The sequence below is a fragment of the Streptomyces sp. NPDC051133 genome, assembly GCF_040682635.1.
Classification (GTDB): domain Bacteria; phylum Actinomycetota; class Actinomycetes; order Streptomycetales; family Streptomycetaceae; genus Streptomyces.
Genome location: NZ_JBFBBK010000006.1, coordinates 185,829 through 229,236 on the forward strand (window position 1 = coordinate 185,829; position 43,408 = coordinate 229,236).

Here is a 43,408-nt window from a genome sequence, read left to right on the forward strand (position 1 = left end):
GTGAGTTCACGGGCGCGGGCTGCCAGACGCGGGTAGTAGCTGAGCTGGTCCAGGCGGGCGACAGGCCGGACGAACTCGCCGTTCGTGCGGACGGGCGCCGGGGGGTCGTAAACCAGTCAGCCCGGTGAAACGTGGGGTTCACATGAGTGAACCCGACCGCCCTCCGGACCGGCTCAGTGGATGATGCCGGTGCGCAGCGCCACGGCCACCATGCCGGCCCGGTCGCCCGTGCCGAGCTTGCGGGCGATGCGGGCGAGGTGGCTCTTGACGGTGAGTGCGGACAGGCCCATCGAGACGCCGATCGCCTTGTTCGACTGGCCCTCCGCGACCAGTCGCAGCACCTCGACCTCGCGTCCGGACAGCTCTCGGTAGCCGCCCGGGTGGCTCGGGGCACCCGGGGGGCGGCGGTGCATCCGGGCGGCGGCGCCGAGGGGAGTGGCGCCGGGTCGGGTGGGGAGCCCGATGTTCGTCCGGGTGCCGGTGACGACGTAGCCCTTGACCCCTCCGGCCAGGGCGTTGCGGACCGCGCCGATGTCGTCGGCGGCGGAGAGGGCGAGCCCGTTGGGCCAGCCCGCGGCGCGGGTCTCGGACAGCAGGGTCAGGCCGGAGCCGTCGGGCAGGTGGACGTCGGCGACGCAGATGTCGCGGGGGTTGCCGATGCGGGGACGAGCCTCCGCGACGGACGAGGCCTCGATGACGTCGCGCACCCCGAGCGCCCACAGATGGCGGGTGACGGTGGAGCGGACGCGCGGGTCGGCCACGACCACCATGGCGGTCGGCTTGTTCGGGCGGTAGGCGACCAGGCTTGCGGGTTGCTCGAGGAGAACGGACACCAGGCCTCCTGGGTGGGGGGACGGGGCCGGCTTGTGGGGATGAAGCCGGGACGAACCGTGCTTTGAAGGTCACAGTCGTCTTCGGCAGCAAACTCGTCCGCCTTTAGAGAATGATCACGATCTAGTGAGTAACAATCTGTGCAATTCGGACACGCGATCGATCATCCGAAGATCGAGTCGGTTCGAGCAGATGCGATTCGAGTGCGGAAAGTGGCCGTATCGACAAAGAGATGGTCAACAGGGCGTGCGGGAGGGTCATGCCGCCGGAAGCCGGCGGTCACGTCACCGGGCCTGCGGATCCCTGCGCTGCGGCAGCGTCACCACCGAGGCGTCTCCCGGACCTGCCGGCGGCAGCCCCGCGACCTGGGCCAGCAGATCGCACCAGGAGACCAGGTGCGCGGCCGTGTCCGGCACTCCGCCGAGCCCCTCGCGGGGCGTCCAGGAGGCCCGGATCTCGATCTGCGAGGCGGGCGGCCGCTCGGCCAGCCCACCGAAGTAGTGCGAGCCCGCCCGCGTGATCGTCCCGCTCGGCTCGCCGTAGCCGAGCCCGCGCGCCTGCAGCGCCCCGGTCAGCCACGACCAGCACACCTCCGGCAGCAGCGGATCGGCCGCCATCTCCGGCTCCAGCTCCGCGCGCACCAGCGTCACCAGCCGGAACGTGCCGTGCCAGGCCTCGTGCCCGGCCGGGTCGTGCAGCAGCACCAGCCGTCCGTCGGCCAGCTCCTGATCGCCGTCGACCACCACGGCCTCCAGGGCGTACGCGTGCGGGGCGAGCCGCTGCGGGGCCGGCGTCGGCTCCACCTCCACCTGCGGCCGCAGCCGTGCGGTCCGCAAGCCGTCGACCGCGGACCGGAACGCCGGCGGCAGCGCACTGCCCGCCCGCCCCCGCGCGGTGTCCTTCGCGTCGTCCATTCCGTCAGCGCCGTCCGACAGTCGTCCCTGAGCCGCAGCCATGCGGGGAAGAGTAAGGGGAACGGGGCTCTCGCGCAGGGCAAGACACCCCCTGAGGGCTGCGGCACTTCTCCGTCGCGGGCCGTGCGAGACTTGCCGTCGTGAGTGCCAACGGAAGCCCCTCGGGCAAGCAGCCGACAGCGACGTACGACAGCGCTTTCCTCAGGGCGTGCCGCCGTGAGGCCGTACCGCACACCCCCGTGTGGTTCATGCGCCAGGCCGGCCGCTCCCTGCCCGAGTACCGCAAGGTCCGCGAGGGCGTTCCGATGCTCGAGTCCTGCATGCGGCCCGAGCTGGTCACCGAGATCACGCTGCAGCCGGTGCGCCGGCACAACGTCGACGCGGCGATCTACTTCAGCGACATCGTCGTCCCGCTCAAGGCCATCGGCCTCGACCTCGACATCAAGCCCGGCGTCGGCCCGGTCGTCGAGCAGCCGATCCGCACCCGCGCCGACCTGGCCCGGCTGCGCGACCTCACCCCCGAGGACGTCTCCTACGTCACGGAGGCCATCGGCCTGCTCACCCGCGAGCTGGGCGCCACCCCGCTGATCGGTTTCGCGGGCGCGCCTTTCACCCTCGCGAGCTACCTGGTCGAGGGCGGTCCGTCCCGCACGTACGAGAACGCCAAGGCGATGATGTACGGCGACCCCGAGCTGTGGGCCGACCTGCTGGACCGTCTCGCCGACATCACGGCCGCCTTCCTGAAGGTCCAGATCGAGGCGGGCGCGAGCGCCGTCCAGCTCTTCGACTCCTGGGTCGGCGCGCTGGCCCCCGCCGACTACCGGCGCTCGGTCATGCCCGCCTCGGCGAAGGTCTTCGAGGCCGTCGCCGGGTACGGCGTCCCGCGCATCCACTTCGGTGTGGGCACCGGTGAGCTGCTGAACCTCATGGGCGAGGCCGGCGCGGACGTCGTCGGCGTCGACTGGCGCGTCCCGCTGGACGAGGCCAAGCGCCGGGTCGGTCCCGGCAAGGCACTCCAGGGCAACCTGGACCCGACGGTCCTGTTCACCGACAAGGACACCCTCGAGGCCCGGGCCGGCGAGGTGCTGGACGCGGCCGCCGGCCTGGAGGGACACGTCTTCAACCTCGGCCACGGCGTCATGCCGAACACCGACCCGGACGCGCTGACCCGGCTCGCGGAGTACGTCCACACCCGCACCGCGCGCTGACCCCGTCTCCCGGCGCTCACCACACCTGGCGGGGCCGGGCCTGCCTGCCGAACAGCAGGCGGCGCGGCTCCGGCGGGGGCGGGGTGCCGGGCTTGAGCGGCCAGGCGAGCAGCAGGCCCACCAGGAAGCCGACGACGTGCGCCGCGTACGCGACCGTCCCGGCGCCGGAGACGGCGTGCCCGGAGGAGTACACGGCCTGCAGCACGAACCAGAAGCCCAGCACCAGCCAGGCCGGCAGCCGCAGCGGCAGGAAGACCAGGAACGGGACGAGGACCCAGACCTTCGCCCTCGGATACAGCGCCAGATAGGCGCCGAGGACCCCGGCGATCGCCCCCGACGCGCCGATCAGCGGGTCGCCCGAGGTGTCGTTGAGCAGCGCGAAGCCGTAACCGGCCGCGTAGCCGCAGACGACGTAGAAGAGGAAGTAGCGGATGTGGCCCATCCGGTCCTCGACGTTGTTGCCGAAGATCAGCAGGAAGAGCATGTTCCCCAGCAGGTGCAGCCAGCTGCCGTGCAGGAACATCGCCGTGAAGACCGACAGCGGCGGGGACTTGTCGTAACCGGGCGGCCGCACGACACAGCCCGGTCCGTGCGGACCCAGCCCCGTCTCGCCCGTGGGGACCACCCGTAGCAGCTGATGGTGGATCAGCTCTCTCGGGACCGCCGCGTAGTGGTCCATGAAGGCATGGAGACGGCACAGCTGTGCCAGATCGCTGCCGCCTGCCACGGAGCCCGCTATGCCGGGCGTGGACAGGAACACGAGCACGTTGGCGGCGATGAGGGCGTACGTCACCCAGGGCGTGCGGCGCACCGGGTTCACGTCATGGACGGGGATGACCACACTGAAGTACTGCCCTGCATGCGGCGGGCGAACCGGTGAACGCCGCCGGGCGGGTGCGCGTATCTGTTCTCAACCGACGTGAGGACAGGCGATGACGAACGCTCCGCAGGTGCCGGCGATGCATGCTCTGCCCGATGGGGAGGCCGAGCTGTCCCTGGTGGTACGGCTTCCCTGGGAGGACGTGGCGCGGCTCGGCCAGGAGGCGGGACGGCTGGCCGGGCAGATGCAGCGGCCCGTGACGCTGGACGAGGCCGTCAGCTACCGGCTGCGCTCCACCCGGCCGACCGCGACACACGCCAAGCCCGCCGGGGAGCAGCCGGCGGCCGTGTCCGCCCTGCCGCGGATCAGCGGGTCCGCCTAGGCGGCGCGTACCTTCGCCGCGGCCTTCCGCGCCGCCACCAGGACCGGGTCCCACACGGGGGAGAACGGAGGCGCGTAGCCCAGGTCCAGGGCCGTCATCTGTTCCACCGTCAGCTGTGCGGTCAGGGCCACCGCCGCGATGTCGACCCTCTTGCCCGCGCCCTCCCGCCCGACGATCTGGACGCCGAGCAGCCGGCCCGTGCGGCGCTCGGCGAGCATCTTGACCGTCATGGGGGAGGCGCCCGGGTAGTAGCCGGCCCGGCTCGTCGACTCGATGGTGACCGTCTCGTACCGCAGGCCCACCCGGTCGGCGTCCTTCTCGCGCAGGCCGGTGCGGGCGATCTCCAGGTCGCAGACCTTGCTGACCGCCGTGCCGACGACGCCCGGGAAGGTGGCGTAGCCGCCGCCGGCGTTGGTGCCGATGACCTGGCCGTGCTTGTTGGCGTGGGTGCCCAGCGGGATGTACTGCTCCTGGCCGGAGACCAGGTTCAGCACCTCCACGCAGTCGCCGCCCGCCCAGATGTTCTCGTGGCCGCGCACCCGCATCGCGAGGTCGGTGAGCAGGCCGCCGCTCGCGCCGAGGGGAAGGCCCGCGGCCTCGGCGAGAGCGGTCTGCGGACGGACGCCGATGCCGAGGACCACCAGGTCCGCGGGGTACTCGGCGTCCTCCGTGGCCACCGCGCGGGCGCGGCCGTCCTCGCCGGTGAGGATCTTGGTGACCTCGGCGTCGTTGACCATGGTGATGCCGAGCCCCTCCATCGCCCGGTGCACCAGCAGACCCATGTCGGGGTCGAGGGTGGACATGGGCGCCTTGCCGCGGTTGACGACCGTCACCTCGAAGCCGCGGTGGATGAGGGCCTCGGCCATCTCGACACCGATGTAGCCCGCGCCGACCACGACCGCACGGCGGCCACGCGTGCGCGTGAGCGTGTCCAGCAGGGCCTGGCCGTCGTCCAGGGTCTGCACGCCGTGCACCCCGGGCGCGTCCGCGCCGGGCAGATCCGGACGGAGCGGGCGCGCACCGGTGGCGATGACGAGCTTGTCGTACGACGTCCAGGACTCCGCGCCGGAATCGACGTCACGCGCGCGTACCCGCTGCCCGGCCACGTCGATCCCGGTGACCTCGGTGCGCAGCCGCAGGTCGATCCCGCGCGCGCGGTGCTCCTCGGGGGTGCGGGCGATGAGCTGGTCCCGCTCGGCGACGTCGCCGCCCACCCAGTACGGGATGCCGCACGCCGAGAAGGAGGTGAAGTGGCCGCGTTCGAAGGCCACGATCTCCAGCTCCCCGGCCCCCTTCAGCCGGCGTGCCTGTGACGCCGCGGACATGCCGGCGGCGTCACCGCCGATCACGACCAGCCGTTCCGTGCCGCCGCTGCCGTCCCGCCCACCGTTCATGGTCATGGGAACACGCTACGGGGCACGGGCCGTTCAGTCCTCGCCGGGGCGCTCGGCGGAGGGCCCCGCGCGGCGCGGCAGCCGGGGGCGTACGACCCGCGTCCACAGCAGCGCGAGGAGGGCCGCGAAGGCGGCGAACGGCAGGGCGGCGCCGAGCGCGAGGGCGAGCAGGCGCAGCAGCGTGACGAACACGTGCCAGCCGCCCGCCAGCGCGTCCAGGAAGCCCGGCCGGTCCGCGTGGGCCGCCTTGCGCGCGGGTGTCTCGGACAGCGACAGGGTGATGGTGGCCAGGTCCGTACGGTCCTTCAGGGACGCCTGCCGGGCGAGCAGCGCCTCCAGGTCCGCCTGACGGCTGCTCAGCTCGCCCTCCAGGGAGACGACGTCGCTCAGCTTGGCCGCCCGGTCCATCAGCGCACGGATCCGGTCCACGCTGGCCCGCTGCGACCTGATCCGGCTGTCCACGTCCACCACCTGGCCGGTGACGTCGACGGCCTCTGCCGTGCGCTCGATCAGCTTGCCCGTCCCCTGGAGCCGGGTGAGGACCGTGTCGTACGTCGCGGTGGGCACCCGCAGCACGACCCGGGTGTGCTCATGGCCGCCGGCGTCCCGCCCCGTGCTCTCCCGGCCGACGTAGCCGCCCGCCTCCTCGGCGGCCGACCGGGCCTGCGCCAGGGCCTTGGGCACGTCCGCGACCCGGACGGTGAGGGACGCGGTCCGGACGATCGCGTTCTGGGCGAGCCGGGGCGTCCTCGGCGCCGGCCCGGCGTCGTCGGCCGCGCGCGGTCCCGCGGCCTTGCCGCCGTCCGCCGCCGACCTGGCCGCGGACTTCGCCGAGGAGCCGCCGCCCGAGTCGTCCGCCGCGCCGCACCCGGCGAGCGCGAGGCAGGCGGCGAGCAGGACCCCGGCCAGGGCCCGGCCGGGACGGGCGGGACGGGCGGGGCGTGCGGATCGTGGTGTGCGCATGGGCGGTACCCCCCGAGGGCTGTGGCCTGTGACGGTCCTTCGACGGCGGGGCGGCCGGGAACGTTTGGCCGGCCCGGTCCCGATGAGGTCACGGTCCGGACCCGGCCCGGCCACCGGACGCGGCGGGAGTGTCAGCGGGGTCTGAGAGAGTGGGGGTCATGAGCGCAACGGGTACGCGTACGGGGCATGTCGTCGTCATCGGGGCCGGTGTCGCCGGGCTGGCCGCCGCCCACCGGCTGCTGGGCCGCGGCGCGCGGGTGACCGTCCTGGAGGCCACGGACCGGGTCGGCGGCAAGCTGCTGCCCGGCGAGATCGCGGGCGTGCGCGTCGACCTGGGCGCCGAGTCGCTGCTCGCCCGCCGCCCCGAGGCGGTGGCCCTCGCGCGCGAGGTGGGCCTCGCCGACCGGCTGCGGCCGCCGGCCACCGCGACCGCCTCGATCTGGACCCGGGGTGCCCTGCGGCCCATGCCCAAGGGACATGTGATGGGAGTGCCCGGCACCGCCGCCGCCCTGTCCGGCGTGCTGTCCGACGAGGGGCTGGCCCGCATCGAGCGCGAGGCCGGCCTGCCCCCCACCGAGATCGGCGACGACGTGGCCGTGGGGGAGTACGTGGCGGCCCGGCTCGGCCGCGAGGTCGTCGACCGCCTCGTCGAGCCCCTGCTCGGTGGCGTGTACGCGGGCGACGCGTACCGCATCTCGATGCGCTCGGCCGTCCCCCAGCTCTTCCAGGCCGCCCGCGCCCACACCTCCCTGACCGAGGCCGTCCGCGGCATCCAGGCCAGGGCGGCGGCGACCCCCCAGACCGGCCCGGTCTTCATGGGCATCGAGGGCGGCGTGGGCACGCTGCCGCTCGCGGTCGCCGAGTCCGTCCGCGCGCGCGGCGGCGAGATCCTGACCGGGACGCCCGTCACCGGGCTGCGCAGAGAGGCCGCCGGCGGCTGGCGCGTCAGGGCCGGGGAGCGCGCGCTGCACGCCGACGCGGTGATCGTGGCCGTACCCGCCCCGGCCGCCGCCGCGCTGCTGCGCGCCGAGTCCCCGGCGGCCGCCGCCGAGCTGGCCGCCGTCGAGTACGCGTCCATGGCACTCGTCACGCTCGCCTACCGCAGCGCCGACCTGGACCTCCCCGAGGGCAGCGGCTTCCTGGTGCCCCCCGTCGACGGCCGCACCATCAAGGCCGCCACCTTCGCCTCCCGCAAGTGGGGCTGGATCGCCGAGGAGGACCCGGAGGTGCTCGTGCTGCGCACCTCCGTGGGGCGCCACGGCGAGACGGAGATCCTCCAGCGGGACGACGCCGGCCTGGTCGAGGTGTCCCGGCACGACCTGCGGGAGGCCACCGGCCTGGACGCCGTCCCCCTCGCGACCCGGGTCACCCGCTGGACCGACGGCCTGCCGCAGTACCCGGTCGGGCATCACGCGCGCGTGGCCCGCATCCGCGAGCACGTCGCCAAGCTGCCCGGCCTCGCGGTGTGCGGAGCCCCGTACGACGGCGTGGGCGTTCCGGCGTGCGTCGCGAGCGCCCACGCGGCGGTGGACCAGCTGGACGGCGACCTGGCCGGGGTCAGGGAACTCACGGCCAACCCGGTGCAGAGCCTGCACGGCGGAGCGGGAGAATAGGGACCATGAGTGACGACGCCTCCACCACCGAGTCCGGCAGGATCCCGAACAAGGGCAAGCTGGCCAAGGACCTCAACGAGGTCATCCGCTACACCCTGTGGTCGGTCTTCAAGCTGAAGGACGTGCTGCCGGAGGACCGCGCCGGTTACGCCGACGAGGTCCAGGAGCTGTTCGACCAGCTCGCCGCCAAGGACGTGACGATCCGCGGCACCTACGACGTCTCCGGCCTGCGCGCCGACGCCGACCTCATGATCTGGTGGCACGCCGAGACCAGCGACCAGCTCCAGGAGGCGTACAACCTCTTCCGCCGCACCAGGCTGGGCCGCCGGCTCGAGCCCGTGTGGTCGAACATGGCGCTGCACCGCCCGGCCGAGTTCAACCGCTCGCACATTCCGGCGTTCCTCGCCGACGAGACGCCCCGCAACTACGTGAGCGTCTACCCCTTCGTGCGCTCCTACGAGTGGTACCTGCTGCCCGACGAGGACCGCCGCCGCATGCTCGCCGACCACGGCAAGATGGCCCGCGGTTACCCGGACGTGCGCGCCAACACGGTCGCCTCGTTCTCCCTCGGCGACTACGAGTGGGTCCTGGCCTTCGAGGCCGACGAGCTGTACCGCATCGTCGACCTCATGCGCCACCTGCGTGCCTCCGAGGCGCGGATGCACGTCCGCGAGGAGGTCCCGTTCTTCACGGGCCGCCGCAAGGACATCGCGGACCTCGTCGCCGGCCTGGCCTGACGGGCGGCGCGGGCCTCAGCGCCGGCCGGCCCCGCCCTTCCGCGAGTCCCGGGCCGACGGGCCCGCGGCACGGCCGGCCGGGGTGTCCGGCCGCGGCTCCGGGTGCGGCGCGCAGGACGCGCGCCGCCCCGGGAGACGGCCCTGCAGCAGATACGCCTCGAAGTGCGCGTCGATGCACGCGTTGGCGCCGCCCGCGACGCCGTGCGTGCCCGCGTCCCGCTCCGTCACCAGCACCGAGTCGGCCAGCCGCCGGTTCATCTCCAGCGCCCCCGTGTACGGCGCCGCCGCGTCGCGCTCGGCCGCCAGGATCAGCACCGGCGGCAGCTCGCCCGGCCCGGTCCGCACGTCCAGCGGCTGCTGACGGGGCGCCGGCCAGTAGGCGCACGGCAGGTTCGTCCACGCGTTGTCCCAGGTCTCGAACGGCGCCACCCGGGCCAGCCGCGTGTTGTCCCGGTCCCACCGCGCCCAGTCCGTCGGCCAGGGTGCGTCGTTGCACTCTACGGCCGTGTAGACCGCGCTGCTGTTCTCCGCCTCGGCCGCCGTCCCCCGGCTCGGCGCCGCCAGCCGGACCAGCGGCTTCGGGTCGCCCTTGAGATACGCCGAGAGGGCGGCGGCCCGGCTCGGCCAGAAGTCGTCGTAGTAACCGGCCGTCAGGAACGCGTTCTGCAGCTGGCCCGGACCGACCGCGCCGCCCGCCGCCTTCGCGGCCAGCCGCTCCCGCGCCGTGTCGTAGCTGCGCTGCACCCGCTCGGGGGTGCCGCCCAGCCCGTACACGTCGTCGTGCCGGGCGACCCAGTCGCGGAAGTCCGCCCAGCGCTCCTCGAACGCGGCCGACTGGTCCAGGTTGCTGCGGTACCAGATCTTCGCCGGGTCGGGGTTCACCGCCGAGTCCAGCACCATGCGCCGCAGATGTGAGGGGAACATCGTCGCGTACAGCGCGCCGAAGTAGGTGCCGTACGACGCCCCCATGAACGTCAGCCGGTCCTCGTGCAGCGCGGCCCGCAGGACGTCCAGGTCGCGGGCGTTGTTCAGCGAGGTGTAGAAGCGCAGCTTGGTCCCGGACCGCTGGGCGCAGCCCTTCGCGTAGGCCTTCGCCCGGGTGATGCGCTGCCGCTTGTACGTCTGCGTCGGGTGCGTCGGCGACAGCGACGGCCCCTCGAAGAAGCGTTCGGGGTCCTCGCAGGACAGCGGCGCCGAGCGGCCCACTCCGCGCGGGGCGTAGCCCACCAGGTCGTAGGCGGCGGCGATCCGCTTCCACTGCGGGACCGCGCCGATCAGCGGGAAGTACATGCCGGAGGCGCCCGGACCGCCCGGGTTGTAGACGAGGACGCCCTGCCGGGGGACCTTCCGCTTGCTGTTGTGCGGGTCCTTCCGGGTGGCCCGGATCCGGCTGACGGTCAGTCTGATCTGCCGGCCGCCGGGGCGCGCGTAGTCCAGCGGGACGCGCACCGTGCCGCACTGCAGCCCCGCCGGCGCCTGAGGGACGTCGGCGGCGGAGCACGGGCCGAAGTCGACACCGGCCGCCCGGGCGCGGGCGGCGGCCACCGCGGTGCCGCGCAGCTCGGCCGTGCCGGGCGCGGCGGGTGCCCCGGGTGCGGTGGGAGCGCCCCCCGCCGGGACGGCGGCCAGCGCGGTCAGGAGCAACGCACCGGCGGCCGAACAGAGGGTGGCAGCTCTCATCGCGAATCCCTTCGTGCACGGCGGCGATGGCTCGGCTGCCACGACCGGCGACAACAGAAGGGATATTTCGTTCGGCCGTCGGTGAAGGCAAGCACCGACCGGCCGGTGTCGGCGCCAATGCCCCTTGTGCGCCCCCGGAAGGAGCCCTCACTCCCGCCAGGGCTGGTCGCGATGGGTGAAGGCGGCCCGCAGCTCCGGTTCGCCGATCGCGCGGATGCCGCGCACGGCGACGGAGGTGAGGAACGACCGCTCGTCACCGGCCGGCCTGCGGGTGAGCGCCCCCAGCAGCCGCTGCCCGGCCGGGGACGCCCAGCGCGAGTACGGGTGCACCTCGAACCGGGCGATGGCCAGACAGCTCAGCGACAGCGCCAGGGGCAGGGCGAACCACAGCCCCACCAGCAGCCGTGGCGTGCCGGTCTGGACGGGCAGCAGCAGCGCGGTCACACCCAGCACCGCCACGGCAGCGGCGGCGGCCCGCACCTGGCGGACGGCGGCCCCCACCGTCGCACCGGCACCGTCGGGCACGGCGAGCCCGGCGCCCACCAGCCGGTCGGCGAGCCGCCGCACCGCCTCGGCACCGGCCGCCCGCGCCCGCACGGGCGCTATCCGCGACTGCCCGTCCGGACCGATGGCCCCTATGACGGACTGCTCGATCTCGTCCCGGCCCCGCGGGTCCACCACGGTGGCCCAGCCGGTGTGCGCGAGCAGCAGCCGCCGCTGCCGGGCCATGGAGACCATGGTCACGTCGGCGACCCGGGCGGGGCCGCCGGACAGGAAGGCCGCCTCGTACAGCGTCAGATCGTGCCCCCGGTCCGCCGTCGTGACATCCGTGTCGGCGGCTGCGGAGTGGACGGCCGCCAGGCACAGCCGGGTACACGCGGTGCCGGCGAAAGCCCAGGCCAGGAGCAGGAGAAGGACCCAGAACATGACGTGTTTCTATGCCAGAGGCCTGGGCTCGCGCCATGCCCTTTTCACTATCCGGACCGAGTGTTGCCGGTCTGTGACGTTCCGTTTCCCGCGCAGGTCAGGGGGTCGTCGTCGCCGGGGGCGGGCTGCTCGTCGCCGGCGGCAGCGCGTACGACTCGTCCGGCGCGGGGGTGACCGGCACGGCGGCCGCCGGGGCGACCACGGGCGGGGACGGTACGGGGGTGGGGGAGGCCGCGAGGTCCCGGGCCAGCGCGCCGAAGTCGACGTACCCCGTCGCCTCCAGGATCTTGATGTGGTCCAGGACGGTGGTGTTGGCGTCGTCGGCGAGGTCGCGGACGAGGGAGTTCTGCGTACCGGCGCGGACCTGGGCGACCAGGGCGAAGACCCTGCCGTGCGCGAGCCGCAGGACACCGGCGAACCGGCGGTCGAAGTCCTGCCCCTGAGCGGACCTCAGGGCGGCCAGCCACTCCTTCTGCTGAGCGTTGGGTTCGTTGGGCAGATCCACGCCGAGCTGCGTGGCGACGGTCCGCACATGGGCGTCGAGCGAGGTGTGGCCGTCGACGAGGTGTTGGCCCGCCGTGCGTACGGCCGCCGTGGTCCCCTTCCGCTCCGCCAGCTCACCCGCGGGCAGCTCCCACAGACCCGCCAGGCGCACCTTGGTGATGAAGTCCCGGTCCTGCGCGGACAGGGGCCCGTAGGGGGTGGTCACGGTCTGCGCGCTCAGCACGCTCGCGGCGGCCGCGTCCTGCCGGTCGGAGTACGACCACAGCGGGTACAGCAGCGCCGCCGCCGTCGCGGCGAGGGCGGTGATGAGCAGCCCGGTACCGCTGAATATGCCTCGGCCCTTGACGGGGGGTCGCGGTCGCATGGTGCCTCGTGCTCGGGGTGGGGGCGGGGTTGGCATATTACTGCGGGACCCGTCGTGGCCCGGGCCCGGTCCACCTCGCCGCCGCCGGAACCCCGGGACACCGGCCGGCCGAACACGTGCGGGACCGGCCGCGCCTGCGCCGCCCGCACGGAGCAGGCGGTGCCGCGCCCGCGTCGTGGAGTCGCATGGAGCACGCGGCCTCGCGCCCGCGTGGCGGAGCCGCTCGGACGTGCCGGGCCGGCCGCGCCTGCTCCGCGCCCGCACGGAGCACGCGGTGCCGCGCCCGCGTCGTGGAGTCGCATGGAGCACGCGGCCTCGCGCCCGCGTCGCGGAGCCCGCTCGGACGTGTGCCAGGCCGGCCGCGTCTACGCCGCGCCCGCACGGAGCAGGCGGTGCCGCGCCCGTGTCGTGGAGTCGCATGGAGCACGCGGTCTCGCGCCCGTGTCGTGGAGTCGCATGGAGCACGCGGTCCCGCGCCCGCGTCGCGGAGCCGCACCGGGCACACGGCCCACCGCCCGCGCCGCGGAGCCGCACCGAGCACATGGACCCGCCGCCTATGGGGTCGTTGCGCGGTCTGCCGCGCGGCCGCGCAGCAGCACCCTTCGCCGCCCCCGCCGTCTCGGTGCCGGACCCGCCCGGTCCAGCCACCACTCCCGCAGGGCCTCCCGCGGCCCCGCCTCCCGCGGCAGCCCGGCCGCCAGCAGATGGCCGGCGAAGTCCAGCGCGTCCCGCCGGTACCCCCCGCTCATCGGCCGCTCCCGGGCGTACCCGAGAAAGGCCGGCCGGTACCCCGCCCCCAGGATCTCCGGCAGCTCCGGTGCCACCTTCGCCACCACCTCCGCCCGCTTCGCCGCCAGCGCCCGCGCCTGGACGCCCATCCGCACCCGGTCGAACCCCTCCGGCACCGGTGTCCCCGCGACCAGGGACGACAGCACGGCCGCCAGGGCGACGCCGAGCCGCTGCCGGGTGGTCTCCCGGGCCCGGACCTCGGCCACCGGCCGGGCGAGCACGGCGACACCCCCGCCCCCGGCGCCGCCGGCCACGGCACGCCCCGCGCCCGTGACCGCGCGCCGCCGCCCCGCCCGGACCGCCTCCCCGATCGCCTCCAGCTCGCGCTCCAGCTCGACCGGCTCCGGGAAGTTCTCGTCCCGTTCCAGCAGCACCCCCGGCGGCGCGGCCCGGGTGGCGAGGTCGGCCAGGATGTCGAGGACCGGGCGCGGCACGGGGTGGGCGTGGCTGTCGTGCCAGACGCCGTCGCGCTCGAAGCCGCCCGCCACATGCACGTAGGCCAGCGCCTCCACGGGCAGCGCGGCCAGCGCCTGAGCCGGGTCCTCGCCGCGGTTGACGTGGTTGGTGTGCAGGTTGGCCACGTCGATGAGCAGGCGTACGCCGGTCCGCTCGACCAGCTCGGACAGGAACTGCCCCTCCGTCAGTTCCTCGCCCGGCCAGGAGAACAGCGCGGCGATGTTCTCCAGGGCGAGCGGCACGGGCAGCGCCTGCTGCGCGATGCGGACGTTCTCGCAGAGCACGTCCAGCGCGTCCCGGGTGCGCGGCACCGGCAGCAGATGGCCCGCCTCCAGCCGCGGGGACGCGGTGAGCGCGCCGCCCGCCCGGACGAACGCGATGTGCTCGGTGACCAGGGGGGCGCCCAGCGCCTCCGCCCGTTCCGCGAGCGCCCGCAGCCGGTCCTCGTCGGGGCGGTCCGCGCCGCCGAGACCGAGGGAGACGCCGTGCGGTACGACGGTGATCCCGCGCTCGCGCAGCCGCAGCAGCGCCTGAGGCAGATGGCCGGGGCAGACGTTCTCCGCCACGACCTCCACCCAGTCGATGCCCGGCATGCGCTCCACGGCGTCCGCGATCTCCGGCCGCCAGCCGATCCCCGTGCCCAGTCGCCGCACGGCTCCTCCCCTCCTCGACCGTCGAGTGAGGGGGGTATGGCCCCGGCGGCCCGTGCCGAACCGCCCGCGTGCCGCGTTCAGAGCAACATTTGAGGTTGCGGCCGGCTCGGCGGTGCCGCGCGGCCCGTCCCGCTAGCGCAGCGCCGGATGCTCGGCGACGACCGTGCAGGAGCCCGGGGCGATCTCCGTGAAGCCCGCGTCCCGTACCACCGGCAGACCGGCGGTGGTGAGCCGGTCCCAGTCGGCGGGGGACGCGGTGCGGACGGCGAGGGGGAAGCCCTCCTCCCGCCAGGCGGTGCGCTCCCCGTCGGACAGGGCCCACCAGGCGAGCTGGGCGCCGTGGCCCGCCTGGGCCATCGCCTTGCCGGCCGACATCTCCAGCTCCGGGTTCAGCCACAGCACGGGCACGCCCCGGTCGGCCGGGGCGGGCCGCTCCGGGTCGTCCAGCTCGGTGCCGGACACCTGGAGCCTGGCCAGGTCCCCCGGCCAGCCGTCCAGCGGGACCGGCGGATAGACCCGGACCTCGGCGGACTTGCCGGTCAGCGTGATCCCGGGCAGCGCCTCGGCCCGCCGCCACTCGGCGCCCCGGGCCCGCCGGACCACCTTGCGGATCCGCGCGTCCTCCCAGTTCCGTACGGCCTCGGCCCACTCCCCGCCGGCCGCCGCCCGCTCGTCGCCGAGCAGGAGCAGCACGGCGCGGGCGGCCGTCTCCAGCGCGTCGGTGCGGGCGGGCGGAGCGCTGCGCTCGATGCGGACGACGAGGGGGAGCACGAACTGAGGTGCCTCTGAAACCTGGCTCACGACAGCCCACCTTACGGGGCGCCAGAATGACCCCATGCAGTGTGATCTCCGGCTGGACGGCGTGGGCCGTCGCTACGGCCTCCGCGGCCCCTGGGTGTTACGGGGCGTCGACCTATCCGTCCCCCCTGGCACCCTGACCCGCGTGGACGGCGCGAACGGCACCGGGAAGTCGACCCTCCTGCGCCTCCTCGCCCGCCTGGACAGGCCGACCGAGGGGCGGGTGAGCGGCCGCCCGCGCACGGCGTACGTGCCGGAGAGGTTCCCCTCGGCCCTGCCCTTCACCCCCGTCGGCTATCTGACCCATCTCGGCACCGTCGCCGGCCTCTCGCGCCGCGCTGCCGCCCGCGCCGCGGACGTCTGGCTGGAGCGGTTCGGCGCGGGCGCGTACGCCGGTACGCCGATGGCGCGGCTGTCCAAGGGCAGCAGCCAGAAGGTGGCCGTGGCGCAGGCCCTGCTCGGTGAGCCGGAGCTGCTGGTGCTGGACGAGGCGTGGACGGGTCTGGACGCGGCGGCGCGGGCCGAACTGGAGCGTGCGGTGGCCGAGCGGACCGCCGCCGGAGGCGCCGTGGTGTTCGTGGACCACGACCCGCGGCGGCTGGCCGGGGCGGCGGACGCGGCGTACACCCTCGCCGCGGGCGGTCTGGAGCGCCGTACGGACGGCGGGAGTCCACCCGCCGGTCCGCTCACTCTGGTCACCGTGCGGGGACCGGCCGGCGCAGCGCTGCCGCCCGACGCGGTACGGGCCGTCGCCTCCGCCGAGGAGACCGGCCCCGGCGTCCACCGCCTCGCCGTGCCCGCCTCCCGCTCCGACGTCCTGCTGCGTGCCCTGCTGACGGCCCGGCCGCCGTGGCACGTGGTGCGTGTCGTACCGCCGAACGACCCGGGGGACCGCCCGTGACCGCCCTCCTGCGCTATCAGGCCGACCTGCTCCTGCGCTCCCAGCGCTGGCTGCCGCCGGTGATCCTGTACGCCGCGTTCCTGGCGATCGGGGTGCAGAGCGGCCAGCCCGTCCTCGACTCGCTCGGCTACACCGCCGCCGGTCTGCTGCCGGTGGCCGCCTGGCTGGTGCGGACGTGCGTCAGCGGTGAACCGGACGCGGCCCGTGCCTGTGTCGCCGCCGCCCGTGGACCGGCCCGCGCGCACCTCGCCTGCCTGCTGACGGGGCTGCTCGCGTCCGCGCTGCTCGGGGTGGCGGCGACGGCCGTCGTGACGCTGATCAGCGATCCGGCGAGCAACGGCCACCGGGTCCCGGTGCCCCGGTTCGAGGCGGGTGCCGCCGGGCTGCCGGCCGTCGTCGTCTGCGCGCTGCTCGGCGCGGCCGTCGGCGCGCTCACCAGCCGGCCGCTGCTGCGCTCCACCGGCCGCGCGGTGCCCGCGATGCTGCTGGGCGCCCTGCTGGCGGTGGTGCTCACGGGTTCCCCGGCGCAGGCGGCGGTGAGCGGCCTGGTCCTCGGCTCGCGGACCGGCCGGGTGCCGGTGGCGGTGCTGCCCCTGGCCGGGGCGGCCCTGTTCACGGCCGCGGCCTTCGCCGCCGCGGCGTGGCTCACCGCCCGCCGGTCACCCTGAGCCGCGGCGCACCGCCGGTCAGCCCGAGCAGGCGGTGCGCTGGGCCTCCTGCCACTCGCACACCGGGCACAGCGTGACGCCCCTGTACGACTCCGGGTACTCCGTCGGTTCCCGGCACAGGACGCACTCGGCGTACGGCGGGCCGTCGGCCGTGCGGGGCCCGGGCGTCCCGGCGATGGTGCGGGAGTCCCGTTCCTCGTCGCTCATGCGTTCAGCGTAGGCCGGGTCACGGGGTCACCGGTGGCCGGCCGTCTCGCCGATCAGCTGGGAGACCTTCATGAACCGGTAGCCGCGCTTGCGCAGTTCCGGTACGACCGCGCGGACGACCCGCTCGGTCGTCGGGGCGGCGCTGCGGGTGCAGTGCATGACGACCACCGAGCCGGGCTTCACCCGGTCCAGCACCTGCCGCACCACCGCGTCGGCGTCCGTGGCGAACGCGTCGCCGCTGACCACGTCCCACTGCACCGCGGTCACCCCGAGCCCGCTCAGCGCGCGCAGCGCCCGCTGGTCGTAACAGCCGCCGGGGAAGCGGAAGTACGGCATGGGCCTGGGCACGCCCGCCTTGCGCAGGGAGGCGTACGCCCGTGTCACCTCCGACTGCATCTTGTCGGGGGCGACCGTCGGCAGGCCGTAGCAGTCGGCGGTGAAGGCGTAGTGGCTGTAGGAGTGGTTGGCGACCTCGAACTGCGGGTCGTGGCCGAGGCTGCGGGCCTCGGCCGGGTACTCGTCGGCCCACCGGCCGGTCATGAAGATCGTCGCCGGGACCTTGAGCGCGCGCAGGGTGCCGATCAGCTCCGGGTTGTCGAAGTGCTCGCCGGAGGCCGCGCGGGGGCCCTGGTCGGCGGTCATGTCGGCGTCGAAGGTGAGCGCGACGGTCTTGCCGAGGGTGCGCGGGCCGTGCTCGAAGACGGGGGTGAGACCGCCCGGGCCCGGCGCGAGGACGGCCGGCCGTGAGGCGGACGGGGAGGCGGAGTGGGGGGACGTGGCCGGGGCGGGGCGGCCGGTGCCCGCGGTACCGCAGGCGGAGACGGCCGCGCTCAGGGTGTAGAGCGCGGCGCAGGCGGCGGTGATACGGCGTACTCGTGGGATCACCGTATGAACGTAGGACGGGATGTCCATTTGTATGGTGATATGCCCCGCGGCGCGGCGGCACGGTCACCCGCGCGGCGCTGCCCGGTCGACGGCCTCTCAGATGTCCCGCTGCTCCAGCGGCCGCACCGCCGGGCCCTGGAGCACCGTGCCGTCGACGGCGAAGCGCGAGCCGTGGCAGGGGCACTCCCACGCCCGCTCGGCCCGGTTGAACGCGACCAGGCAGCCGAGGTGGGTGCAGCGGGCCGAGACGGCGTGCAGCGCGCCGTCCGCGTCGCGGTGCACGGCGAGCCGGTCGCCGCCGGCCCGGACCACCGCCCCGTCACCGGGCGCCAGGTCCTCCACCGGGGCGGCGTGCCTCAGCCGGTCGCCGACGAAGTGCCGGGCCACCTCCGCCTGCGCCTTCAGCAGCGACGGCGCCTCGCGCACCACCGACTTCAGGCGGCGCGGGTCGTACAGGTCGCGCCAGGCGCAGTCCCGGCCGGTGATCAGCGCGGTCAGCAGCAGCCCGGCCATGATGCCGCCGCTCAGCCCCCAGCCGCCGAAGCCGGTGGCGACGTAGGTGTGCCGGGCGGCCGGGTGGAACGGGCCGACCAGCGGGACGGTGTCGGTGGAGTCGTTGTCCTGGGTGGCCCAGGCGTACTGGAGGCGCACCCCGGGGAAGTGCTCCTCGGCCCAGGCGGCGAGCCCGTCGAAGCCGGCCCGCGCATCGCCGGTGCCGGGTGTGAAGTGCTCCCCGGTGACGACGAGCAGCCGCTGTCCGTCCGGCCCGTAGGGTGCGGTGCGCACCGAGCGGGTGTTCTCCTCGGGCGTGATGTACATGCCTTCCGGGTCCGGCCCGTCGCCGAGCGGCCCGGCGACCACGAGTTCACGGCGCGGGGACAGGCGGGCGAACAGCAGGGCGCGGTCGAACACCGGGTAGTGGGTGGCGATCACGACGTCCCCGGCGGTGACCGTGGCGCCGCCCTCGGTCGTCAGCCGGCAGGGCCGCCCGCCCTCCTGCAGGCCCACGACGCGCGTCCGCTCGTACACCTGGCCGCCGCGGGCGAGCAGGTCCTCGGTGAGCGCCCGCAGGTACTTGACCGGATGGAACTGCGCCTGCCCGGCCACCCGGACCGCGCCCGCCACGGGGAACGGCAGCCCGGTGTCGGTGGTGAAGGTGGCGGACAGCCCCGCCTCCCGCGCGCCCTGCGCCTCCGCCCGCACCTCGTCCACGCGCGCGCCGTCCCGCACATAGGTGTACGCGTCCCGTTCCTCCCACTCGCAGTCGATGCCCAGCCCGTCCACGAGCGCCGCCGCGTGCACGATCGCCTCCGACTGCGAGCGCGCGTACAGCCGGGCCCCCTCCGGCCCCCGGGTGCGCCGCAGCCGGTCGTAGACGAGGGTGTGCTGGGCGGTCAGCTTGGCGGTGGTGAATCCGGTGACCCCGGCCGCGATCCGCGCGGCCTCCAGCACCGCCACCCGCAGCCCGGCCCGGGTCAGCTCGTGGGCGGTGCTGAGCCCGGCGATGCCGCCGCCGACCACGGCGACGTCGACGTCCAGGTCGTCGGTCAGGGCCGGGTGCCGGGGGCCGGGAGCGGTCTCGAGCCAGTAGGAGTCGGTGACATCGGTGACGTTCCGGTGCTCGCGCATGGGCGCCGGGTACCCCGGCTACGGCTGCTTCAGCAGTCGCCTCCGGCACTCGGCCACGTCGAAGTCGCCCTCCGGGTAGTGCGGGTCGAGCGTCCGGAGGTGCTCCAGCAGCAGACGGCTGACGGCCCAGTTCCGGTACCACTTGCGGTCCGCCGGGACCAGGTACCAGGGCGCGTGCGGGGTGGCGCAGTGCTCCAGCGCCAGCTCGTACGCCTCCTGGTAGGCGGGCCACAGCGCCCGCTCCTCGATGTCGTCGGGGCTGAACTTCCAGTGTTTGTCGGGGCGGTCCAGGCGGCGCAGCAGCCGGCGCTTCTGCTCCTCGTGGGACAGGTGCAGGAAGCACTTGACGACGGTCACGCCGTCCTCGGTGAGCGAGCGCTCGAAGTCGTTGATCAGGCCGTAGCGGCTGCCGATCGCGGCGGGCGGGGCGAGATGGCGGACCCGGGCGATGAGCACGTCCTCGTAGTGCGAGCGGTCGAAGATGCCGATCTCGCCCGGCTCGGGCAGCGCGCGCCGCACCCGCCACAGGAAGTCGTGTTCCCGCTCCTCCTCGGTGGGCGCCTTGAACGCCTTGATCCGGCAGCCGGACGGGTTGAGCTGGCCGATGACGTGCTTGACCGTGCCGCCCTTGCCGCTGGTGTCCATGCCCTGCAGCACCAGCAGCAGCCGGCGCCGGTCGCCCGCGGTGCCCGCCGCCCACAGCCGCTCCTGCAGCACGGCCAGGCGTTTGCCCATGCGCGCGGTGTCCGCGAGAGAGGCCTGCTTGCCGCCGGGGGCGCCGGGCGTGGCGCGGGCGTCGTACCCGCGCAGGCCGACGGGTTCGCCGAGCGGGAGGCGCAGGGCGTCCCGGAGGCTGTCGGTGTTCTTCCTCGTCACGTCGTGCGCCTTCCCCTCGGATCCCTCGACGATGCGCCGCCCGCCCGAGCGCCGGCTAACGGCCGTACCGCCCGGTCAGCGTCCCCGACGCGAGGGTGTGGCCGGACAGGGCGCCGAGCAGGTCGGCGGGGGTGGTGTCCGGGGCGAGGGACGGGCGGCGGTCGGTGGCGTACACGGTGAGGACGTAGCGGTGCGGGTGGTCGCCGCGGGGCGGGCACGGGCCGCCGTAGCCGGTCCGGCCGAAGCCGTTGCGGCCCTCGGCGGCCCCGGCCGGATGCTCGCCGGCGGCCAGGTGGGCGGTGTGCGGGGCGATGTCCCACGCCAGCCAGTGCGTGAACGTGCCCCCCGGGGCGTCGGGGTCCTGCAGGAGCAGGGCGAGGGAGACCGTGCCCGCGGGTACGCCGGTGACGCCGAGCGGCGGTGAGACGTCCTCGCCCTCGCAGGTGTAGCGGCGCGGGATCGTGCCGCCGTCCGGGTAGGCGGGGCTCGCGACGGTGAGCCGGTGCGCGGCGGAGGGCGTCGGGACGGGGGCGGACGCGGCGGAGGACGTCGGGGCGGGGTCGACGGCCGGTCCGCCGCCGCTCCCGCAGCCCGACGCGACGGCCATCGCGGCCACGGCGGCCATCCAGCTCTTGCGCATGTCCGGCACGCTAGCCCGTGCGCTGCCCCCCGTCACCGTTCGACGCGGGCAGTTGCTGCGGGCCCTTCTCCAGGAAGTGCAGCAGCTCCACCGGGATCGGCAGGACCAGCGTGGAGTTCTTCTCGGCCGCCACCGCCATCACCGTCTGCAGCAGCCGCAGCTGGAGCGCCGTCGGCTGGTCGGACATCTGCTGCGCGGCCTCGGCGAGTTTCTTGGAGGCCTGCAGCTCGGCGTCGGCGTTGATGATCCGGGCCCGGCGCTCCCGGTCGGCCTCCGCCTGGCGGGCCATGGACCGCTTCATCGTGTCCGGCAGCGACACGTCCTTGATCTCCACCCGGTCGACCTGGATGCCCCAGCCGACGGCCGGGCTGTCGATCATCAGCTCCAGGCCCTCGTTGAGCTTCTCCCGGTTGGAGAGCAGATCGTCCAGCTCGCTCTTGCCGATGATCGACCGCAGCGACGTCTGCGCCATCTGGGAGACCGCGAACTTGTAGTCCTCGACCTTCACCAGCGCGCTCTCCGCGTCGACCACCCGGAAGTAGACGACGGCGTCCACCCGGACGGTGACGTTGTCCCGGGTGATGCCCTCCTGGGCGGGGATCGGCAGTGTCACGATCTGCATGTTGATCTTCTGCAGCCGGTCCACGATCGGGATGATCAGCGTCAGCCCCGGCGGGCGCGCGTCACCGGACACGCGGCCGAGCCGGAACAGCACCCCGCGTTCGTACTGCTTGACCACCCTGGCCGCCATCGCCAGGTACACGAGCCCGGCGCACCCCGCCGCGACAGCCGCCCCCAGCAGCTCCTGGACCATGATGACCTCCTCGCACAGAGGTCCGGTTTCGTCTGCATCTGTAACGATATGCCTGGTACAGGGCGGAAGCCATGGGCCGGGCGGGCCCTGCCCGGACGGGTCCGGGCCGGGGCGCCGAGGGGCGTCGGCACCCCGGCCCGGGGACGGCGGCTACACCGCCCCCGCCCCCGCCGCCGCGGTCCGGGCCGCCGGGGCCGTGACCCGCACCGGCTCCGTGCCCGCCGCGCTGTGCCGCTCGGCCCAGTTCTCCAGGGCCGTGCGGCAGGCGTGGTCCAGATGGTGCAGGCCGGACAGGTCCAGCCGGACCGGGCGGTCCTGGGGCAGCGACTCCAGGCTGTCCAGGATTTTCGGCAGCCGCAGGAAGGTCGCGTTGCCCGACAGGTGCGCGTCGACCGGGCCCGCGCCCTTGTCGACGACCTCCAGCCTGATGTGCGAGGCCTCCCAGGCCGTCTTCACGACCGCCAGCGCCAGACCGATCAGCACGCCCTCGAACATGCTGACCGCGACGATCGACAGGGCCGTGACGGACAGGATCAGCGCCTCGCCCCGCTGCTCGCGCCACAGCCCGGCCAGCGCCCGCACCGGGACCAGCTTGGCGCCGGAGTGGATCAGGATGCCCGCGAGCGCCGGGACCGGGATGTGGGCGAGGACGCCCGGCAGCAGCGCGGCGAACAGCAGCAGCCACACGCCGTGCAGCACGCGGGAGGCCTTCGTACGGGCGCCCGCCTGGACGTTGGCCGCGCTGCGCACGATCACCGCGGTCATGGGCAGCACGCCCAGCACCCCGCACACCGTGTTGCCGGCGCCCTGGGCGATCAGCTCACGGTCGTACGCGGTGCGCGGCCCCGCGTGCAGCCGGTCCACGGCCGCCGCGCTGAACAGCGACTCGGCGGACGCGATCAGCGTGAAGGCGACGACCGTGCCGAGGGCCCCGGCGCCGGCCAGCTCGCCGAACGCGCTCAGCGGCGGTGGCTGGACGGAGCCCAGCAGGCCGCGCACCTCGACCGTGGCCACGGGCAGGCTCAGCGCGAAGGCGGCCAGCGTGGCGAGCCCGACCGCGGCCAGGGGGCCGGGGACGGCGCGCAGCCAGGCCGGGGCGTGCTTCCACAGCAGCAGTACGGCGACCGTGCCGGCGCACACGGCGAGCGAGACCAGTGCCGCACCGTCGCCGAAGGCGTCCAGGAACGCGCCGGGCAGCCCGGCGATCTTGCCCGGCCCGGAGTCGGGCGCCTTCGCCGCCAGCGCCGGGTAGAGCTGCCCGGCGACGAGCACCAGACCGATTCCGGCCAGCATGCCCTCGACGACGGAGACCGAGATGGCGCGGAAGTACCGGCCGAGCCGCAGCAGGCCCATGCCGACCTGGAGCAGCCCGGTGGCGAGCACGATCGCGCCGAGCGCCGGCAGCCCGAACTCCTTGACCGCCTCGAAGACGAGCACGGTCATGCCGGCCGCCGGCCCCGACACCTGCAGGCTGCTGCCGCGCATCAGCCCGGTGACGAGGCCGCCGACGATCCCGGTGACCAGGCCCAGTTCGGCCGGGACCCCGGAGGCGACGGCCACGCCCACGCACAGCGGCAGCGCGACCAGGAAGACGACGAGCGAGGCGGCGAAGTCCCGCCTCAGGTGCGGGAAACGGGATATGAGGGCGGGCTTCCTCGTCATCGGCGCGCTCACAGGGACTCGAAGGTGTCGGACTGCGGGCGGTGCGCCCGGACGGCGCCGGTGTGCACCTCGTAGTACCAGGCGTGCAGGGCCAGCCGGCCCTCCGTCAGCCTCCGCGCGACGCACGGGTACGAGCGCAGCCGCAGCAGCTGGGTCAGGACATGGCTCTGCACCCCCTCGGCGACCTCCGGGTCCTCGGCCGCGCCGGCCGGACGCGGGGTGGCGTGCGCCAGCCAGTCGCGCACGGCGGGTACGGCGGTCAGGTCGTCGCCGCGCACCAGCGCGCCGACGGCACCGCAGTGCGAGTGGCCGCAGACGACGATGTCGCGGACGCCGAGCACCTCCACGGCGTACTCGATCGTGGCCGCCTCGGCGGTGGGGTGCGCGCAGGCGTGGGGCGGCACGATGTTGCCCGCGGTGCGCAGCTCGAACAGCTCGCCGGGGCGGGCGCCCGTGATCAGGGCCGGGACGACCCGGGAATCGGAGCAGGTGATGAAGAGCACCTGCGGGGACTGGCCTTCGGCGAGTTCGGCGAACTCCTCAGGGCGCTGTCCGAACGAACGGGCGTTGTCGATGAGGGGCTGCATGGGTGGTCCTCCTGGCGCGCCTGACCGGCGCGTCGGGCTCGAACGACGGTGGTGGGGGGAGGGCGGGCACCCGTCAGCAGCGGAACACCTGGAGCACTGCCGGGGCGGGGGCCCGGGAAGGTCTGGCGGCATGCCGGGGTTCGGCGCCGGGGGCGTGCGGCGCCTCGGCGCCGGCGGCCGGGCCGTCGGCTATGAGGGGGTGCTCCTGCGCGCAGCCGGAGGACGGGCGGCGCTGTCGGTCGCGCAGGTGGGGGACGCCCGCGGGGTCACCCGTGCACCCCGGGGCGCGCAGTGAGCCCACCCCGTCGCGCACCGGCTCGGCGGGGGAGGCGATTCCGGGCTCGGCCTCGGCCCGGGCCTGGGCCTGTGCCTGACTGAGCGTGTGCGCGGATGCGAAGGGTCCGGTGGGAGCGAACAGCTGGAACGCGAGCAGGAGTCCGGCGAGCAGGGCCAGGCGGGCCCGGGCCGTCGTACCGCGGAACATGCGCCCCCCTCCCGTCGCTGCACGTCTCTTGAGCGGACCAAGCGTTGGTCAATGGACGGTCAAGAAACACGTTAACCCTGCAAAGTCCTTTGCAGGGTCAACTGCGCGTTACGGGCGCGAGAGAGCGTGAAAAGTGCCGGTCGATTGGCGGGATCCGGCTCTTGACTAGGAGTCGACGAGCCCCTTGGCGTCGCGGGCCAGCGCGGTGAGCCGGGAGATCGCCCGGAAGTACTTCTTCCGGTAGCCGCCCTTGAGCATCTCCTCGCTGAACAGCCGGTCGAAGGGCAGCCCCGAGGCAAGCACCGGCACCTCGCGGTCGTAGAGCCGGTCCGCGAGCACCACCAGCCGCAGCGCGGTCGACTGGTCCGGCACCGGCTCCACGCCGGTCAGGCACACCGCCCGCAGGCCGTCGGTCAGCGCGCCGTACCGGCTCGGGTGCACCTTGGCCAGGTGCGCCAGCAGATGCGGGAAGTCGTCCAGCGAGGCGCCCTCGGTGGCGTACGCCGCCTTCGTCACCTGTTCGTCGGTGAACGGCGCCGGCGCCTCGGGCAGACCGCGGTGACGGTAGTCCTCGCCGTCGATGCGCAGGGCGCGGAAGTGGGCCGACAGCCCCTGTATCTCGCGCAGGAAGTCGGCGGCGGCGAACCGGCCCTCGCCCAGCTTGCCGGGCAGCGTGTTGGAGGTGGCGGCCAGCGCCACGCCCGCCTCGACCAGCTTGCCGAGCAGCGTCGAGACCAGCACCGTGTCGCCGGGGTCGTCCAGCTCGAACTCGTCGATGCACAGCAGCCGGTGCCCGCTGAGCGTCTGCACGGTCTGCTGGAAGCCGAGGGCGCCGACGAGGTTGGTCAGCTCCACGAACGTGCCGAACGCCTTGAGCGCGGGCTCGGCCGGGGTGGCGTGCCACAGCGAGGCGAGCAGATGGGTCTTGCCGACGCCGTAGCCGCCGTCCAGGTACACCCCGCGCGGACCCGCCGGGGCCTTGGGCGCCTTGGGCCTGCCGAAGCCGAAGAAGCCGCGCCTGCCGGCGCCGGAGGCGTGCGCCCCGCCGAGCCCGGCCGCGAAGCCCTCGAGCACGCGCACGGCCTCGGTCTGGCTGGGCTGGTTCGGGTCCGGTATGTAGGTGGAGAAGCGGACCGAGTCGAACCGCGGCGGCGGCACCATCTCGGCGACCAGCCGGTCGGCGGGGACGTGCGGCTCGCGGGCGCACAGCGAGAGGGGGCCCGCGTCGGTCACGGGGCCGGATCCGGGGGCGGTGGTGGAGGACGACACGGTTATCCATGCTAAACGCCGTGTCACACTGCACGACATGCGACGCCTGTTCCCTGTGACCGACGAAACAGCAGCCCCCGCCCGGGAAGGGGCCGCGGAGGCCGGCGCCCCGGACGGGGGCGGTCGTGAGTGGAGCCTCGCCGAGCTGGCCGCCGTCTACGCCTACCCGCAGCCCGAGCCGGGCGTCCCCCGGCCCTGGCTGCGCGCCAACATGGTCTCCTCGCTCGACGGCGCCGCCCAGCACGAGGGCCGCTCCCAGCCCATCTCCAGCGCCGCCGACATGCGGATCTTCGGCACGCTGCGGGCGCTCTCGGACGTCGTCCTGGTCGGGGCCGAGACGGTGCGGCAGGAGGGGTACCGGCCGGCACGCGCGCGTGCGGAGTTCGCCGGGGCCCGCAAGGCCGCCGGGCAGAGTCCCGCCCCGGCCGTCGCCGTCGTCACCGCCAGCCTGGAGCTGGACTTCTCCCTCCCGCTGTTCACCTCGCCCGTGGTGCCCACGCTGGTGCTGACCGGAGCCGCCGCCGCCCCCGACCGGGTGGCCGCCGCCGAGAAGGCCGGCGCGCGGGTGGTGATCGCCGGTGACGGCATGGGCGTCGACCCCGCGCGCGCGGTCCGCGCCCTCGCCGACCTCGGCCACACCCGGCTGCTCACCGAGGGCGGGCCCCGGCTGCTGGGGCAGCTCGTCGCCGCGGAGGTGCTGGACGAGCTGTGCCTGACGATCTCGCCCATGCTCACCGCGGGTGACGCCCAGCGCATCGCGGGCGGCCCGTCGGTCGTCGTCCCGCGCCGGTTCGCCCTGGCCTCCCTGCTGGAGGAGGACGGATTCCTGTTCGGTCGTTACCGCCGGTCCTGAATCGGCGGAATATATCGTTCCGCCTGGCTTGCGGAGGGCAGACTTAGACCGGTAGTACCCGTGCGATCGCGGGGAAGGATGGTTTCCTCAGGGGCCTTCTCGGGGCCCACCGAGTAGAAGAGGCGCCTGGTGTTCACAAGCGTTCTGATGATCGAGAAGGCCCTGACGTCCGCCGACGTGGAGTTCGTCACCACCCTGCACGGGGACGAGCCGATCACCTTCCACGTGCTGCTCCAGCCCCGCGGCGACCAGGCGGACCGCCTGCTGCGGGCGATCGACGACATCGCGCTCGGCGAACTCGACGAGGCGGTGCGCGAACGCGAGACCCCCGAGGGGGAGGAGGCGCGCAGCGTCGGACAGCAGGCGCTGGACGTCTCCGTACAGGCCCTGCGGACCGCCGGGAGCCGGGCGGAGGGCCGGATGGTCGAGGACCACCCGCTGGACGCGCTGAAGGGCCTCGTCGCCGAGGTGGGCGCCGACGAGGTGATCGTGCTGACCGATCCCCACTACGTGGAGGAGTTCTTCCACCGGGACTGGGCCTCACGGGCCCGGCACAAGGTGGGCGTACCGGTGCTCAAGCTGTTCTCCCACAGCAAGGCCTAGTCGCGCGGGGCGCCGCCCCCGGGCCCGTTGCGGGGCGGCCCGTGCCCGAGCGCATAGGCTAGGCCCGCTCTCGTACGTACCGTCTCTGGGGAGAAACGCATGGCACCCGGCCTTCCTACCGCCATGGACCGACCGCACTTCATCGGCATCGGCGGCGCCGGGATGTCGGGCATCGCCAAGATCCTCGCCCAGCGCGGGGCGAAGGTCGCCGGCAGTGATGCCAAGGACTCGGCGACCGCCGAGGCGCTGCGCGCGCTCGGCGCCACCGTGCACATCGGGCACGCCGCCGCGCACCTCGCCGACGACGCGAGCTGTGTCGTGGTGTCGTCCGCCATCCGCAAGGACAACCCGGAGCTGGCCCGCGCCGCCGAGCTGGGCATCCCTGTGGTGCACCGCTCCGACGCGCTCGCCGCGCTGATGGAGGGGCTGCGCCCGATCGCCGTGGCCGGTACCCACGGCAAGACCACCACCACCTCCATGCTGGCGGTCTCCCTCGGCGCGCTCGGCCTGAAGCCGTCGTACGCCATCGGCGGCGACCTCGACGCGCCCGGCTCCAACGCGCTGCACGGCGAGGGCGAGATCTTCGTCGCCGAGGCCGACGAGTCGGACCGCAGCTTCCACAAGTACGCGCCCGACGTGGCCATCGTACTCAACGTCGAACTGGACCACCACGCCAACTACGCCTCGATGGACGAGATCTACGAGTCCTTCGAGACGTTCGTCGGCCGTGTCACCGAGGGCGGCACCCTGGTCGTCTCCGCCGACCAGGAGGGCGCGCGCGAGCTCACCCGGCGCGTCGCCGGCCGGGCGGTGCGGGTGGTGACCTACGGCGAGGCGCAGGACGCCGACGTCCGGGTGCTGTCCGTGGTGCCCCAGGGGCTCAGGAGCGAGGTGACGGTCCTCCTGGACGGTGGCGAGCTCACCTTCACGGTCTCCGTGCCCGGCCGGCACTACGCCCTCAACGCCGTCGCCGCGCTCACCGCCGGCGCCGCCCTGGGCGTCCCGGCCGCCGAACTGGCGCCCGCGATCGCCGCCTACACCGGCGTCAAGCGGCGCCTGCAGCTCAAGGGCGAGGCCGCCGGGGTCCAGGTCATCGACTCCTACGCCCACCACCCGACCGAGATGACCGCCGACCTGGAGGCCATGCGCGCCGCCGCCGGTGACGCCCGCATCCTCGTCGTCTTCCAGCCGCACCTGTTCTCCCGCACCCAGGAGCTGGGCAAGGAGATGGGCCAGGCCCTGGCCCTCGCCGACGCCTCCGTCGTCCTCGACATCTACCCGGCCCGTGAGGACCCGGTCCCGGGCGTCACCAGCGAGCTGATCATCGATGCCGCGCGCGCGGCGGGCGCCGATGTGACCGCCGTCCACGACAAGGCGGAGATTCCCTCCGTGATCGCGGGAATGGCGAAGCCCGGTGATCTCGTTCTCACCATGGGCGCGGGCGACGTGACCGACCTGGGCCCGCTGATCCTGGACCGCCTGTCGCAGTGAAGGGGCTGAGGCTCATGTCGTACGACGTCGAGAAGCCGGACGAGCAGTGGCGGGCGGAGCTGACCCCGGCCGAGTACGCCGTGCTGCGCCAGGCCGCCACCGAGCCGGCCTTCACCGGTGAGTACACGGACACCAAGACCGAGGGCGTGTACTCCTGCCGGGCCTGTGGCGCCGAACTGTTCACGTCGACCACCAAGTTCGCCTCGCACTGCGGCTGGCCGTCCTTCTACGACCCGAAGGACACCGACGCGGTCGAGCTGGTCGAGGACCGGTCCCACGGCATGGTCCGCACCGAGGTGAAGTGCGCCCGGTGCGGGTCCCACCTCGGGCACGTCTTCGCGGGCGAGGGCTATCCGACCCCGACCGACCAGCGGTACTGCATCAACAGCGTCTCGCTGCGGCTGGCCCCGGACGAGGCCTGACACCCGAGGGGCCGGCGGGGCGGCCGGGACCGTGGTGAGCGGTGCCGGGCCCGTTCCCGTTTGAGATTCTGTGAGGGTGAGCGGTGTGGCGCGCTGGATCCAGGGCCGTCGCAGGTCGCTGCCGTCCGACGGCGAACGCCGGGAGGAGGGGGCCGGCGAGCCGGAGGGCGGCGCGACACGGCTGGAGGCGCTCCGGGCCCTCGCGAGCGGCGTCGGCACCACGCTCGACGAGGACACGACCTACGCCGAGCTGACCCGGGCCGCCGTCCGGCTGGCCGGCGGCGCGGCCGCCGTCATGCGCAGGACCGGGAGGACCGTCTCCGGGTACGAGGCGGTCACCGGCACCGCGGCCCTGCTGCCCGACGACCGCTGGGCCACGGCCGTGGCCCGGGAGGCGGGCTTCCCGGCGGCCGACCGGCACCCCGAGCCCTGGTCCGAGCACCCGCCCGGCCACCGCGGCCGGCCCGCCCTCTGCGTGCCCCTGACCAGCGGCACCGACCAGTACGGCGTCCTGGTCGCGGCACGGCACGGTACGGCGTTCACCCGGGCTGAGGCCGAGCAGCTCGCCCTCCTCGCCGAACGCGCCGCCTCCCACATCCGGCACGCGCGCTCCTACGACCAGGTCAGCCGTACGGCCGGTGACCTGCAACGCGCCCTGCTCGCGGAGCCCGGCCGGCCGCACCCGAACCTGGACGTCGCCATCCGCTACCTCCCGGCCGGCAGCAGCCGGGTGCTGGTGGGCGGTGACTGGTGCGAGACCGTACGGCTCCACTTCGGCCGCACCCTGCTGGTCGTCGGCGACGTGATGGGCCACGGTCTGGAGGCCGCCGTCGACATGAGCGCCTACCGCTCCTCGCTGCGCTACATCGCCTCCTCCGACCTGCCACCGCACCGGGTGCTGCGGCAGCTGGACGACATCGCCTCGGGGGAGGGCGAGCGCAGGCCGGCCACCTGTCTGCTCGCGCGGGTCGACCCCGGCCGGGGCCAGGTCACGCTGTCCAGCGCCGGCCATCTGCCGCCCGTGCTCATCGACCGGGAGGGCCGGACCACCCCCCTGTCCGTCCCGGTCGGACCGCCGCTCGGCACCGGTTTCGGCGGCTACGAGTCCGCCACCCACCGGCTCGCCCCCGAACAGACCCTGGTGCTCTTCACCGACGGCCTGGTGGAACGCCGCGGCGAGGACATCGACAGCTCCCTGGCCCGGCTGTCCGAGCTCCGCTTCACCACCGGCGACGGCGTCGACCACGTCCTGGACACCATCCTCACCCGCCTCGACGCACGTCACGCGGAGGACGACGTCGCCGTCCTCGCGGCCCGGCCGTACGCCCGGCAGGCGCAGCCGGCCGCCGGCGACGCCACCGCGGCGCCCTGATCCGGGCCGGCGCCCTGATCCGGGCCGGGGCGCGGCCCGGTCCGGAAACCGCGGTGCTCGCTCGCCGAAGTGCTGAAACACTCGCCGTCTAGACTCTGCCCGCAACGGCCTGCGCATCGACGACCGTGGCCGAAAGCGGGCAGCGAGCTGCCAAACCCGAAGGGCATTCGGCGTCTTGATACGGATAGATTCAGTCACGAAGCGGTATCCGGACGGCACGGTCGCGGTCGACCGGCTGTCCCTGGAGATACCGGACCGCGCGATCACCGTCCTCGTCGGGCCCTCCGGCTGCGGCAAGACGACGACCCTGCGGATGATCAACCGGATGGTGGAGCCCAGCGAGGGCAGCATCCTCCTCGACGGCACGGACATCCGGCAGCAGCCGGTCAACACCCTGCGCCGCTCGATGGGTTACGTCATCCAGAACGCCGGACTCTTCCAGCACCGCACCATCCTCGACAACATCGCCACCGTGCCCCGCCTGCTCGGCTGGAGCAAGCAGAGGGCACGCACCCGGGCCGCGGAGCTGATGGAGCGCGTCGGGCTCGACACCGCGCTCGCCAAGCGGTACCCGTACCAGCTCTCCGGCGGCCAGCAGCAGCGCGTCGGCGTGGCCCGCGCCCTCGCCGCCGACCCGCCCGTGCTGCTGATGGACGAGCCGTTCTCCGCCGTGGACCCGGTGGTCCGCAAGGGGCTGCAGGAGGAACTCCTGCGCATCCAGGACGAGCTGGGCAAGACCATCGTCTTCGTCACGCACGACATCGACGAGGCCATCAAGCTCGGCACGATGGTCGCGGTCCTGCGCACCGGCGGCCGTCTCGCCCAGTTCGCCCCGCCCGCCGAACTGCTCAGCGCGCCCGCCGACGCCTTCGTGGAGGACTTCCTCGGCTCCGACCGGGGCATCCGCCGGCTGTCCTTCTTCCCGTCCGGGGGCCTGGAGTTGCAGACCGCGCCGCTCGTCGGGATCGACGCGGACGCCGAGCGGTTCGCCTCCCGGGACGGGGTGCCCCACCTGCTCGTCACCGACGCCGACGGACGGCCGCTCGGCTGGGCCGAGCCGGACCGGCTCACCGCCGCGGAGATCGACCGGGAACAACTACTGCCGATCGGACGGCCGTTCGTGCCCGGCAGAGACTCCCTGCGCACCGCGCTGGACGCGGCCGTGCTCTCGCCCACCGGCTGGGCCGTGGCCGTGGACGGCGAGGGTCACGCGGTCGGCGTCGTCTCCCAGCAGACCATCGGCGAGGCGATCCGCGCCGCCCACACCGAGGTCCCGCAGGACGCGAAGGCCGCGCGATGAGCGGCTTCTTCGACATCCCGAGCGACCTCGGGCACAGTTACGCCGGGCTGATCGGCCTGCACCTGCGGGAGGCACTGATCCCGGTGCTGGCCGGGCTGCTGGTGTCCCTGCCCGTGGCCCAGTTGTGCGTACGGTTCCGCTGGCTCTACCCGCCCGTCCTCGGCCTCACCGTCGTGCTGTACGCCATCCCGTCCCTGGCCTTCTTCGTCGTGCTCATCGACTACACCGGTCAGACGGAGACCACGGTGATGATCCCGCTCGCCGTGTACAGCCTGGTGGTGCTGGTCCCGGCGATCGTGGACGGCGTCCGCTCGGTGCCGCAGGAGACCCTGGCCGCGGCCACCGCCATGGGCCTCGGGCCGGTACGGCGCTACCTCCAGGTGCAGTTGCCCATCGCCGTGCCCGCCATCATCGCGGGTCTGCGGGTGGCGACCGTTTCGAGCATCTCCCTGGTCAGCGTCGGCATGCTCATCGGCAACCAGGGCGCCCTCGGCAACCTGCTCAACGACGCGAACATCTACCACCGCCCCGAACTCGCCGTGACCTCCGTGCTGACCATCGCCGCCCTGGCGATCCTCGCCGACCTCGTGCTGATCCTCGTACGGATCCTGCTCACCCCCTGGATGCCGAAGAAGGGCGCCGTCCGGTGAACGTACTGAACTTCGTGCACGACTTCCTCGGCGACGGTGCCCACTGGCACGGCTACGACGGCATCCCCACGCGGCTCGGCGAACACCTCCGGTACACCCTGGAGGCCCTCGCGATCGCCGCCGTCATCGGACTGCCCGTCGGTCTGGTCACCGGGCACACCGGCCGCGGCGGGAACGTCCTCGCGCTGATCGCCACCGCCGGGCGGGCGCTGCCCAGCTTCGGGCTGCTGGTGCTGCTGTTCATCTGGATCGGGCTCGGCCTGCTGCCGGCGATGATCCCGCTGGTGGTGCTCGCCGTGCCGCCGATCCTGGTCACCACCTACGAGGCGATCAGCTCGGTCGAGCCGTCCCCGGTCGACGCGGCGCGGGGCCTGGGGATGTCCGAGACCCGGGTGCTCTTCCAGGTGGAGGTCCCGGTCGCGCTCCCGCTGATCCTGACCGGCCTGCTCACGGCCGCCATCCAGATCGTCTCCACCGCCACCATCGCGGCCTACGTCAGCCTCGGCGGCCTCGGCCGGTACATCATCGACGGCCTCTACCAGCGGGATTACGCGAAGGTCGTCGGCGGGGCCACCCTGGTCGCGGGGCTCGCCCTGGCCACCCTCGCGGTGTTCTGGGCGGTGTCGCGGATCGCGGTCTCACCCGGTGTGCGCAGGCGAGGCTGACGTGAGGGCGACACTCGTGCGCTCAACCGACCGCAGATCGAGGCCGATCGGTGACCCGACGGCCTTGACTGACCGAGAAGGCCCTGGATTGGATCAGCGAGTGACTTACACGACCCACATCAGCAGGTCCATCCGGAGGAACCGAGGCGCGGCGGTGGTCGCCCTCGCGGCGGCGACGGCTCTGCTGGCGGGCTGTTCCTCCTCCGGCAAGTCCGACGACCCCCTGTCGGGCGGCAAGGCGAGCGGCGACAGCGTCGTCGTCGGCTCCAACAACTTCGCCGAGAGCACGCTGCTCGCCGACATCTACGGCGAGGCACTCAAGGCCAAGGGAATCAAGGTCACCTACAAGCCGAACATCGGCAGCCGCGAGACCACTTACGGTCTGCTGAAGAACGGCTCCATATCGGTGCTGCCCGAGTACAACGGCGCGCTGCTCGCCTACCTGGACTCCAAGGCGGCGCCGAAGACCGTCGAGGAGACCACCTCGGCCATCGAGGCCAAGCTGGACTCCAAGCTCACCCTGCTGCGGCCCTCGCCCGCGCAGAACAAGGACTCGGTGACGGTCAACCCGGCCACCGCGGCCAAGTACCACCTCACCGGGAAGTCCTCGATCGCCGACCTGAAGGACATCGCGAAGGACCTGGTCATCGGCGCCTCGCCGGAGTTCCAGACCCGTCAGCAGGGCCTGGTGGGCCTGAAGTCCGTCTACGGGCTGCAGTTCAAGTCCTTCAAGGCCCTGGACGCGGGCGGGCCGCTCACCCAGACGGCGCTGAAGAAGAACGCCGTGCAGGTCGCCGACCTGTTCACCACGGACACGACCATCTCCCAGGAGAAGTTCGTCGTCCTGCAGGACCCGAAGAACCTCTTCGGCTTCGAGAACGTCCAGCCGCTCGTCCAGAAGGGCGGGCTGTCCAAGAAGGGCGCCGACGCGCTCGACGCGGTCTCGGCGAAGCTCGACACCGCGACCCTGCTGGACCTGGACACCCAGGTGCAGTCCCAGAAGAAGGACCCGCTGGAGGTCGCCAAGACCTGGCTGAAGTCCACCGGTCTCGGCTGATCTCCCGGCACGAGGCCACGCCGCCAGGCACGGACGCGGGCGCCCCGGACACCGGGGCACCCGCGTCCGCGCGTGTCAGCCCCCGCACGGGCGTTGGTTTCCCCCGACAGGTGCACCGGCCATGGAAGAAATCCGCAGTCTTCCCCCGCCAGGTGGAGTCCGCCTGCCGCCCCCTCCCACGCTGACCCGAGACCGGTTCCGGTCCAAGAGCGTGAGAGGAAACCCCATGATCACGGAACAGACGCCTGCCGCGCCCCCGCACCCGCACCGCCGCCTCGCCCTCGTGGCGCTGCTGCTCGGCGAGGCGATGAACCTGCTGGACGCGACCGTCGTCCAGGTGGCCGCGCCCGCCGTCCACGCCGACCTCGCGGGGCCGGTCCGCGACGTCCAGTGGTTCGCCACCGCCTACACCCTGCCGTTCGCCGTGCTGCTGATCACCGGCGGCCGGCTCGGTGACATCGCCGGCCGGCGAAGGATGTTCGTCCTCGGCGTCGCGGTGTTCACGGCGGCGTCCGTGGCCTGTGCGCTCGCACCCGCGGCGGGCCCGCTCATCGCCTTCCGCGCGGTCCAGGGCGCCGCGGCGGCCCTGATCGTCCCGCAGACCATCGGGCTCATCAAGGCGATGTTCTCCGGGGCGGAGACGGCGAAGGCGCTGGGCAGCATCGGTCCGGTGATGGGCCTCGCCGCCGTCTGCGGGCCGGTCGTCGGCGGTGTGCTGACCCACGCCGACCTGTTCGGCTCGTCCTGGCGGGCCGCGTTCCTGGTGAACGTGCCGGTGGCCGCCGTGGTGCTGGCCCTCTCGGCGTACCTGCCGGAGAACCGTGCCCCGCACCGCCCCGCCCTCGACTGGCCGGGCACCGCCCTGGCCGCGCTCGGCACCGGCCTCGTCGTGTACCCGCTGGTCGGCGGCGACCTCGGCCGGCTTCCCCTGCGCTCGTGGGCGTCGGCGGCCGCCGGACTGCTCGTGCTGGCGGGCTTCGGCGTGCACCAGCGGCGGTCGGCCCGCCCGCTGGTGGAGCCGAGCCTGTTCACCCACCGCGGCTTCCCGGCCGCCCTGGTCACCTCCACGGCCTTCTTCGCGGTGACCAACGGCCTGACGACGGTGGTCGTCCTGCAGCTGCAACTCGACGCCCGAACCGGGGTGTTGCCGGCCGGCCTGAGCCTGCTGCCGTGGTCCGCCGGGCTCGCCGTCGCCTCCTGGCAGGCCGGCTCCCGGCTGGTACGACGCCACGGGCGCCGTGTCATGCCGTACGGGCTCGGCGTGCTGCTGGCGGGCCTGGCCGCCGCCGTCGCCGCGTACGGCAGCACCGCACCCGGGCACTACCCGGTCACGCTGCTGCCCGCCCTCGCCCTCATCGGCCTCGGTGCCGGCCTGTTCACCCCCGCCTTCTTCACCCTCGCCCTGCACCCCCTGCGCCCGCACGAGGTCGGCTCGGCGGCCGGACTGCTCAACGCCGTGCAGCAACTGGGCGCCACGCTGGGCGTGGCGGTGCTCGGGAGCGTCTACCTGGCGGGAGGGGGGCTCACCGCGGCCCAGGACGCGTGCTGGGTGGCGATGGGGCTGCTGGGCGTGACGTGGGCGGCGAGCGCACGGGTCGGCACGGGGGAGGGAGCCTAGACGGGCACGCCGTCGCTCACCGGCCTCACCCGGCAGGACCCTTGCGCCGTACGCTCGGCAGGGCCATCGCGGGACTCGCCGCCTTCAGGGTGCGCAGCACCGGGCTGGACTCCAGCGTGTCGATCTCCCGGAGCGAGCCGAGCCGCCGGGTGAGGTAGCGGTGCAGGTCGGCCGGGTCGCGGCACAGGGCCTGGGCGACCAGGTTGGTGCGGCCGGTGGTCGCCGCCACGAAGGCCAGTTCGTCATGGCCGGCCAGCGCGCGGGCGACCTTCTCCTGGTCCGCCGGGCGCACCGACAGCCACAGCAGCGCCCGGGTGCGCACGCCGAACAGCCCGGCGTCCACCTCCACGTCGAAGAACAGCGCGCCGGCCGCGCGCAGTTCGGCCAGCCGCCGGGCCACGGTCGTCGCCGACCAGCCCGTGGCCCGCGCCAGCTCTCCCTGCCCGGCCCGTCCGTCCCGCTCCAGCGCGGCCAGCAACTCCGCGTCCTCCGGCCCTGGTTGCCGTGACGCCTCCGCCGGTTCCCGGTACGCCAGGGCCGTCTGCTGCCGCTCGTCGAGGGCCTGGGCGCTGCGCCGCCAGTTGCCGGGGCCGCCCAGATAGGTGTGGAGCAGGCAGTGCGCGGAGACGGCGGTGATGCCGCCGGTGCGCGGGACGTCGCGCAGCAGGAGGGGGCCGGGGGAGCCGTCCTCGGCCGGCGCGTGGATCACCGCCGTGATCTCCGTGCCCCCGGAGGTCAGCTTCACCCAGGACGTGTCCGGCCGCCGCACCAGCGCCTCGGCGACGTTCTGCGCGGAGCGCGCCGTCGCCGTCAGCCGGACCAGCCACTGCGCGCGGCCGGCCCGGTGCGGGTCGGCCAGCCCCACCACGCGCAGCCCGGCCTCCGCGCGCAGCCGGCGGTAGCGGCGCGCCACGGTCTGTGCCGAGACGCCGAGCACCTCGGCGATCCGGCTGAACGGCGCCCGGCCGTCCACGTGCAGGGCGTGGACGAGGGCCCGGTCGAGGTCGTCGAGCATGCCCCCATCCTCGCCCGTCGCCCGGTGGCTCAGAGGTCGAACTCGTGCGGCGGCAGTTCCAGGGTGAAGCACGCCTCGCGCACGACCGCCTGCTCGGTCTTGTCGAAGTCGCCGTCCGCGCCGCCGATGACGATGCCGATCTGGATGACCGCGCGCGCCTCGGCCGGCTTCTTCTTCGCCTTGGCGATCTCCTGCAGCACGCTCACCTTGCCGAAGGCGAAGTCGGTCGTCAGCTTGTTCAGATTCTCCTCGAAGCGGCGCCTCAGGTCGTCCGCCGGGAAGTTCTGCAGCACCTCGTTCGTGGCGATGAGCTGGGCCACCCGCTGCCGCTCCGACGGGTCGACGGTCCCGTCGGCCGCCGCCACCAGCGCGCACATCGCCATGCTCGCGTCGCGGAAGGCGCCGCTCTTCAGGTCGTTCTTCTTCGCCACCAACTGGGTCTGCATCTGCGACGCCGACTCCTTGACGCGGTCCCACAGGGCCATGCGCACTCCTCGTATCCGCGGTCGGGTGCTCCCTCAGCACACCGCCGGCACCTTCTACAGCACCGTAGAAACTGACAGGGCGCCCGGGAAGTTCCCGCGCACCTAGACTGAATCCCCGCACAGACGGAACACAGCGACGCGAACACGGTGACGACGCAGCGGGAGGAAAGCGACAGTGGCGACAGCGCCCGGCACCGGCCATCAGGACCCCTCCGCCGACGTACTCGCCGAGGCGGCCGCCGCGTTCGGACTCCTCGCCTCGCCCGCCCGGCTGCACATCGTGTGGGCGCTGGCCCGGGGCGAGAGCGACGTCACCGGGCTCGCCGAGCGGGTCGGCGGCGCGCTGCCCGCCGTCAGCCAGCACCTGACCAAGCTCAAGCTCGCCGGTCTCGTCCGTTCCCGCCGCGAGGGCCGGCGCCAGGTGTACTTCGTCGACGCCGTCGAACAGGCCGCCGTCGTCGACGTCGTACGGCTCCTCGTCGGCCGGCTCGCCGAACGGGACACGCCCGCCCCGGCCCGGGCCCGCCGCCTCCATGGCATCTGACCCGGGGACCGGCACCGCCCTGCAGGTGCTGCGCCACCTGGACACCGGCCCGCGCGGACTCACCGACGCCGAGGCCGGCGCCCGGCTCGCGGCCGTCGGCGAGAACACCCCGCCCCGCCCGCACACCCCCTCCTGGCTCCGGCGCTGTCTGCGCGGCCTGCGCGAGCCGTTCACCGCCGTCCTGCTCACCCTCGGCCTGGTCTCGGCGTTCGTCGCCTCCTGGGGCACGGCCGGGGTGATCCTCGCGCTCGTCGCCGTCAGCTGCGTGCTGCGCGCGGCCGGCGAGCGGCGCGCCGACCGCTCCCTGGCCGCGCTGCGCGACCTGGTCACCGGCACGGCCACCGTGCTCCGCCGCACCGACGACACCTCCGCACCCCGCGCCCGCGAGGTCCCGGTCGCGGACCTGGTGCCCGGCGACGTCGTACGGCTCGGCCCCGGCGACCTCGTGCCCGCCGACGTACGGCTGCTGCGCGCCCGCGGGCTGAGCGTGCACGAGGCCGCGCTCACCGGCGAGTCGGCGCCCGCGCCCAAGACCGCCGCCGACCCGGCCGGTCCGGGCGCGGAGTCCCACCTGTGCTTCCAGGGCAGCGCGGTCGCGGCGGGCAGCGCCACCGCCGTGGTCGTGGCGACGGGCCCCGGCACCCGGTTCGCCGCCGCCCAGCGGGCCCCGGACCGCCGCGAGCCCAGCGCCTTCGACCGGTCCGTGCACGGCATCGCGTGGGTGCTGGTCCGCTTCATGCTGCTCACCCCGCCGCTGGTCCTGATGGCGGGTGCCGCGCTGCGCGGCTGGGGCCTGGAGACCCTGCCGTTCGCGGTGGCGGTGGCGGTCGGGCTCACCCCCGAGATGCTCCCGGTCATCGTCACCACCTGCCTGGCCCGCGGCGCCGCCCTGCTGGCCCGCACCCACCGGGTCGTCGTCCGGCGGCTGCCCGCGCTGCACGACCTCGGCGCGATCGACGTGCTGTGCGTGGACAAGACCGGCACCCTCACCCAGGACCGGCCCGTCGTCGCCCGCTCGCTCGGACCGGACGGCCGGGACGACCCGGAGGTGCTGCACTGGGCCGCCGTCGCCGCCTGGTGGACGCTCCAGCTCGCCGAACTCCCCGCCCCCGACGCCCTGGACGAGGCCCTGCTGGAGGCCGCGGGACCGGCCGGTGAGGAGTACGACGGTCTCGCCGCCCTGCCCGTCGAGGCCGGCCGGCGCCACGCCACCGCCGTCGTCGCCGACGGTCTCGGCCGCCACCGGCTGATCACCAAGGGCGCCGCCGAGGACGTCCTGGACCGCTGCGCGCTGCCGCCCGCCGAACGCGACCGGCTGCTCGCGCTCGCCGCGCGCGAGGCGGCGGCCGGCCGGCGCGTGCTCGCCGTCGCCACCGCCACCCGGCCCGCCCGCACCCGCCCCCGCACGCCCGCCGACGAGCACGGCCTCACCTGCCTCGGGCTGGTCACCTTCCGCGACGAACTCGCCCCCGGCGCCGCCGAGTCCCTGCGCACCCTCGCCGGCCTCGGCGTCACCGTGCACGTCCTCACCGGCGACCACCCCGGCACCGCCGCCCGCGCCTGCCGGGACCTGGGCCTGGAACCGGCCGAGGTGCGCCTCGCCGCGGACGTCACCGGCCCCGCCCCGGCCGGATCCACCGCCGTGATCGCCCGCTGCACCCCCGCCGACAAGGCCCGTGTCGTCGCCGGACTGCGCGCCGCCGGGCACACCGTCGGCTTCCTCGGCGACGGCGTCAACGACGTGCCCGCGCTGCTCGCCGCCGACGTCGGCGTCGCGCCCCGCGGCGCCGTGGCCGTCGCCCGGGAGAGCGCCGACGTGGTGCTCGGCGAGAAGGACCTCACCGCGCTCGGGCACGCCGTCGTCGCCGGCCGGTACAGCAGCGCCAACATCGCCTCCTACCTGCGCGTGACGCTCTCCTCCAACCTGGGCAACGTCCTCGCGATGCTCGCCGCCGGACTGCTGCTGCCCTTCCTGCCGATGCTCCCGGCCCAGGTGCTCGTGCAGAACCTGTGCTTCGACGCCGCCCAGCTCGCGTTCGCCCACGACCGCCCCGGCGCGCGTGCGCTGGGCCGGCCGACGGTGCTGCGGCCACCCGCCTTCCTGCGCTTCATCACCGGCTTCGGCGTCCTCAACGCCGTCGCGGACCTCGCCACCTTCGGGGTGCTCGCCCTCGCCCTGCACGGCCCCGACGCCCTCGACGACGAGGCCGTCTTCCACTCCGCCTGGTTCACCGAGAACCTGCTCACCCAGGCACTGGTCATGCTGCTCCTGCGCAGCGGGCGGCGGCTGACGGAAGGCGGGCGGCTGGGTCCCGTCGGCTGGGCGGCCGCCCTGCTCACCGCCGTCGGCCTGGCCGTCCCGGCCGGTCCGCTGGGCGCGGCGCTGGGCCTCGCGCCGCTCTCCACCGGCTACCACCTGCTGCTCACGGCCGTGCTCGGCGTGTACGCCCTCGCCCTCGCGACGGTGAAGGCCCGGCTCGACCGGCGACAGCGGTAGGGCCCGGCTCGACCGGCGACAGCGGTAGGGCCCGGCTCGACCGGCGATGGCGGTAGGGCCCGGCTCGACCGGCGACGGCGGTAGGGCACAGGTCACGCCCCGGCCGCCGGCCGTTCGCGGTGGCGCCCCCCCCGGTGTCCCACCCCAGGTTGTACAGTTGCGCAATGTAGCAACCATCGCTGCGCCGGCCGGTGGCACAGGAGCCCTCGGTCTTCAGGACAATGTGAGAAAGGGAGGGGCGCTCATGCTGCGCAACGGACTGGAGCCCTGGCACCTGCTGATCGTCGCGGTCGTCTTCATCGTGCTGTTCGGCTCCAGGAAGCTCCCCGACACCGCCCGCGCGCTGGGCAAGTCCATGCGCATCCTGAAGAGCGAGGCGAAGGCGATGAAGGACGAGTCCGGCACGCCGGGCGGCGCGACCGCGCCGGTCGTGGAGCCGACGGCGGTCCGCACGGCGAGCGAGGGGACGGCGGCCGACGCGGCGGCCGCCTCGCAGTCGCCGGCCGCCGCGGGCTGAGCCGGAGGCGCGCTCGGGACCGGCGGACCGGGGGACCGGGGCCGGCCGACGGCCTTCAGACCGCGCCCTCCGTCAGCTCCCCCTCCTGCGCGGGCCGTTCCGTCGGCTCCCCGTCCTGCTCGTGCGCGGGCCGTTCCGTCGCCGCGCGCGCCTGCCTGCGCCGCTTGCGGCGGCTGACCCGGGGCTCCTGGTCCGGGAGCCAGCCGAAGGCGAGGCAGCTGCCCGTGACGCCGAGCAGGAGGCCGAGGAAGAAGCCGCCCAGGTTGGACGTGAGCCAGGTGCCGAGGGCGAGCAGGACGCCGGTGATGGAGTAGAAGAGCCGCTGGGCGGGGTTGAAGAGGATCAGCAGGCCCAGCAGCACCATCAGGCCGGGCAGCAGATAGCCGGCCAGGCCCTGCATCCCGATGTGCATGACGACCTTCAGCGAGGCCTTCTCGGTGAGCAGGATCTCGCCCCCGCCCAGGGCGAGCAGCAGCCCGCCCCAGAACGGCCGGCGGGACCGCCAGCCGCGGAAGGCGGCCCGCGCTCCCCGGCGTGGACGGTCGGCCACCGCGCTCAGCAACCCGAGTCGCTGAACCGGAGCTTGAGGCCCGGCAACTTGAACACACCGGCCGTGGTCGCGTAGTTGGTCTGCCGCAGATTGCCGATGTGCACGGTGTCGGCCTGCTGGCTGAAGACGCCGATCGGGCCCTTCACGCCCGCCTTGTCCAGCGTGCTGGCGTCGTTGCCGATCTCGATGTTGTTGAACGCCGCGTCGCCGGACAGCTCCGTGGAGTCGGTGGTGAGATCGCTGGCCCGCACCTTGGCCGCGCCACTGCCCGCGGTGATGAGCAGGTTGGTGCCGCCGAGGTCGACGCTCTGGCACAGGTGGTCGAGCGTGGCGTTCTTGATCGCGGACGTGACGATGAGCACCTGCCCGCCCGTGTCCCCGGCGTTCGGGCTGCCGTCCGCCATGGTGTCGAGGCCGCCGAACTGCTCGAAACCGGTTCCGTTCAGTTCCGTCGCGGTGACCGTGAACGGCATGCCGGAGATCGCGAACTGCACACCCAGCGCGCCCTGCGCGGTGAGGACCGCGAGACCGGCGGCGAGCAGGGTGGCGGGGACCGCCATCACCGCGGCCCGGCGTGCCCGGACCCGCCCCCGCCGCTCGCCGCCGGTGGCGGTCCCGGCGGCGCTCGGGGCTTCGGACGCTGAACCGCTTCCCGGGTTCTCGGGGGTGCTGCCGACGGACGGGACGTCCGGGGACGAGGCCATGTCTGCTCCCATGGGCATGGATCACGATGCGGGTCGGGGTTTCCGTGGCGCGGTGTCCTGGCGCGGACCGCGACCACCGCGTACGCCTCCTCGCGCTCCCGGCGGATGCAAGGGCTTTCTCGTTACGCGGCAGTAGCCTGCCAGGAAGTTACCGCCGGTTACTTTGAAGGGTCAAGGGAGCTGTGAAAAAAGGGTGTCGGATGTGCGCGGTCCGCGATCTCGCTCGACAACTCCCTTGTGAACGCTTGACGTTGATGGTTCATCAGGTCTACAAATTCCCCTGTTTCCCGGATCCGTGGCGCCGGATCCGCAGAGCGGCCCGGCCGCGTTCCCGGCCCTGACGGCAACCGCTCTCACCGATGTACGGCAAACGCTCACATCGCACCTGCGGCACGCGCGGATTCGGTCCGTGCCCGGCCGCCCCTGAGCCCGGCCCGGCCGGAGTCTTCCGTCGAAGCCCCCTGCCGGGATCCGGCCCCGCCGCCGTCGCCGGTCCGTCGCGTACGGAGAAGGCGCAACGGCCCTGCGCCGGCGGCATCACCCGCGCCACCCGCACGCCTCCTCACGCCCCACCTCTCACACGCAGCACGCACGCGCCCCCACACCCCCACCCCACCTCGCTCCATCCGTCCCCCACCTCGGAAGAGAGGCACCCGCATGCGTACGCGAACCCTCCTGGCCCTGGCCGGCACCGCCACCGCGCTCACCCTCGCCGTGGCCGGTCCCGCCTCCGCCGACGGCAGCGCCGTCCTCACCACGGGCGGCACCGGCGGCACCGCCGCCGCCGTCGGTGACACCCTCACCGCACCCCTGGCCTCCGGCACCTCGGCCACGTTCTACTCCAGCGCGACCGGCACCAGCGGCGTGTCCTGCACGTCCTCCCAGTTCACCGCCACGGTCACGGGCAACCCGGCCGCGCCCGGCACGGCCACCGAGTCCGTCACCGCGCACACCTTCGACAGCAGCAGCTGCACCAGCAACGTCACCGGTGTGCTCGGGGTCAGCGGCATCACCGTCGAGCACCTGCCCTACAGCGCGACGGTCGCCTCCGACGGCACCCTCACCGTGCTGCCCGCCGCCGGCTCCACCATCCAGACCACGGTCAAGCTGCGCACCCTGCTGGGCACCGTCACCTGCGTCTACCAGGCGCCCAGCCTGACCGGGAAGGCGGACAACGCCGACAGCAGCATCGCCTTCACCAACCAGCAGTTCAGCAAGACCTCCGGATCCTCGCTGTGCTTCTCGAGCGGCTGGTTCACGGCCAAGTACGCGCCCGTCACCGACGCGGGCGCCCGGGTCTACGTCAACTGACCCTCGCGCGAACCCGGTCCCCCGAGCGAGGGGATGACGTCGCCGCCGCGGGAGCGGAGGGTGGTGAAGTCACCGCCGATGACCGAGCCGTCCACCGGC

General features: G+C 74.1%; 43 protein-coding genes and 1 pseudogene. 20 read left to right on the forward strand and 24 right to left on the reverse strand.

Translation table 11 applies throughout. The features are described from left to right. Positions 1 to 173: 173 nt before the first annotated feature. The gene (locus tag AB0N17_RS09675) at positions 174 to 833 is read right to left on the reverse strand and encodes a response regulator transcription factor (RefSeq protein ID WP_366010631.1); all 660 of its coding nucleotides are present in this window, start codon (positions 831 to 833) and stop codon (positions 174 to 176) included. A 282-nt stretch (positions 834 to 1,115) separates the two neighbouring features. Then, on the reverse strand, positions 1,116 to 1,787 hold the full coding sequence (locus AB0N17_RS09680; protein ID WP_366010632.1) for a DUF3000 domain-containing protein: 672 nt from the start codon (positions 1,785 to 1,787) through the stop codon (positions 1,116 to 1,118). Between the two features lie 98 nt (positions 1,788 to 1,885). Between AB0N17_RS09680 and hemE the strand changes: the two genes are divergently transcribed. Beyond that, positions 1,886 to 2,953 carry a uroporphyrinogen decarboxylase gene (gene hemE, locus AB0N17_RS09685; RefSeq protein WP_366010633.1) on the forward strand — a complete coding sequence of 356 codons (1,068 nt, stop codon included), beginning with the start codon at positions 1,886 to 1,888 and terminating at the stop codon, positions 2,951 to 2,953. A gap of 16 nt (positions 2,954 to 2,969) precedes the next feature. Here the strand turns inward: hemE and AB0N17_RS09690 are convergent, their stop codons facing one another. Further along, positions 2,970 to 3,794 (reverse strand): rhomboid family intramembrane serine protease, encoded by an 825-nt coding sequence (locus AB0N17_RS09690; RefSeq protein WP_366010634.1) that lies wholly within the window; start codon positions 3,792 to 3,794, stop codon positions 2,970 to 2,972. Positions 3,795 to 3,912: 118 nt separating this feature from the next. Between AB0N17_RS09690 and AB0N17_RS09695 the strand changes: the two are divergent. Beyond that, positions 3,913 to 4,122 (forward strand): annotated as a pseudogene (locus AB0N17_RS09695) (hypothetical protein); the annotation flags it as partial. 29 nt (positions 4,123 to 4,151) lie between these two features. Here the strand turns inward: AB0N17_RS09695 and AB0N17_RS09700 are convergent. Together AB0N17_RS09700 and AB0N17_RS09705 are read right to left on the reverse strand one after the other, a co-directional pair. Continuing rightward, on the reverse strand, positions 4,152 to 5,555 hold the full coding sequence (locus tag AB0N17_RS09700; protein ID WP_366010635.1) for an FAD-dependent oxidoreductase: 1,404 nt from the start codon (positions 5,553 to 5,555) through the stop codon (positions 4,152 to 4,154). Between the two features lie 27 nt (positions 5,556 to 5,582). Beyond that, the gene (locus tag AB0N17_RS09705) at positions 5,583 to 6,512 is read right to left on the reverse strand and encodes a DUF4349 domain-containing protein (protein WP_366010636.1); all 930 of its coding nucleotides are present in this window, start codon (positions 6,510 to 6,512) and stop codon (positions 5,583 to 5,585) included. A gap of 158 nt (positions 6,513 to 6,670) precedes the next feature. Between AB0N17_RS09705 and hemG the strand changes: the two genes are divergently transcribed. Both hemG and hemQ read left to right on the forward strand, forming a co-directional pair. Next, on the forward strand, positions 6,671 to 8,125 hold the full coding sequence (hemG, locus tag AB0N17_RS09710; protein WP_366010637.1) for a protoporphyrinogen oxidase: 1,455 nt from the start codon (positions 6,671 to 6,673) through the stop codon (positions 8,123 to 8,125). A gap of 5 nt (positions 8,126 to 8,130) precedes the next feature. Further along, positions 8,131 to 8,862 carry a hydrogen peroxide-dependent heme synthase gene (gene hemQ, locus AB0N17_RS09715; RefSeq protein WP_366010638.1) on the forward strand — a complete coding sequence of 244 codons (732 nt, stop codon included), beginning with the start codon at positions 8,131 to 8,133 and terminating at the stop codon, positions 8,860 to 8,862. Between the two features lie 15 nt (positions 8,863 to 8,877). Here hemQ and AB0N17_RS09720 read toward each other — a convergent pair whose 3' ends face one another. From AB0N17_RS09720 to AB0N17_RS09740, 5 genes are all read right to left on the reverse strand, one after another. Beyond that, a complete protein-coding gene (locus AB0N17_RS09720; RefSeq protein WP_366010639.1) occupies positions 8,878 to 10,542 on the reverse strand; it encodes an alpha/beta hydrolase in 1,665 nt (554 codons plus the stop codon). Between the two features lie 147 nt (positions 10,543 to 10,689). Further along, complete coding sequence (locus AB0N17_RS09725) at positions 10,690 to 11,469, reverse strand: TIGR04222 domain-containing membrane protein (protein WP_366010640.1); 780 nt, start codon at positions 11,467 to 11,469, stop codon at positions 10,690 to 10,692. 97 nt (positions 11,470 to 11,566) lie between these two features. Beyond that, a complete protein-coding gene (locus tag AB0N17_RS09730; RefSeq protein WP_366010641.1) occupies positions 11,567 to 12,337 on the reverse strand; it encodes a DUF4142 domain-containing protein in 771 nt (256 codons plus the stop codon). A gap of 554 nt (positions 12,338 to 12,891) precedes the next feature. Beyond that, a complete protein-coding gene (locus tag AB0N17_RS09735) occupies positions 12,892 to 14,235 on the reverse strand; it encodes a DUF692 domain-containing protein (protein ID WP_366010642.1) in 1,344 nt (447 codons plus the stop codon). A gap of 132 nt (positions 14,236 to 14,367) precedes the next feature. Beyond that, positions 14,368 to 15,036 (reverse strand): aminoacyl-tRNA hydrolase, encoded by a 669-nt coding sequence (locus AB0N17_RS09740; protein ID WP_366010643.1) that lies wholly within the window; start codon positions 15,034 to 15,036, stop codon positions 14,368 to 14,370. Between the two features lie 34 nt (positions 15,037 to 15,070). Between AB0N17_RS09740 and AB0N17_RS09745 the strand changes: the two genes are divergently transcribed. Together AB0N17_RS09745 and AB0N17_RS09750 are read left to right on the forward strand one after the other, a co-directional pair. Next, positions 15,071 to 15,934: an ATP-binding cassette domain-containing protein gene (locus AB0N17_RS09745; protein WP_366010644.1), complete on the forward strand. Its 864-nt coding sequence runs from the start codon at positions 15,071 to 15,073 to the stop codon at positions 15,932 to 15,934. Then, positions 15,931 to 16,602 (forward strand): ABC transporter, encoded by a 672-nt coding sequence (locus AB0N17_RS09750; protein ID WP_366010645.1) that lies wholly within the window; start codon positions 15,931 to 15,933, stop codon positions 16,600 to 16,602. Before AB0N17_RS09745 ends, AB0N17_RS09750 begins: the two co-directional genes overlap by 4 nt. Before the next feature lie 18 nt (positions 16,603 to 16,620). Here AB0N17_RS09750 and AB0N17_RS09755 read toward each other — a convergent pair whose 3' ends face one another. From AB0N17_RS09755 to zapE, 10 genes are all read right to left on the reverse strand, one after another. Further along, the gene (locus AB0N17_RS09755; RefSeq protein ID WP_366010646.1) at positions 16,621 to 16,809 is read right to left on the reverse strand and encodes a hypothetical protein; all 189 of its coding nucleotides are present in this window, start codon (positions 16,807 to 16,809) and stop codon (positions 16,621 to 16,623) included. Positions 16,810 to 16,836: 27 nt separating this feature from the next. Continuing rightward, positions 16,837 to 17,694: a polysaccharide deacetylase family protein gene (locus tag AB0N17_RS09760; protein WP_366010647.1), complete on the reverse strand. Its 858-nt coding sequence runs from the start codon at positions 17,692 to 17,694 to the stop codon at positions 16,837 to 16,839. Positions 17,695 to 17,790: 96 nt separating this feature from the next. Continuing rightward, a complete protein-coding gene (locus tag AB0N17_RS09765; protein WP_366010648.1) occupies positions 17,791 to 19,323 on the reverse strand; it encodes an FAD-dependent oxidoreductase in 1,533 nt (510 codons plus the stop codon). An 18-nt stretch (positions 19,324 to 19,341) separates the two neighbouring features. Continuing rightward, positions 19,342 to 20,199: a PPK2 family polyphosphate kinase gene (locus tag AB0N17_RS09770; RefSeq protein WP_366010649.1), complete on the reverse strand. Its 858-nt coding sequence runs from the start codon at positions 20,197 to 20,199 to the stop codon at positions 19,342 to 19,344. A gap of 55 nt (positions 20,200 to 20,254) precedes the next feature. Further along, complete coding sequence (locus AB0N17_RS09775; RefSeq protein WP_366010651.1) at positions 20,255 to 20,839, reverse strand: YbhB/YbcL family Raf kinase inhibitor-like protein; 585 nt, start codon at positions 20,837 to 20,839, stop codon at positions 20,255 to 20,257. Positions 20,840 to 20,849: 10 nt separating this feature from the next. Next, positions 20,850 to 21,653: a slipin family protein gene (locus tag AB0N17_RS09780; protein WP_366010652.1), complete on the reverse strand. Its 804-nt coding sequence runs from the start codon at positions 21,651 to 21,653 to the stop codon at positions 20,850 to 20,852. A gap of 150 nt (positions 21,654 to 21,803) precedes the next feature. Then, the gene (locus tag AB0N17_RS09785; RefSeq protein WP_366010653.1) at positions 21,804 to 23,315 is read right to left on the reverse strand and encodes a SulP family inorganic anion transporter; all 1,512 of its coding nucleotides are present in this window, start codon (positions 23,313 to 23,315) and stop codon (positions 21,804 to 21,806) included. Between the two features lie 8 nt (positions 23,316 to 23,323). Next, positions 23,324 to 23,902, reverse strand: a complete 579-nt coding sequence (locus AB0N17_RS09790; protein ID WP_366010654.1) for a carbonic anhydrase — start codon at positions 23,900 to 23,902, stop codon at positions 23,324 to 23,326. A gap of 73 nt (positions 23,903 to 23,975) precedes the next feature. After that, positions 23,976 to 24,386 (reverse strand): hypothetical protein, encoded by a 411-nt coding sequence (locus AB0N17_RS09795; RefSeq protein ID WP_366010655.1) that lies wholly within the window; start codon positions 24,384 to 24,386, stop codon positions 23,976 to 23,978. A gap of 165 nt (positions 24,387 to 24,551) precedes the next feature. Then, a complete protein-coding gene (zapE, locus tag AB0N17_RS09800; protein WP_366010656.1) occupies positions 24,552 to 25,655 on the reverse strand; it encodes a cell division protein ZapE in 1,104 nt (367 codons plus the stop codon). Positions 25,656 to 25,692: 37 nt separating this feature from the next. Here zapE and AB0N17_RS09805 point away from each other — a divergent pair, with 37 nt between their 5' ends. From AB0N17_RS09805 to AB0N17_RS09850, 10 genes are all read left to right on the forward strand, one after another. Then, a complete protein-coding gene (locus tag AB0N17_RS09805) occupies positions 25,693 to 26,508 on the forward strand; it encodes a pyrimidine reductase family protein (protein ID WP_366010657.1) in 816 nt (271 codons plus the stop codon). Positions 26,509 to 26,637: 129 nt separating this feature from the next. Continuing rightward, complete coding sequence (locus AB0N17_RS09810) at positions 26,638 to 27,111, forward strand: indole-3-glycerol phosphate synthase (protein WP_366010658.1); 474 nt, start codon at positions 26,638 to 26,640, stop codon at positions 27,109 to 27,111. Between the two features lie 99 nt (positions 27,112 to 27,210). After that, the gene (gene murC / locus AB0N17_RS09815) at positions 27,211 to 28,602 is read left to right on the forward strand and encodes a UDP-N-acetylmuramate--L-alanine ligase (protein ID WP_366010659.1); all 1,392 of its coding nucleotides are present in this window, start codon (positions 27,211 to 27,213) and stop codon (positions 28,600 to 28,602) included. 14 nt (positions 28,603 to 28,616) lie between these two features. Then, positions 28,617 to 29,024 carry a peptide-methionine (R)-S-oxide reductase MsrB gene (msrB, locus tag AB0N17_RS09820; RefSeq protein ID WP_366010660.1) on the forward strand — a complete coding sequence of 136 codons (408 nt, stop codon included), beginning with the start codon at positions 28,617 to 28,619 and terminating at the stop codon, positions 29,022 to 29,024. A gap of 76 nt (positions 29,025 to 29,100) precedes the next feature. After that, positions 29,101 to 30,396: a GAF domain-containing SpoIIE family protein phosphatase gene (locus AB0N17_RS09825; RefSeq protein ID WP_366010661.1), complete on the forward strand. Its 1,296-nt coding sequence runs from the start codon at positions 29,101 to 29,103 to the stop codon at positions 30,394 to 30,396. A gap of 175 nt (positions 30,397 to 30,571) precedes the next feature. Continuing rightward, positions 30,572 to 31,696 (forward strand): ABC transporter ATP-binding protein, encoded by a 1,125-nt coding sequence (locus AB0N17_RS09830; protein WP_366010662.1) that lies wholly within the window; start codon positions 30,572 to 30,574, stop codon positions 31,694 to 31,696. Further along, on the forward strand, positions 31,693 to 32,346 hold the full coding sequence (locus AB0N17_RS09835; protein ID WP_366010663.1) for an ABC transporter permease subunit: 654 nt from the start codon (positions 31,693 to 31,695) through the stop codon (positions 32,344 to 32,346). The genes AB0N17_RS09830 and AB0N17_RS09835 overlap by 4 nt, the downstream gene beginning before the upstream one ends. After that, positions 32,343 to 33,011: an ABC transporter permease gene (locus AB0N17_RS09840; protein ID WP_366010664.1), complete on the forward strand. Its 669-nt coding sequence runs from the start codon at positions 32,343 to 32,345 to the stop codon at positions 33,009 to 33,011. Before AB0N17_RS09835 ends, AB0N17_RS09840 begins: the two co-directional genes overlap by 4 nt. Positions 33,012 to 33,111: 100 nt before the next feature. Next, positions 33,112 to 34,068, forward strand: a complete 957-nt coding sequence (locus tag AB0N17_RS09845; RefSeq protein WP_366010665.1) for an ABC transporter substrate-binding protein — start codon at positions 33,112 to 33,114, stop codon at positions 34,066 to 34,068. A 226-nt stretch (positions 34,069 to 34,294) separates the two neighbouring features. Continuing rightward, positions 34,295 to 35,686, forward strand: coding sequence for an MFS transporter (locus AB0N17_RS09850; RefSeq protein ID WP_366010666.1), 1,392 nt, complete (start codon positions 34,295 to 34,297; stop codon positions 35,684 to 35,686). A 25-nt stretch (positions 35,687 to 35,711) separates the two neighbouring features. On the opposite strand, the gene AB0N17_RS09855 is transcribed toward AB0N17_RS09850, so the two are convergent. Then, positions 35,712 to 36,701, reverse strand: a complete 990-nt coding sequence (locus tag AB0N17_RS09855; protein WP_366010667.1) for an Lrp/AsnC family transcriptional regulator — start codon at positions 36,699 to 36,701, stop codon at positions 35,712 to 35,714. 29 nt (positions 36,702 to 36,730) lie between these two features. Beyond that, positions 36,731 to 37,186, reverse strand: coding sequence for a TerB family tellurite resistance protein (locus AB0N17_RS09860; protein ID WP_366010668.1), 456 nt, complete (start codon positions 37,184 to 37,186; stop codon positions 36,731 to 36,733). A gap of 175 nt (positions 37,187 to 37,361) precedes the next feature. Here AB0N17_RS09860 and AB0N17_RS09865 point away from each other — a divergent pair, with 175 nt between their 5' ends. The 3 genes from AB0N17_RS09865 to tatA all read left to right on the forward strand — a co-directional run bounded on the left by AB0N17_RS09865 (position 37,362) and on the right by tatA (position 40,744). Beyond that, positions 37,362 to 37,730, forward strand: coding sequence for a metalloregulator ArsR/SmtB family transcription factor (locus AB0N17_RS09865; protein WP_366010669.1), 369 nt, complete (start codon positions 37,362 to 37,364; stop codon positions 37,728 to 37,730). After that, a complete protein-coding gene (locus AB0N17_RS09870; RefSeq protein WP_366010670.1) occupies positions 37,720 to 40,227 on the forward strand; it encodes an HAD-IC family P-type ATPase in 2,508 nt (835 codons plus the stop codon). The genes AB0N17_RS09865 and AB0N17_RS09870 overlap by 11 nt, the downstream gene beginning before the upstream one ends. Before the next feature lie 244 nt (positions 40,228 to 40,471). Then, positions 40,472 to 40,744, forward strand: coding sequence for a Sec-independent protein translocase subunit TatA (gene tatA / locus AB0N17_RS09875; protein WP_366010671.1), 273 nt, complete (start codon positions 40,472 to 40,474; stop codon positions 40,742 to 40,744). Between the two features lie 55 nt (positions 40,745 to 40,799). On the opposite strand, the gene AB0N17_RS09880 is transcribed toward tatA, so the two are convergent. Both AB0N17_RS09880 and AB0N17_RS09885 read right to left on the reverse strand, forming a co-directional pair. Beyond that, positions 40,800 to 41,294 carry a DUF6114 domain-containing protein gene (locus AB0N17_RS09880; protein ID WP_366010672.1) on the reverse strand — a complete coding sequence of 165 codons (495 nt, stop codon included), beginning with the start codon at positions 41,292 to 41,294 and terminating at the stop codon, positions 40,800 to 40,802. A gap of 5 nt (positions 41,295 to 41,299) precedes the next feature. Then, the gene (locus tag AB0N17_RS09885) at positions 41,300 to 41,998 is read right to left on the reverse strand and encodes a DUF6230 family protein (RefSeq protein WP_366010673.1); all 699 of its coding nucleotides are present in this window, start codon (positions 41,996 to 41,998) and stop codon (positions 41,300 to 41,302) included. A gap of 657 nt (positions 41,999 to 42,655) precedes the next feature. Between AB0N17_RS09885 and AB0N17_RS09890 the strand changes: the two genes are divergently transcribed. Next, on the forward strand, positions 42,656 to 43,309 hold the full coding sequence (locus AB0N17_RS09890) for a Tat pathway signal sequence domain protein (RefSeq protein ID WP_366010674.1): 654 nt from the start codon (positions 42,656 to 42,658) through the stop codon (positions 43,307 to 43,309). Positions 43,310 to 43,408 lie beyond the last annotated feature (99 nt).

Coding starts and splice junctions, on each gene's coding strand:
- murC (WP_366010659.1), top strand. CDS start 27,211: ATGGCACCCGGCCTTCCTACCGCCATGGACCGACCGCACTTCATCGGC.
- AB0N17_RS09720 (WP_366010639.1), bottom strand. CDS start 10,542: ATGAGAGCTGCCACCCTCTGTTCGGCCGCCGGTGCGTTGCTCCTGACC.
- AB0N17_RS09745 (WP_366010644.1), top strand. CDS start 15,071: ATGCAGTGTGATCTCCGGCTGGACGGCGTGGGCCGTCGCTACGGCCTC.
- AB0N17_RS09730 (WP_366010641.1), bottom strand. CDS start 12,337: ATGCGACCGCGACCCCCCGTCAAGGGCCGAGGCATATTCAGCGGTACC.
- AB0N17_RS09855 (WP_366010667.1), bottom strand. CDS start 36,701: ATGCTCGACGACCTCGACCGGGCCCTCGTCCACGCCCTGCACGTGGAC.
- AB0N17_RS09780 (WP_366010652.1), bottom strand. CDS start 21,653: ATGGTCCAGGAGCTGCTGGGGGCGGCTGTCGCGGCGGGGTGCGCCGGG.
- msrB (WP_366010660.1), top strand. CDS start 28,617: ATGTCGTACGACGTCGAGAAGCCGGACGAGCAGTGGCGGGCGGAGCTG.
- AB0N17_RS09850 (WP_366010666.1), top strand. CDS start 34,295: ATGATCACGGAACAGACGCCTGCCGCGCCCCCGCACCCGCACCGCCGC.
- AB0N17_RS09870 (WP_366010670.1), top strand. CDS start 37,720: ATGGCATCTGACCCGGGGACCGGCACCGCCCTGCAGGTGCTGCGCCAC.
- AB0N17_RS09705 (WP_366010636.1), bottom strand. CDS start 6,512: ATGCGCACACCACGATCCGCACGCCCCGCCCGTCCCGCCCGTCCCGGC.
- AB0N17_RS09805 (WP_366010657.1), top strand. CDS start 25,693: ATGCGACGCCTGTTCCCTGTGACCGACGAAACAGCAGCCCCCGCCCGG.
- tatA (WP_366010671.1), top strand. CDS start 40,472: ATGCTGCGCAACGGACTGGAGCCCTGGCACCTGCTGATCGTCGCGGTC.
- AB0N17_RS09885 (WP_366010673.1), bottom strand. CDS start 41,998: ATGGCCTCGTCCCCGGACGTCCCGTCCGTCGGCAGCACCCCCGAGAAC.
- hemQ (WP_366010638.1), top strand. CDS start 8,131: ATGAGTGACGACGCCTCCACCACCGAGTCCGGCAGGATCCCGAACAAG.
- AB0N17_RS09680 (WP_366010632.1), bottom strand. CDS start 1,787: ATGGCTGCGGCTCAGGGACGACTGTCGGACGGCGCTGACGGAATGGAC.
- AB0N17_RS09860 (WP_366010668.1), bottom strand. CDS start 37,186: ATGGCCCTGTGGGACCGCGTCAAGGAGTCGGCGTCGCAGATGCAGACC.
- AB0N17_RS09700 (WP_366010635.1), bottom strand. CDS start 5,555: ATGACCATGAACGGTGGGCGGGACGGCAGCGGCGGCACGGAACGGCTG.
- hemG (WP_366010637.1), top strand. CDS start 6,671: ATGAGCGCAACGGGTACGCGTACGGGGCATGTCGTCGTCATCGGGGCC.
- AB0N17_RS09725 (WP_366010640.1), bottom strand. CDS start 11,469: ATGTTCTGGGTCCTTCTCCTGCTCCTGGCCTGGGCTTTCGCCGGCACC.
- AB0N17_RS09835 (WP_366010663.1), top strand. CDS start 31,693: ATGAGCGGCTTCTTCGACATCCCGAGCGACCTCGGGCACAGTTACGCC.
- AB0N17_RS09755 (WP_366010646.1), bottom strand. CDS start 16,809: ATGAGCGACGAGGAACGGGACTCCCGCACCATCGCCGGGACGCCCGGG.
- AB0N17_RS09790 (WP_366010654.1), bottom strand. CDS start 23,902: ATGCAGCCCCTCATCGACAACGCCCGTTCGTTCGGACAGCGCCCTGAG.
- AB0N17_RS09765 (WP_366010648.1), bottom strand. CDS start 19,323: ATGCGCGAGCACCGGAACGTCACCGATGTCACCGACTCCTACTGGCTC.
- AB0N17_RS09785 (WP_366010653.1), bottom strand. CDS start 23,315: ATGACGAGGAAGCCCGCCCTCATATCCCGTTTCCCGCACCTGAGGCGG.
- AB0N17_RS09795 (WP_366010655.1), bottom strand. CDS start 24,386: ATGTTCCGCGGTACGACGGCCCGGGCCCGCCTGGCCCTGCTCGCCGGA.
- AB0N17_RS09890 (WP_366010674.1), top strand. CDS start 42,656: ATGCGTACGCGAACCCTCCTGGCCCTGGCCGGCACCGCCACCGCGCTC.
- AB0N17_RS09775 (WP_366010651.1), bottom strand. CDS start 20,839: ATGCGCAAGAGCTGGATGGCCGCCGTGGCCGCGATGGCCGTCGCGTCG.